This window comes from Synechococcus sp. UW140, from assembly GCF_900474295.1.
Taxonomy (GTDB): domain Bacteria; phylum Cyanobacteriota; class Cyanobacteriia; order PCC-6307; family Cyanobiaceae; genus Synechococcus_C.
The window spans coordinates 1-55,571 of sequence record NZ_UCOB01000019.1; the positions used below are offsets into that span (position 1 = coordinate 1).

At 59.9% G+C, this 55,571-nt stretch carries 54 protein-coding genes (1 of these 54 running past the window's edge); 21 read left to right on the forward strand and 33 right to left on the reverse strand.

Features of this window, described 5'->3' with window-relative positions; all coding sequences use genetic code 11:
* Positions 1–217: sigma factor-like helix-turn-helix DNA-binding protein (locus DXY10_RS07095; RefSeq protein WP_305791064.1), on the forward strand; the 217-nt coding region annotated here is incomplete at its 5' end.
* A 183-nt stretch (positions 218–400) separates the two neighbouring features.
* On the opposite strand, the gene DXY10_RS07100 is transcribed toward DXY10_RS07095, so the two are convergent.
* Entirely contained in the window at positions 401–880 is a 480-nt protein-coding gene (locus tag DXY10_RS07100) for a hypothetical protein (protein WP_115017815.1), read from the reverse strand.
* A gap of 49 nt (positions 881–929) precedes the next feature.
* Positions 930–2,612 carry an AarF/ABC1/UbiB kinase family protein gene (locus tag DXY10_RS07105; protein WP_170955734.1) on the reverse strand — a complete coding sequence of 561 codons (1,683 nt, stop codon included), beginning with the start codon at positions 2,610–2,612 and terminating at the stop codon, positions 930–932.
* Between the two features lie 63 nt (positions 2,613–2,675).
* Between DXY10_RS07105 and DXY10_RS07110 the strand changes: the two genes are divergently transcribed.
* Together DXY10_RS07110 and DXY10_RS07115 are read left to right on the forward strand one after the other, a co-directional pair.
* Positions 2,676–4,106, forward strand: coding sequence for a lysine decarboxylase (locus tag DXY10_RS07110; protein WP_371411131.1), 1,431 nt, complete (start codon positions 2,676–2,678; stop codon positions 4,104–4,106).
* Between the two features lie 10 nt (positions 4,107–4,116).
* Positions 4,117–4,983 (forward strand): phosphatidate cytidylyltransferase, encoded by an 867-nt coding sequence (locus tag DXY10_RS07115; protein WP_115017940.1) that lies wholly within the window; start codon positions 4,117–4,119, stop codon positions 4,981–4,983.
* 8 nt (positions 4,984–4,991) lie between these two features.
* Here the strand turns inward: DXY10_RS07115 and DXY10_RS07120 are convergent, their stop codons facing one another.
* The 5 genes from DXY10_RS07120 to DXY10_RS07140 all read right to left on the reverse strand — a co-directional run bounded on the left by DXY10_RS07120 (position 4,992) and on the right by DXY10_RS07140 (position 10,895).
* Complete coding sequence (locus DXY10_RS07120; RefSeq protein ID WP_115017817.1) at positions 4,992–5,627, reverse strand: DUF2993 domain-containing protein; 636 nt, start codon at positions 5,625–5,627, stop codon at positions 4,992–4,994.
* On the reverse strand, positions 5,624–6,493 hold the full coding sequence (locus DXY10_RS07125; protein WP_115017820.1) for an alpha/beta fold hydrolase: 870 nt from the start codon (positions 6,491–6,493) through the stop codon (positions 5,624–5,626). Before DXY10_RS07125 ends, DXY10_RS07120 begins: the two co-directional genes overlap by 4 nt.
* Complete coding sequence (locus tag DXY10_RS07130; protein ID WP_115017945.1) at positions 6,490–7,629, reverse strand: iron-containing alcohol dehydrogenase; 1,140 nt, start codon at positions 7,627–7,629, stop codon at positions 6,490–6,492. Before DXY10_RS07130 ends, DXY10_RS07125 begins: the two co-directional genes overlap by 4 nt.
* 7 nt (positions 7,630–7,636) lie before the next feature.
* Complete coding sequence (locus tag DXY10_RS07135) at positions 7,637–10,246, reverse strand: ATP-dependent Clp protease ATP-binding subunit (RefSeq protein WP_115017823.1); 2,610 nt, start codon at positions 10,244–10,246, stop codon at positions 7,637–7,639.
* 202 nt (positions 10,247–10,448) lie between these two features.
* Complete coding sequence (locus DXY10_RS07140) at positions 10,449–10,895, reverse strand: GNAT family N-acetyltransferase (RefSeq protein ID WP_115017826.1); 447 nt, start codon at positions 10,893–10,895, stop codon at positions 10,449–10,451.
* A gap of 85 nt (positions 10,896–10,980) precedes the next feature.
* Here DXY10_RS07140 and lysA point away from each other — a divergent pair, with 85 nt between their 5' ends.
* The 4 genes from lysA to bioB are packed head-to-tail and all read left to right on the forward strand — an operon-like array spanning position 10,981 to position 15,046.
* Positions 10,981–12,351: a diaminopimelate decarboxylase gene (gene lysA / locus DXY10_RS07145; RefSeq protein WP_115017828.1), complete on the forward strand. Its 1,371-nt coding sequence runs from the start codon at positions 10,981–10,983 to the stop codon at positions 12,349–12,351.
* 21 nt (positions 12,352–12,372) lie between these two features.
* Positions 12,373–13,242: a diadenylate cyclase CdaA gene (gene cdaA / locus DXY10_RS07150; RefSeq protein WP_115017831.1), complete on the forward strand. Its 870-nt coding sequence runs from the start codon at positions 12,373–12,375 to the stop codon at positions 13,240–13,242.
* Positions 13,239–14,036 carry an isoprenyl transferase gene (locus tag DXY10_RS07155; RefSeq protein WP_115017834.1) on the forward strand — a complete coding sequence of 266 codons (798 nt, stop codon included), beginning with the start codon at positions 13,239–13,241 and terminating at the stop codon, positions 14,034–14,036. The genes cdaA and DXY10_RS07155 overlap by 4 nt, the downstream gene beginning before the upstream one ends.
* 20 nt (positions 14,037–14,056) lie before the next feature.
* A complete protein-coding gene (gene bioB / locus DXY10_RS07160; RefSeq protein ID WP_115017836.1) occupies positions 14,057–15,046 on the forward strand; it encodes a biotin synthase BioB in 990 nt (329 codons plus the stop codon).
* Between the two features lie 156 nt (positions 15,047–15,202).
* Here the strand turns inward: bioB and DXY10_RS14265 are convergent, their stop codons facing one another.
* Positions 15,203–15,388 carry a hypothetical protein gene (locus DXY10_RS14265; RefSeq protein WP_136989108.1) on the reverse strand — a complete coding sequence of 62 codons (186 nt, stop codon included), beginning with the start codon at positions 15,386–15,388 and terminating at the stop codon, positions 15,203–15,205.
* 32 nt (positions 15,389–15,420) lie between these two features.
* Between DXY10_RS14265 and DXY10_RS07165 the strand changes: the two genes are divergently transcribed.
* Positions 15,421–15,651, forward strand: a complete 231-nt coding sequence (locus DXY10_RS07165) for a DUF1651 domain-containing protein (protein WP_115017839.1) — start codon at positions 15,421–15,423, stop codon at positions 15,649–15,651.
* Positions 15,652–15,836: 185 nt separating this feature from the next.
* On the opposite strand, the gene DXY10_RS14560 is transcribed toward DXY10_RS07165, so the two are convergent.
* Positions 15,837–15,986 (reverse strand): hypothetical protein, encoded by a 150-nt coding sequence (locus tag DXY10_RS14560; protein WP_170955735.1) that lies wholly within the window; start codon positions 15,984–15,986, stop codon positions 15,837–15,839.
* A gap of 95 nt (positions 15,987–16,081) precedes the next feature.
* Between DXY10_RS14560 and DXY10_RS07170 the strand changes: the two genes are divergently transcribed.
* The 3 genes from DXY10_RS07170 to DXY10_RS07180 are packed head-to-tail and all read left to right on the forward strand — an operon-like array spanning position 16,082 to position 18,615.
* Positions 16,082–17,110 (forward strand): rhodanese-related sulfurtransferase, encoded by a 1,029-nt coding sequence (locus DXY10_RS07170; protein ID WP_115017842.1) that lies wholly within the window; start codon positions 16,082–16,084, stop codon positions 17,108–17,110.
* Positions 17,107–18,099, forward strand: coding sequence for a DUF952 domain-containing protein (locus DXY10_RS07175; protein WP_115017845.1), 993 nt, complete (start codon positions 17,107–17,109; stop codon positions 18,097–18,099). Before DXY10_RS07170 ends, DXY10_RS07175 begins: the two co-directional genes overlap by 4 nt.
* A gap of 3 nt (positions 18,100–18,102) precedes the next feature.
* Positions 18,103–18,615 (forward strand): hypothetical protein, encoded by a 513-nt coding sequence (locus tag DXY10_RS07180; protein WP_115017948.1) that lies wholly within the window; start codon positions 18,103–18,105, stop codon positions 18,613–18,615.
* Between the two features lie 53 nt (positions 18,616–18,668).
* On the opposite strand, the gene lipA is transcribed toward DXY10_RS07180, so the two are convergent.
* Entirely contained in the window at positions 18,669–19,604 is a 936-nt protein-coding gene (lipA, locus tag DXY10_RS07185; RefSeq protein ID WP_115017847.1) for a lipoyl synthase, read from the reverse strand.
* A 19-nt stretch (positions 19,605–19,623) separates the two neighbouring features.
* Positions 19,624–20,193 carry a recombination mediator RecR gene (recR, locus tag DXY10_RS07190; RefSeq protein ID WP_244282013.1) on the reverse strand — a complete coding sequence of 190 codons (570 nt, stop codon included), beginning with the start codon at positions 20,191–20,193 and terminating at the stop codon, positions 19,624–19,626.
* 102 nt (positions 20,194–20,295) lie between these two features.
* Here recR and psbP point away from each other — a divergent pair, with 102 nt between their 5' ends.
* From psbP to DXY10_RS14565, 3 genes are read left to right on the forward strand one after another with little or no spacing between them, the layout of a single operon-like run.
* A complete protein-coding gene (gene psbP / locus DXY10_RS07195; RefSeq protein ID WP_115017853.1) occupies positions 20,296–20,850 on the forward strand; it encodes a photosystem II reaction center PsbP in 555 nt (184 codons plus the stop codon).
* A 46-nt stretch (positions 20,851–20,896) separates the two neighbouring features.
* Complete coding sequence (locus tag DXY10_RS07200) at positions 20,897–22,210, forward strand: NHLP bacteriocin system secretion protein (RefSeq protein ID WP_115017855.1); 1,314 nt, start codon at positions 20,897–20,899, stop codon at positions 22,208–22,210.
* Positions 22,210–22,380 carry a hypothetical protein gene (locus DXY10_RS14565; RefSeq protein WP_170955736.1) on the forward strand — a complete coding sequence of 57 codons (171 nt, stop codon included), beginning with the start codon at positions 22,210–22,212 and terminating at the stop codon, positions 22,378–22,380. The genes DXY10_RS07200 and DXY10_RS14565 overlap by 1 nt, the downstream gene beginning before the upstream one ends.
* Before the next feature lie 9 nt (positions 22,381–22,389).
* Here the strand turns inward: DXY10_RS14565 and DXY10_RS07205 are convergent, their stop codons facing one another.
* The 5 genes from DXY10_RS07205 to DXY10_RS07225 form a co-directional block, all read right to left on the reverse strand.
* Positions 22,390–23,577 (reverse strand): FUSC family protein, encoded by a 1,188-nt coding sequence (locus DXY10_RS07205; RefSeq protein WP_115017857.1) that lies wholly within the window; start codon positions 23,575–23,577, stop codon positions 22,390–22,392.
* A complete protein-coding gene (locus DXY10_RS07210) occupies positions 23,574–24,527 on the reverse strand; it encodes an aromatic acid exporter family protein (RefSeq protein ID WP_115017861.1) in 954 nt (317 codons plus the stop codon). Before DXY10_RS07210 ends, DXY10_RS07205 begins: the two co-directional genes overlap by 4 nt.
* Before the next feature lie 54 nt (positions 24,528–24,581).
* Positions 24,582–25,523, reverse strand: a complete 942-nt coding sequence (locus DXY10_RS07215) for an LCP family protein (RefSeq protein ID WP_115017863.1) — start codon at positions 25,521–25,523, stop codon at positions 24,582–24,584.
* 69 nt (positions 25,524–25,592) lie between these two features.
* The gene (locus DXY10_RS07220) at positions 25,593–27,695 is read right to left on the reverse strand and encodes a cation:proton antiporter (protein WP_115017866.1); all 2,103 of its coding nucleotides are present in this window, start codon (positions 27,693–27,695) and stop codon (positions 25,593–25,595) included.
* 32 nt (positions 27,696–27,727) lie between these two features.
* The gene (locus DXY10_RS07225; protein WP_115017869.1) at positions 27,728–29,569 is read right to left on the reverse strand and encodes an ABC transporter ATP-binding protein; all 1,842 of its coding nucleotides are present in this window, start codon (positions 29,567–29,569) and stop codon (positions 27,728–27,730) included.
* A gap of 35 nt (positions 29,570–29,604) precedes the next feature.
* Between DXY10_RS07225 and DXY10_RS07230 the strand changes: the two genes are divergently transcribed.
* On the forward strand, positions 29,605–29,802 hold the full coding sequence (locus tag DXY10_RS07230; RefSeq protein WP_115017872.1) for a hypothetical protein: 198 nt from the start codon (positions 29,605–29,607) through the stop codon (positions 29,800–29,802).
* A gap of 83 nt (positions 29,803–29,885) precedes the next feature.
* Here the strand turns inward: DXY10_RS07230 and DXY10_RS07235 are convergent, their stop codons facing one another.
* The 11 genes from DXY10_RS07235 to DXY10_RS07285 form a co-directional block, all read right to left on the reverse strand.
* The gene (locus DXY10_RS07235) at positions 29,886–30,233 is read right to left on the reverse strand and encodes an RNA-binding protein (protein WP_115017875.1); all 348 of its coding nucleotides are present in this window, start codon (positions 30,231–30,233) and stop codon (positions 29,886–29,888) included.
* A 417-nt stretch (positions 30,234–30,650) separates the two neighbouring features.
* A complete protein-coding gene (locus DXY10_RS07240) occupies positions 30,651–30,929 on the reverse strand; it encodes a hypothetical protein (protein WP_244282014.1) in 279 nt (92 codons plus the stop codon).
* Positions 30,930–30,945: 16 nt separating this feature from the next.
* Entirely contained in the window at positions 30,946–32,775 is a 1,830-nt protein-coding gene (locus DXY10_RS07245) for a DEAD/DEAH box helicase (RefSeq protein ID WP_115017877.1), read from the reverse strand.
* Between the two features lie 104 nt (positions 32,776–32,879).
* Positions 32,880–33,257, reverse strand: coding sequence for a phosphomannose isomerase type II C-terminal cupin domain (locus DXY10_RS07250; protein ID WP_115017879.1), 378 nt, complete (start codon positions 33,255–33,257; stop codon positions 32,880–32,882).
* Entirely contained in the window at positions 33,254–34,918 is a 1,665-nt protein-coding gene (locus tag DXY10_RS07255; RefSeq protein WP_115017882.1) for an ATP-dependent RecD-like DNA helicase, read from the reverse strand. Before DXY10_RS07255 ends, DXY10_RS07250 begins: the two co-directional genes overlap by 4 nt.
* Positions 34,915–38,574, reverse strand: coding sequence for a UvrD-helicase domain-containing protein (locus DXY10_RS07260; RefSeq protein WP_115017885.1), 3,660 nt, complete (start codon positions 38,572–38,574; stop codon positions 34,915–34,917). The genes DXY10_RS07255 and DXY10_RS07260 overlap by 4 nt, the downstream gene beginning before the upstream one ends.
* A complete protein-coding gene (locus DXY10_RS07265) occupies positions 38,571–41,813 on the reverse strand; it encodes an exodeoxyribonuclease V subunit gamma (protein ID WP_115017889.1) in 3,243 nt (1,080 codons plus the stop codon). The genes DXY10_RS07260 and DXY10_RS07265 overlap by 4 nt, the downstream gene beginning before the upstream one ends.
* A complete protein-coding gene (locus DXY10_RS07270; RefSeq protein ID WP_170955738.1) occupies positions 41,807–42,496 on the reverse strand; it encodes a metallophosphoesterase in 690 nt (229 codons plus the stop codon). Before DXY10_RS07270 ends, DXY10_RS07265 begins: the two co-directional genes overlap by 7 nt.
* Positions 42,497–42,540: 44 nt before the next feature.
* On the reverse strand, positions 42,541–42,858 hold the full coding sequence (locus DXY10_RS07275) for a hypothetical protein (protein ID WP_115017958.1): 318 nt from the start codon (positions 42,856–42,858) through the stop codon (positions 42,541–42,543).
* A 104-nt stretch (positions 42,859–42,962) separates the two neighbouring features.
* Complete coding sequence (locus DXY10_RS07280; protein ID WP_115017891.1) at positions 42,963–43,280, reverse strand: MgPME-cyclase complex family protein; 318 nt, start codon at positions 43,278–43,280, stop codon at positions 42,963–42,965.
* Positions 43,280–44,026 (reverse strand): pyridoxine 5'-phosphate synthase, encoded by a 747-nt coding sequence (locus tag DXY10_RS07285; protein WP_115017894.1) that lies wholly within the window; start codon positions 44,024–44,026, stop codon positions 43,280–43,282. Before DXY10_RS07285 ends, DXY10_RS07280 begins: the two co-directional genes overlap by 1 nt.
* 136 nt (positions 44,027–44,162) lie before the next feature.
* Between DXY10_RS07285 and DXY10_RS07290 the strand changes: the two genes are divergently transcribed.
* The 4 genes from DXY10_RS07290 to grxD all read left to right on the forward strand — a co-directional run bounded on the left by DXY10_RS07290 (position 44,163) and on the right by grxD (position 46,146).
* A complete protein-coding gene (locus DXY10_RS07290; protein ID WP_170955739.1) occupies positions 44,163–44,861 on the forward strand; it encodes a 1-acyl-sn-glycerol-3-phosphate acyltransferase in 699 nt (232 codons plus the stop codon).
* Between the two features lie 26 nt (positions 44,862–44,887).
* Entirely contained in the window at positions 44,888–45,430 is a 543-nt protein-coding gene (locus DXY10_RS07295) for a hypothetical protein (protein WP_115017897.1), read from the forward strand.
* A 57-nt stretch (positions 45,431–45,487) separates the two neighbouring features.
* Positions 45,488–45,721, forward strand: a complete 234-nt coding sequence (locus tag DXY10_RS07300; protein WP_115017900.1) for a BolA family protein — start codon at positions 45,488–45,490, stop codon at positions 45,719–45,721.
* Positions 45,722–45,822: 101 nt separating this feature from the next.
* A complete protein-coding gene (grxD, locus tag DXY10_RS07305) occupies positions 45,823–46,146 on the forward strand; it encodes a Grx4 family monothiol glutaredoxin (RefSeq protein WP_115017901.1) in 324 nt (107 codons plus the stop codon).
* 13 nt (positions 46,147–46,159) lie between these two features.
* Here the strand turns inward: grxD and DXY10_RS07310 are convergent, their stop codons facing one another.
* Positions 46,160–47,032 (reverse strand): alpha/beta fold hydrolase, encoded by an 873-nt coding sequence (locus DXY10_RS07310; protein ID WP_170955740.1) that lies wholly within the window; start codon positions 47,030–47,032, stop codon positions 46,160–46,162.
* 73 nt (positions 47,033–47,105) lie between these two features.
* Positions 47,106–47,375 (reverse strand): DUF6761 family protein, encoded by a 270-nt coding sequence (locus tag DXY10_RS07315; protein ID WP_115017906.1) that lies wholly within the window; start codon positions 47,373–47,375, stop codon positions 47,106–47,108.
* A gap of 100 nt (positions 47,376–47,475) precedes the next feature.
* Between DXY10_RS07315 and DXY10_RS07320 the strand changes: the two genes are divergently transcribed.
* On the forward strand, positions 47,476–48,219 hold the full coding sequence (locus DXY10_RS07320; protein WP_371411132.1) for a response regulator transcription factor: 744 nt from the start codon (positions 47,476–47,478) through the stop codon (positions 48,217–48,219).
* Here DXY10_RS07320 and DXY10_RS07325 read toward each other — a convergent pair.
* From DXY10_RS07325 to DXY10_RS07335, 3 genes are all read right to left on the reverse strand, one after another.
* Positions 48,194–48,760 (reverse strand): hypothetical protein, encoded by a 567-nt coding sequence (locus tag DXY10_RS07325; RefSeq protein WP_115017912.1) that lies wholly within the window; start codon positions 48,758–48,760, stop codon positions 48,194–48,196. The genes DXY10_RS07320 and DXY10_RS07325 overlap by 26 nt on opposite strands.
* A 161-nt stretch (positions 48,761–48,921) precedes the next feature.
* Positions 48,922–50,463 carry a carotenoid isomerase gene (gene crtH, locus DXY10_RS07330; RefSeq protein ID WP_115017915.1) on the reverse strand — a complete coding sequence of 514 codons (1,542 nt, stop codon included), beginning with the start codon at positions 50,461–50,463 and terminating at the stop codon, positions 48,922–48,924.
* A gap of 97 nt (positions 50,464–50,560) precedes the next feature.
* Positions 50,561–51,520, reverse strand: a complete 960-nt coding sequence (locus tag DXY10_RS07335) for a cation transporter (protein WP_115017918.1) — start codon at positions 51,518–51,520, stop codon at positions 50,561–50,563.
* Positions 51,521–52,589: 1,069 nt separating this feature from the next.
* Between DXY10_RS07335 and DXY10_RS07350 the strand changes: the two genes are divergently transcribed.
* A complete protein-coding gene (locus tag DXY10_RS07350; RefSeq protein ID WP_115017926.1) occupies positions 52,590–54,371 on the forward strand; it encodes a TolC family protein in 1,782 nt (593 codons plus the stop codon).
* A gap of 25 nt (positions 54,372–54,396) precedes the next feature.
* Here DXY10_RS07350 and trmFO read toward each other — a convergent pair whose 3' ends face one another.
* Positions 54,397–55,571, reverse strand: the 3' portion of a protein-coding gene (trmFO, locus tag DXY10_RS07355) for an FADH(2)-oxidizing methylenetetrahydrofolate--tRNA-(uracil(54)-C(5))-methyltransferase TrmFO (protein ID WP_115017929.1). 208 nt of this gene lie beyond the right edge of the window; the window shows 1,175 of its 1,383 coding nt (coding positions 209–1,383); its start codon lies beyond the right edge, outside the window; the stop codon is at positions 54,397–54,399.

Below are 55,571 nucleotides of genomic sequence, written 5' to 3' on the forward strand. Positions count from 1 at the left end.
GAAGGGAGATCTGCGCGATCTGTTGGAGCAACTGCCGGAACTGCAGCGGAAGGTGTTGCGGATGCGCTATGGGATGACGGGTGAGGATCCGATGAGCCTCACCGGCATCGCTAAGTCCCTGAAGATGAGTCGAGATCGCACCCGGCGTCTCGAGCGCGAGGGTCTTGAAATGTTGCGTCGTAGGGATGCACAGCTTGAGGCTTATGTGGCCATCTGAGCCATTCGCCCAAGCTGCATTCACGTGAGATGTTAGGCCTGATTTTGCAGGCCATTGCTTGAAGCCTTTGTTGGATCTTTGCTGAAACGATGGTTCAGATTGCGGCAATCGAAGCAACTGCTGCTGTGGACGATCAGCGGCTCACGGCTTCTGAATCACCCGGCGCAACACCTCGGGCTGGTTTCAGAAGAACTCGTCAAAGTTGTCGAAGTCAACAGCCTTGAAGGTTCCAGCCTCCACCTGTTTCATCAGGCCTTCAAGCTGAGTCCAAAGGGCTCCTCCTGTCAGCAGAGATAGCAATAACGCAACCAGGAATGCGGCTCCGGAAGCAAATCCAAACACCTGCAGAGAACCACCGATGAACAGCGTCACTCCGATCACGATGCCCGCATAGCTGCTGGTGGTTTCGAGGCGGCCAAGGGGGAGCAACGGCAGTCGGTCGTTTTTCCAACCATTGAGCCGATCTTTGATTAGTTGCGCGAAGGTGAGACCACACACCACCCCGATCGCAAGCCCCAGGCCTGCTAGCAAATACGGGGGCTGACTGATCCTGGCGTATTCGAGAAGGATCTCGTCAGCATTGAGATCTCCGAACAAGCCGGAGTAGGTATCAAGATCAGCTTGCTGCAGGTCAACGGGCGCGAAATCTGGCGCGAGTGCCATGGCTAGGAGGCTCCGTTGAACGGCAGAACAACGATCGACCTTAAAGGACTCATGCTGCCGCCAGAGGGTTCAGACGCTGCAGCATGGTCTCGGCCATCTTCACTGGTGCGAAGGTTCGGCCAAGCATCGATCCCAGGGCGCGAAGATCACTGGTACTCAAGCGATCGTCCTTAATCAGGGTGAGCAGGAGGCGCCGGCGCAGATCGCTGCCATCTTTGCCAAGCAGCAGTTTTAGTCCCGCCCCAGCCACTGGGATCAGCTCTAGCCCAGGTGAGGTTCCACTGTCTCCAACCACCTGAAGCAGGCTCTCCAAGCGTTCAATCCGCAGTTGGCCCTCTTGATCGAAGATCACCTCCAGGAGCTTCTCTCGCATTTCTCGGGTGTCTCCCGCTAAGAGCCGCTTGGCCACATAGGGGTAGGCCACTGCAATGATCCTGAAGTCAGGGTCCAGCCGCAGGGCAAGACCCTCCTGGCTCACGACGGCACGGATGATCAGGGCGAAGCGAGCTGGCACCCGGAAGGGGTAGTCGTACATCAGCTCTGAGAAGCGGTCGGTGATCGCCTTGAAGTTGAACGAACCGACCGAATCACCAAGGCTGCCTCCTAAAACCTCCTCAAGCGCCGGCACAATCGGTGCAAGGTCTGCATGGGGAAGAAGGAAGCCCAGTTGTTGGAAGTCTCGGGCAAGGGCTTCAAATTCTCTGTTGATCAGATGCACGACAGCCCCGGTGAGCGTGAGCCTGTCGGTATCGCTGATTGAGTCCATCATTCCGAAATCCACATAGGCCACGTGGCCGAGTTCGCCGGTACGGCCGCTGAGTGCGAATAGATTGCCGGGGTGGGGATCGGCATGGAAATAGCCGAACTCAAGCAACTGCTGCAGGCCACTAATCACGCCAGTGCGGATCAGGGCACTTGGGTCAAGGCGTTGAGCACGTAGTTCCTGGCGATCGCGCAGTTTGGTGCCGTGAATCCAGCTTGTGGTTAGCACCCGTCGTGAGGTGAGCATCCTCTCCACCCGCGGTATCGTCACTGCAGGGTTGTCGGCAAACAGGCCAGCGAATCGCTCGGCATTGGCTGCTTCACGTTCGTAGTCGATCTCCTCGAAAAGACTGCGACCAAATTCATCGATGATCTCCCCGAGCCCGAAGCCGAGGTTGAGCGGCAGGAAGGGGGCGGTGAGGACGGCGAGACTGCGGATCAGCACCATGTCGCGCCGAAGGATGAAGGCGAGATTGGGGCGTTGGACCTTCACGGCTACCCAGTGCTGGCCGTGGAGTCGAGCCCGGTACACCTGGCCGAGACTGGCTGCGGCCATGGGCTGATCAGGGAACTGTTCGAACAGTTGCTCCACAGGAGCTCCGAGCTCCTCCTGAATGGTGGCAAGGGCCACGGCATGGTCGAAGGCGGGCAGATCGTCCTGCAGGCGCGTGAGTTCCTCCAGCCAGTCCCTCCGGATCAGATCCGGTCGAGTCGAGAGAGCCTGCCCGACCTTGATGAAGCATGGCCCCAGGTTGGTCAGCGTGCGCAGCAGCGTTCGCGCCAGTTTTCGCTGCACTTCCGGATCTTTGCTGTTCCCTCGGATCAGCAGGCTCAGCATCAGCCCAAGCAATGCCCAGATGAGGTGCAGAATCCTGGGGAGTGCAATCCAGGGCCTGAACAGCAGCCACCGACTGTCGCGTCCGGGTTGGTAGCGCAGTGAAGCGCTCTGCTGGTCGGCGCTGCCTGCCATGCCGTTGGGGAGTGAAGGCCACGAATCTAGGCAGCAGTTGAGAAGCACTGGTCGTGCTGATCAATGATGGAACGAACCGGCGAACCGGCTTTGGACACGCCTTTGATGCCGCTGTTGCGTCCAGGTCGGGGACGGTGGCTGCATTTGCCCGCCCACGGAGGAGGGCCTGGATTGCCTGCCGCGATGCGGCGTTTGCTCTCTGGTCGCCCTGGCGTTTGGGATTTGCCCGAACTGCCCGCAATCGGTGGTCCTTTATTAGAAAATGGCGCCGTAGCCGCCAGCCAGCATGCGGCGGCGGCGGCTTTCGGCGTTGACCGGTGTTGGTATGGAGTGAACGGCGCCACTGGCATGCTCCAGGCCGCTCTCTTGGCGATGGCCAAGCCTGGGCAGGCGCTCTTGATGCCACGCAACAGTCATCGCAGCCTGATTCAGGCGTGCGCTCTGGGGGGCATCACCCCGGTGTTGTTTGACCTGCCATTCATTGTCGATCGCGGTCATGTGGCCGCTGTCGACGCGGTTTGGCTGGAAGGTGTGCTCGCTGTCGTCGAGGCCGAAGGGCACGCGCTTTCCGGTGCCGTTCTGGTGCAACCCACCTACAACGGCTATGCGGTTGATCCCGCTCCCCTGATCAAACGTCTGCATCAGCAAGGCCTGCCGGTGCTGGTGGATGAGGCCCATGGCAGCCATTTCCTGCCAGGAGTAGACCCCAGCCTTCCGGCGTCTGCGCTTCGGGGCGGCGCTGACCTTGTGGTGCATTCCCTGCACAAGTCGTCCACAGGGCTGGGACAAACGGCCGTGTTGTGGCACCAGGGTCAGCGGGTGGATCCTGACGCCGTATCACGAAGTCTGGGTTGGTTGCAGACCACCAGTCCCAGTGCCCTGCTGCTGGCGTCCTGTGAGGCATCTCTCGCGGATTGGACCACCCGCTCCGGTTTATGCCGTTTGCGCCGGCGCCTTGATCAGGCTCGTGCGTTGGCTGAACAGTTGCGCGACCAAGAGCTCCCCTTGCTGGAGACCGCCGATCCTCTGCGGCTGATTTGGCACACCGCTGCAGCAGGGATCAGTGGATTGGACGCCGATGAATGGCTGATGGCCAGGGGGCTCGTGGGTGAACTTCCGGAACCGGGCTGTCTCACCTTCTGTCTAGGCATGGCCACCAGGTCTGGCTTGCGGCGCACGATGGTTCGCCACTGGAGCGGTCTGCTGCAACACCTCGGACAGGCCAGGCCCTTGCCTCCCTTCACTCCGACTCCCATTCCTTTGCTCACCTCCCCGGCTATGGATTGTGGAGAGGCTTGGCGCGCACCCAGCCGTGAAGTGACGTGGGCGGATTCCGTGGGCGGGATTGCGGCTCAGTTGGTGTGCCCGTACCCGCCAGGTATTCCTCTGCTTGTTCCGGGCGAGCGTCTTGATGTGTCCCGCGTGAACTGGATCGAGCAGCAGCGTCGCTTTTGGCCGGATCAGATCAGCAGTAGGGTAAGGATTGTGGCCTGAAGGTCAGGCGATGCAGAGCGTTTCCCGGCAGCGCCTGGTCAGCGGTCTTGCAGCCGGCCTGTTCGGATTGGTGGTTGTAGGCCTTGGCGGCTGGTGGTTCACCGTGGCCCTTGGCGTGATCGTGCATCTTGGCTTGCTGGAATTCTTCCGCATGGCTCAGTGCACGGGCATTCGGCCTGCCACCAAAACCACCTTGGTGGCCTGTCAGCTGCTGCTGATCAGCACCCAGTGGGATCTCACCGGCGGCCTGCCATCCCATCTGGCGTCAGCCGTGTTGCCGCTATCAGGCGCTGCGATCTGCGGTTGGTTGTTGTTGCAGCCGGTCACCGGTTCGATTGCCGACATCGCGGCATCGATCTTCGGCCTGTTCTATCTGGGATATCTGCCCAGTCACTGGCTTCGTCTGCGTCAGCTCGGTAGCCCTGAGCTCCTTCCTCATGGCCCTGCCTGGTTGACAGCTGGTCTCGTCATAACCCTGATGGCCTGCTTGATGATCGTTGCTAGCGACATCGGGTCCTATTTGATCGGTCGTCGCTTTGGTCGGCTGCCCCTGTCTCCGATTTCGCCTGGCAAAACAGTGGAAGGAGCCCTTGGCGGGATGCTGGCAGCAGTGGCTGTGGGCATCACCTTTGCCCTCTGGTTGCACTGGCCTTTGGCCGTCTTCACCGGTGGCTTGCTCGGGGCGCTTGTGGCGTTGTTCGCCCTAGTGGGTGATCTCACCGAGTCGATGATGAAACGAGATGCTGGGTTGAAGGATTCAGGCGATGCTCTGCCTGGTCATGGCGGCATCCTTGATCGGATCGATAGCTATCTGTTCACACCGGCCGTGGTGTACTACGCGGTCACGTTGTTGTTACCGCAGTTGCCTTACGGATAAGGCCAAGTTCAGGGTGTGACGGTGGCCCCGCCATTGAGGTGAAGCTGGCCTGCTTTGAGATCTGCCGCTTCGATAGTGATCTTTTGATCCATCGGCAGTAGCACCTCTCCTTCCGCCTCAATCCTGCAGATGCGCAGCGTGCCGTTGGCGGCATCGAGCCGAAAGCGCTTGCTCACCACTTCCCCCGCATTGCTCACCGGAGCGGTGAGCACCAGGATGTCATTGTCGATCTCCAGGCCGCCCAGGGTGGAGAGCCCCATTAACTGCTCCGCGAGCCAGTCCCCAAGCCAGCGCCAGCGTTCGGTGAGCAAGGCACGGTTGAGATCAACGCCGCGCATGGTCACGGCACCCGTCAGCTGAAAATCGTGTTTCAGTTGGAGGATCTGACCGGGCTGGGCGGGGTTGAGGTTGAGGCTCAGTGGTCCGCTACGCAGTTCAGCGTGATGGATTGGAAGCCCCTGAAAAGTCACCAGACGTCCTTCCAGTTCTACGCCGTTCAACTTGCCCTTCAGCAGCTGGAGAGCGGACCCGTTGAGCAGCAGATTGAGGTCGCCGACCTCGTCACACTGGCTGCGGATCCATAGGTTCAGGCCATTGGCCAGAAACTGCAGGATGGGCCCTGAGCTGGAAGCCTGTTCGCTCATGCTGACTGTTCCATCACGTTCCAGCGCTGGGCCACCAATTCAGCTTGATCGAGATGGGGCAGATGTCCACAGGCGTCGACCTCTTCCAGCCGTGTCCCCAGTAGCTCTTGCGCCGCTTGCTTTTGTGGTGCTCTCAAGATGCGATCCTGCTTGCCCCAGAGCACATGCAGCGGCTGGGAGGGCAGCGGCTCACCACAACCGGCGAAGCCACCACTGCGGGCGAATGCCGCTAGGGAACGCCCCCAGCCGGGCACCTGGAGGTGAAGGGAGGCGATCTGCAATTCCGGAGCGCCAACACTGCTGGCGGGGTCGGCGAAGGCCTGACGGCATAGCCCCTTGCGTACTCCCTGACGGCCAAGGAACCACACTCCGAGCTGATCGAGCCCGGGTGGCAATGGTCTTGGTGTTCCGTCAAGGCCTGCAGGTGAGAGCAGGAGCAAGCGGCCAATGCGCTCAGGATGGCGTCGCGCCAGTTCCATCGCCACCGCTCCTCCCATCGAGGCACCGATGATGCCGATCGGTTCAGGGCTGGGAAGCTTCTCGAGCAGATGGCTCAGATGGTCGAGCACCGCTTCTGGTCCAACGGCTGCGTTGTCGTGCCTCGGGCAGAAGCCAAATCCATAGAGATCGGGAATGACCAGGCTGTAGCGATCGCGCAGCAGGGGCACCAGACGACGAAATTCCAGATGGCTGCTGTCAAATCCATGCAGGAGCAGAACCGGCATGCCGCTGCCGTGTCGCACGACTGGGTACTGATCGGGGATCGGACCTGGCAGCTTCCACCACTCCAAGCCTTCCAGCAGTGCTCGAGCCTGGGGATCTAGCAATGTGGTGGCGGCGTCTTTGAGAAGCTGCCGGTTGCTCAAGCCTGACTCTCCATTGGCTGACGATGGGTGTCGTGAGCTTCAGTTTCCATGCTCACCAATGCCTCGAGCAAGTCGGTGTCGCTGACATTAAAGGGCAGGTGGTGGAGGTCCGATCCGGGTCGGCAGGCAAAGCGACAGGCCATCTGCAGTTCGTCCAGACCAGCCCTCCCGAGCCCGAGATCCTTCAGAGAGACCGGCAGCTTTAGCGCTTGGAGGAGCGGAAGCAACTGTCTTCGAGCCTGGGCTGCGAGTTGATTGCCGCCCAATCGTTCCTCCAGTCGAAGTTGCACCAGGATTCCGAAGCCCACCTTTTCGCCGTGGAGCACGCCATGACAGGCCATCAGCTGGGTGAGACCGTTGTGGACAGCGTGGGCAGCCACCGTGCGGCATTGGGCTCCACCTAGACCGCCGATCAGACCAGCGGTGAGGGCGCAGGCTTCGGCGACACGCACCCATGCCTCACTTGCAGGGGTGTTGAGGGCTTCCTCGGCATCCAATAGCAGCTGATCGCGCAGCACTCTCGCCATCTGTACGGCCTGTTGGATCATGCCGTCACTGCTGGACCCACTGCTGACAGACGCCTCATACCACTTGGCCAGGGCATCGGCGACCCCGCTGGCAAGGGTTCGGCTAGGGGCCTGTCGCACCAGGTTGTGGTCAAAGATGAGTAGATCCGGGCAGCGCTTAAGGCTGACATCGCCGCGGAAGGCTCCCTTTCTGGAATAGAGATTGGCAAGGGCCGTCCAACCGGCACAGGTGGCAGCGCTCAGCGGCACGGTGATACAGGCGATGCCGAGGCGATCGGCCAGCAGCTTGCCGGCGTCGAGAACTTTTCCTCCTCCTGCTGCGATCACGGCGTCGCAGTCATTGAGCGTGAGCTGCTCCTGAAGCTGCTTCAGATCCTCTTCGCAGCAGTCGTGGTCGAGGGTTAACTCGACCGGGTCAAGCCCCTGCGAGCGCAGATCACGATTGAGTTCGCGGCGCAGATGTTGTGTGGCTTCACTGCGACCGAGCAGAGCCGGGTGTTTGCAGAGATCAGAAATCAGCTGCAAACCTTCCTGCCAGGCGGACTGTCCGCGGATCACCTGGGCAGGAGCGATGGCCTGCGTGGAGCAGGCTGATGATTGGAGCTGCATCGTTGGCTCAGAGGCCGGCGCTGGCCAGTTCAGGGGTGACTGGTGTTGCTGCATTGCGGTGACGCACGATCACTTTCTTGTCGTCATCGACATCGACTTCAACGCAGTCTCCATCCTTGATGCGTCCTGAAAGAACCTCTTCAGCAAGGCTGTCTTCCAGAAGGCGCATCACAGCACGGCGTAGGGGACGAGCTCCATAGGCGGGGTTGAAGCCCTCCTCAACGAGACGTTCCTTGAAGGCATCGGACACCGTGAGCGTGATGCCTTTTTCGCCAATGCGTGAGAACACCTCCCGCAGCATGATTTCGGCAATCTGCTTTACCTCTTCACGGTTGAGCTGACGGAAGACGATGATCTCGTCGAGACGGTTGAGGAATTCGGGACGGAAGTACTGCTTGAGTTCTTCGTTCACCAGTGAGCGGATGCGGTTGTACTGGTTCTCTTCGGCGTTTTCACCTGAGAACTCGAAGCCAAGGCCGCCGCCGCCTTTCTCAATCACTTTCGAACCGATGTTCGACGTCATGATGACAAGCGTGTTCTTGAAGTCGACTGTGCGGCCCTTGGAATCGGTCAGGCGGCCATCTTCGAGAAGCTGCAGCAGCAGGTTGAACACATCAGGATGGGCCTTCTCGATTTCATCGAAGAGAACAACGGTGTAGGGGCGGCGACGCACGGCCTCAGTCAGTTGTCCACCCTCGTTGAATCCGACGTAGCCAGGAGGGGAGCCAATCAGCTTGCTGACGGTGTGGCGCTCCATAAATTCAGACATGTCGAGGCGGATCATCGCCTCCTCGCTGCCAAAGAAGTAGGTCGCCAGAGCCTTGGTGAGCTCAGTTTTTCCGACCCCCGTGGGTCCGGAGAAAATAAAACTTGCAATGGGGCGGTTGGGATTCTTGAGGCCGACCCGGGCCCGACGGATCGCTTTCGACACCGCTTTGACGGCTTCGTCCTGGCCGATTAGACGCTTGTGGAGTGTGTCCTCCATATTGAGCAGCTTCACCGATTCGCTTTCGGTGAGCTTCTGCACAGGCACACCGGTCCAGGACGCCACGATTTGGGCAATATCCTCCTCATCGACTACGGGGGTGGTGAGTTCAGCTGTCTGAGGCGCAGGGCTTTCGATCGGGGCGAGTGGCTCTGCTGTCACAACTCCAGTCGTGCTCGCTGACGCATCCACGTCTGTGCCAGAGGGTTCAGCTTCGCTGCTGACGTTTTCAGCTGCATCGCGGTTGGTTTGCAGCAGGCTGCGGATCTGTTCGCGCAGTTCAACTTCCTTATCTCTCAGTTCACCGGCACGGGTGAAATCCTGTTCACGCACGGCTTGTTCTTTGTCCTTTTGCACAGCACGTAGTTCCTTATCCACCTCTTTGGCTGCAGGGGGGAGCTTCGAATTGAGCAGGCGTACGCGGCTTCCAGCTTCATCGACCAAGTCGATGGCCTTGTCGGGAAGGAATCGGTCGGAGATGTACCGGTCACCCAAAGTGGCGGCTGCCTCAAGGGCTTCATCCGTAATCTTGAGACGGTGATGCTGTTCATATCGCTCCCGCAGGCCGCGCAAGATCTCGATCGTGTCTTCGATCGAGGGCTCTCCCACATTCACAGGCTGGAAACGTCGTTCCAGGGCTGCATCTCGCTCAATGTGCTTGCGGTATTCATCCAGCGTGGTGGCACCGATGCATTGCAGTTCACCTCGGGCCAGTGCCGGTTTGAGGATGTTGGCGGCATCGATCGCTCCCTCGGCGGCACCGGCGCCAATCAGGGTGTGAACCTCATCGATCACCAGGATCACGTTTCCTGCGGACTTGATCTCCTCCATGATCTTTTTGAGCCGCTCTTCGAACTCGCCGCGATATTTGGTGCCGGCCACCAGCAAGCCAATATCGAGAGTGAGAACACGCTTCTCTTCAAGAATGTCAGGAATGTCGCCCTGTTGAATCCGTTGGGCTAATCCTTCTGCGATGGCTGTCTTGCCCACGCCGGGCTCGCCAATCAGCACAGGATTGTTTTTGGTGCGACGACCCAGGATTTGAATCACCCGGTCGATTTCATTCTGACGACCGACGACAGGGTCGAGCTTGCCCTCTCCAGCTAATTGGGTGAGGTTGCTGCCAAATTCATCGAGAGTTGGAGTTTTTGTGGATCCTTTACTGCCACTGCTGCCCGTACCAGCACCCACTTCGGCGGTTTCGCCGAGCATGCGGATGACCTGTGTGCGCACCTTGGCAAGGTCGACGCCAAGATTCTCGAGCACCCTTGCGGCGACACCCTCGCCTTCTCGAATCAGGCCAAGCAGCAGATGCTCGGTACCGATGTAGTTGTGGCCCAGCTGACGTGCTTCTTCGAGTGACAGTTCGAGGACCCGCTTGGCTCTTGGGGTGAAGGGGATCTCAACGGCCACAAAGCCGGAACCGCGACCGATGATTTTCTCGACTTCGACCCGAGCGTCCTTGAGATTGACGCCCATTGACTTGAGAACCTTGGCGGCAACACCAGTGCCTTCACCAATTAGACCGAGCAGAATTTGCTCTGTTCCAACAAAATTGTGCCCCAGGCGGCGGGCCTCCTCTTGGGCCAGCATGATCACCTTGATGGCCTTCTCGGTAAACCGCTCGAACATCGTCCAGGCCGGAAGTAGATAGAACTAACTTATCAGGACCGGAGCAGGATTGTGGCAAATGGCTTCGGCTGACCACATCCCTTGCCAGTAGCGGGCTTGGCTCAGGCAAAAGTATTAATCAAGCCATTCAAATTGACGGCGATTTCTATCGCTCAGGCCGGTTATCCGCACCCAAAAACAGCGGTCACTTGCCGCATGCCTATCAGGTCAGACTTCTCCACTGAATCAGGGCATCTCGTCCGTCGCTGTAGTAGCCGCGACGGCTTCCGCAGCTCAAGAAGCCGCAGCGTTGATAAAGAGCAAGAGCTGCTGCGTTACAGCTGGCGACCTCCAGCGTTGCGCTGACTGCACCGGCCCTGCGTGCCTGCGCAAGCAAAGCACTGAGAACAGTTCTCCCCAATCCACGTTTGCGTTGGCTGGGTGTCACGGCCAAGGCGGTGATCTGTAGTTCATCCACCACCAGCCAACCGCAGGCGAGTGCCGCTAGCCGTCCCCCTGCCCGGATGCCGATACAGAGGCGATCACTCGCTTCCAGTTCGCGCTGCCACTGGTTTGCTGTCCACAGTCCATCCATAGCCTCGGTATCGAGCAGCAGGCAAGCCTCCAGATCGTCAGGTCCCAACGCAAAGGGTGCAGCGTTCAACTCCATAGACAGGGCGCGGCGTCCAGCTCGTTTTGGGATTGATCGCGTCGCTTCCTACATTGACCTTGATGCCTGCCCATGTCTGAGCTCCATGCCCCAATCTTTCGAGTCCGGCTGTGATCCGCTCAGTCCGAATCGCAACCTGGCCCCAGTGACCGCCAGGCTTGATGACCAGGGCTGCATGACTGTGGGTGGGTGTCGCCTTAGCGAGCTGGCTCAGCGTTACGGAACGCCTCTGTATGTGCTTGACGAAGTGGGGATTCGGGCCGCTTGTGGCGCGTATCGCACCGCCCTTGAGCGTCATTACCCTGGCCCGTCCTTGGCTGTGTATGCATCCAAAGCCAATAGCTCCTTGGCGATGACAGCAATCGCTGCTTCGGAGGGCCTCGGACTGGATGCTGTCTCTGCAGGCGAGCTACTCACAGCCCTCAAGGGGGGCATGCCCGCTGAGCGGATCGTGCTGCATGGCAACAACAAATCCGATGAGGAACTCCTGCTGGCCTATCGCAGCGGAGTCACGATCGTGGCTGACAACCAGCACGACCTTGACCGATTGGAGGTGCTTGTTCCGGATGGTGCCCACCCCGCGCAGCTGATGCTGCGTTTTACCCCAGGGATCGAATGCCATACCCACGAGTACATCCGAACCGGGCATCTCGATAGCAAGTTCGGCTTTGACCCGGATCAGCTTGAGCCAGTGCTGCGTCGGCTCAAGACCTGTGCCTGGGCGTGCGTCACCGGTTTACATGCTCACATCGGCTCTCAGATCTTTGAGTTAAACCCTCATCGTGATCTTGCGGCAGTGATGGCGGATGCCCTTCAGCTTGCCCTTGAGCTGGGTCATCCCATTCGAGACCTCAATGTTGGCGGTGGACTTGGCATCCGTTATGTGCAGTCAGACGATCCCCCGACGATCGATGCCTGGATTCAGGTTGTGGCTGATGCTGTGGTGAAGGCCTGCCGTGAGCGCGACCTTGCCCTGCCGCGTCTCCTCTGTGAGCCAGGTCGATCGTTGGTGGCGAGCTCAGGTGTCACCCTCTACAGGCTCGGTTCTCGTAAGGAGGTGCCGGGAGTGCGCACCTACCTCTCCGTGGATGGCGGCATGAGCGACAACCCGAGGCCGATCACTTATCAGTCTCTCTACACAGCCTTCTTGGCGGACCGCCCCCAGGCGGAGGCCACGGAATCAATCACCCTGGCTGGTAAGCACTGTGAATCCGGCGACGTGTTGCTCAAAGATTTGGCCCTCCCCCCTAGCGTCAGTGGCGACGTGCTTGTAGTGCTGGCCACCGGCGCCTACAACGCCTCGATGAGTTCCAACTACAACCGTATTCCCCGTCCTGCTGCAGTGCTCGTCCATGACGGCATTGCCGATGTGATTCAGAGAAGGGAATCGTCGGAGGATCTTTTGCGCTACGACAATCTGCCCACTCGCCTCAACCCGAGGGTATCGGTAGGCTAAGAGCAACATCGGGGTGAAGGAGTGAGCTGGCCGGGTTGGTTTGACGCGCGCCTGCTTGATGTTCTTCTTGCTTCTGCCCTTGGGTTTCTGCTCTTCTCTCGCATCAGTGAGCAGCGTTCGCTTTGGTTATTGCGCGGCTACCTCCTTCTGGTGGCCTTGGCTTGGGTCTTCAAGGGGGTTCTTCTCGCATCCGATACCCCTCTCCTTCCCCTCACCGCAGCCCTGATCGAGGCCTTGGTCCTGGCTTGTTCATTGTCCCTGGCGATTCTCTGGCAGGGGGAACTACGCCGGCTGATGGAGCTGTTAGGGACTTGGCGTCTAGATGTCCTTCTCGCCAATCCCGCCAGCAAATTGCGGGTGAAGGCTGGCACTGTCGCTCAGCTCACCGACGCGGCGGGTCGTCTTTCCCAGAGCCGTCGCGGAGCCTTAATCGTTGTCGATCTTGGCAGTGATTTGCGTCCGGAAGATTTCCTCAATCCAGGCGTGACGATCGATGCGCAGCTCAGCAGTGAACTGATCCTCAATCTGTTCGCATCCGATACCCCTCTCCACGATGGTGCTGTGGTGGTGAAGGGCAACCGGATCGTGGCCGCTGGTGTGATCCTTCCTCTCTCTCGGCAGGGTCATAGTCGCTATGGCACGCGTCATTTGGCCGCACTCGGGATCACCGAGCGGTTCGATCGATGTATCTGTGTTGTGGTGTCTGAGGAGACCGGAACCCTGTCTTTGGCCAATTATGGTCGGCTCGAACGACCGATCACAAGCAGCCGTCTCCAGGGGCTTCTCACCGAGTTAATGGGCGTCACACCAGCGGTGGCAGCTCCCACCGCTACTACATCTGGGGCTTCTGGGCGTAGCGTGTCCGTTGCCAATCAGGACATCGTTTCGTGAGCCGTCGTCTGGCTGCTGCTTCCAACGATTCGATCGGCAAGGTGTGTCCGGCTGAGCTCGACCCCATTTGTCTGCCGGCCCATGTCGCGGTGATCATGGATGGCAATGGGCGCTGGGCCCAAGCCCGTGGGCTTCCCAGGGTGATGGGACACCGTGCCGGAGTTGAGGCTCTGAAGTCGACGTTGCGCCTTTGCAGCGACTGGGGTGTCAAGGCCCTGACCGCTTATGCCTTTTCCACTGAGAACTGGTCTCGCCCTGGAGATGAGGTCAATTTCCTCATGACTCTGTTTGAGAGGGTGCTCCAGCGCGAACTGCAGGGCCTGGAAGCAGAACAGGTGCGGATTCGCTTTCTCGGTGACCTTCAGGCGCTTCCCGAGAAGCTGCAGAACCTGATTGCTGACGCCACCGCACGCACTGCTGCTAACACCGGCATTCACTTCAATGTCTGCACCAATTACGGTGGCCGGCGCGAACTGGTTCTGGCCGCTCAGGCCTTAGCGGGCCGGGCTGCACGCGGGGAGTTGGATCCAGCCACGATCGACGAAAACACTATGGCTGCTGAGTTGTACACCGCAGGAGAGCAGGACCCAGACCTGTTAATCCGAACCAGTGGTGAACGACGCATCAGCAATTTCTTGCTCTGGCAGCTGGCCTATGCCGAAATTCACGTCACTGATGTTTTCTGGCCTGATTTCAACCGGGATGCTCTGATGGCGGCTCTAGTGGATTATCAGGGTCGCAAGCGTCGTTTCGGAGGCCTTGAAGCACTTCGGACCGACGCTCTGGGATCCTGAACAACAGCAGATCGGCGTTGATGACGGACTCGTTTACCTTGCGCCACGACTGGAGCATTGCAGAAATCCAGGCCATTCTTGATGCGCCGCTGATGGATCTGCTCTGGCGGGCGCAGCAGGTGCACCGGCAGGCCAATCCCGGCTATCGCGTGCAGTTGGCGTCCTTGCTCAGCGTCAAGACCGGGGGCTGTGAGGAGGACTGTGCCTATTGCCCCCAGTCCATGCACAACAGCAGTGATGTGTCGGGCCAGCCTGAACTGGAGGTGGAGCCAGTTCTGGCAAGGGCCCGTGTCGCCAAGCAGGCGGGGGCTGACCGTTTCTGCATGGGCTGGGCCTGGCGCGAAATTCGTGATGGCGCCCCCTTTGAGGCGATGCTGTCGATGGTGCGTGGTGTGCGCGAAATGGGGCTTGAAGCCTGCGTCACTGCCGGCATGCTTACTGATGCCCAGGCCATGCGTCTGGCGGAAGCCGGCCTAACGGCTTACAACCACAATCTTGACACCAGCCCTGAGCACTACGACCGGATCATTACGACCCGCACCTATCAGGAACGCTTGGAAACACTGCAGCGGGTGCGCAGGGCTGGGGTGACCCTTTGCTGCGGAGGGATCATCGGTATGGGTGAGAGCGACCGTGATCGTGCCTCAATGCTGCAGGTGTTGGCCACGATTGATCCCCATCCCGAGAGCGTGCCCATCAATGCATTGGTGGCTGTGGAGGGAACCCCGTTGGAGGAGCAGACACCTGTGGAGCCTCTTGAGCTCGTGCGGATGGTGGCCACGGCCAGAATCCTGATGCCCCACAGCCGCGTGCGCCTCAGTGCTGGCCGCGAGCAGCTCAGTCAGGAAGCCCAGATTCTCTGCCTTCAGGCAGGCGCTGATTCGATTTTCTATGGAGAGACCTTGCTCACCACCGGCAACCCTGCTGTGGAAGCGGATAAGGCGCTGCTGGCGGCTGCCGGCGTGCAGGCCAGTTGGCAAGCGCAACCGGAAACGCACGCATGCAATTAAGGGCTGAGCAAGCTTGCCCTAGGCATGTTCTCGATGCTGTCCTCGTGCCATCAGGGGGTGTCGCTTTGAGCGGGCAGCTCAACGAGTAAGGATCAGCCAGACTTCATTTTCGCGCCTGAGTGTTTCGGCTTTGGTTATGCGAGCCATGCCTTGCGTTCATTGGCGATAAAAAAACACCGCCTCCTGGCGGGACTTTTCGCATGAATCCAATGGTGTTGGAGGAAGTGGGTCACTGCCAGTGCCACTGCCACTGCCGATGAAAGATTCGCCGTTGATGTGTTTGTTCACGTCTATCTGCACAAAACCAGAACCACACCGCGCCCGCCGATCCGTCGTTGCCATCGCTGGAGACGTACCACTCACCTGCAAGGTTGATGGAAGGTTGGCTCAGGCACCCACAGTTGAAAGACAATGCGCTTCGCTTCCATCGAGATCAGAAGAGCTGGAACGAAGACGCGATGGTTCTCGTCGATCACGGTAGGCAGATGCCTCATGGTGATCCGGCTGTGCTGAAGACACGCCAAAGTTTGAGACCTTCTGATGCGTTGATTCTCTACAAGCACCTGATGACGATGGGTTGGTCTGAGTCGGAGCCTGTCTGGTAGTGCGATTGACCTGCCTGACTTTGGCGCCATCAGAGAACCCTTGATGTGGCCTTGGACTCCATGGCTTGGGCGATCTCAACGCTGCTGGATGGAGGGATCACCGATTGGAAGGAGACGACGACTGGTCAAAATCGCTTGGATGCAGGCGGCGTTGAACGCCATGCCGGTGCAGTCAGACCCAACGTTCAAACGACGTCAGGTGTCTTGCTGAGGGCGTTGGTTCCGTCGTTCTCCTTCTGCGTCCGTCGGTACAGGGCATCACCGCGGAGTCGCAGACTGGGGTGATGGATGGTCAGTTCCGGCAACGCCTGCAACCCAGCCGAAAGGGCTCGCATGTGATTACTGCTGGCTCGAATGGTTTGCCGCCACTGCACTTCAGGCGTTCCCTACCTGAGGCCTTTGGCATTGCTCCGGTCTCAGTTCAGGCGGCATGACCACTTCAGACCCCCAAGCCAACAGCAGTTTCCAAGGTCGTCGTGACTCAGGCATCTCAGGAGAGCTTCTCGTCGCCGCCTTCTATGCCTTCACCCCTCTCACGGAAGCAACGCGATCGCAGCTGCTTGCTGGTCTTCCCCACCTTGCGTCCAGCGGCGGAGTTCGAGGGTCTGTCCTGGTGGCGCTGGAAGGTGTGAATGGAACCATCAGTGGCCCTGAACAGGGTGTCGAGGCCGTGTTGGAGCATCTGCACCAGCAGCTTTGCCTGGGTGACGATCATTACGCCCGTCTTGAGGTCAAGCGCAGTTGGTGTTCTCAGCAAGCATTCCGTCGCTTCAAGGCGCGAGGCAAGCGTGAGATCGTCACGATGGGTCGCCCGGACGTCAGTCCGGCTACCAGCGTGGGGACCTACGTGGAGCCCGAGCAGTGGAATGCCCTGATTGATGATCCCGAAACGTTGGTGATCGACACGCGCAATCGCTACGAAGTGTCGATCGGTACGTTCACCGGTGCAGTCGATCCAGGTACCGACACGTTCCGGGAGTTCCCGGACTGGGCGGAGCGTGAGTTACGCCCCTTGATCGAGCACCAGGGGCCGAAGCGCATCGCCATGTTCTGCACCGGAGGCATCCGCTGTGAGAAGGCAAGCAGCTATCTGCAACAGCAGGGCTTTGGCGAAATACACCATCTGCGCGGTGGCATCTTGAAGTACCTCGAAGAGATTCCTGAAGGGAGTAGTCGTTGGCAAGGCGAGTGCTTTGTCTTTGACCAGCGGGTTGCCCTCAACCATCGCCTCCAGCCAGGGGTGCATCGCCTCTGTTATGCCTGCGGACTTCCGCTCACGCCGGAGGAAAGGAGCCTGAAGAGTTACATCCCAGGGGTGCAGTGCCTCCATTGCATTGACCGCTTCACGGATGCGGATCGTCAGCGCTTTTCTGAACGGCAACGTCAGCTTGATCAGGCCAATGCCAACACCAACGCCAATGCCATCAGCAACGCAGACCAGCAGCGCCTCGCGCAATGAATTGGCCCGTTCTCTACAGCTTTAGGCGCTGCCCCTATGCGATGCGTGCCCGCTGGGCACTGCTCCATGCCGGGTTGCTGGTTGCGTGGCGTGAAGTCTCCCTGCAAAGCAAACCGGCGTGTCTGCTTGATGCATCGCCTAAAGGCACCGTGCCGGTGCTGATCACGCCGCAGGGTGGGGTGATTGATGAAAGCTTGGCGGTGATGCGCTGGGCGTTGCAGCAGGCCGATCCCTTCGATTGGCTTGGCGCTGGTCTTTCGGCTCCGGAACGGGAGGCGATCGATGGGTTGATCGCGACGAACGACGGGCCGTTCAAACACCATCTCGATCGCTTCAAATACACCGATCGCTATCTCGGTGCCAGCCGCGAGCAGCACCAGCACCAAGGCCTTGCGATTCTTTTGGATTGGTCCGAGCGCATCGCTGAGGCCGGTTGGCTGGTGGGTGATCGCTGCAGCCTGGCCGATGCGGCTCTGTGGCCCTTTGTGCGCCAGTGGCGAATCGCCGATCCGAAGGGCTTTGATCAACACCCTCAGCTTGATTCTTTGCGCTGCTGGCTTCAGGCATTTTTGGATTCCCCCGCGTTCCCTCGACTGATGGAACGGAGCGATCCATGGCAGTCGAGTGATCGCCTCACCCTGTTCCCTGCAGATGCCGCGGCGGTGCCAGTCGATCAGCCTCTGTTTCATCTTGCCCTTGCCCCCGATTGGCGGCAGGCCGAGAGGCTTGGCGTCTATCGCGTGTCGACGCGAGGACTGATGCTTGAGCAGGTGGGCTTTGTTCATGCTTCCACGGCTGATCAACTCGCCGCTACCTATCGGCGCTTTTATGCCGATGCTGGGGACGTGCTGCAGCTCACGATTGATCCGACCCGCATCCCCTATCCCCTGCGGGCCGACCCAGTCCCCAGTGGTGAGCAGTTTCCCCATCTCTACGGACCTCTACCGGTGGCGGCGGTGACGGCGGTTGCTCCCTATCCATCCTGCTGAGTGATGGCTTTCCCCTCCCTGGAGCAACTTGAACAGCAGGCCCAGGCGCGGGCGTTGCTGCTGCGCCTCCAGGTGGGTCGGCCGGTAGGGCTTTGGTCGTTACGACTGGTTGTCGCCCAGTCCAGCGGCAATGGTCGTGCTCAGCTGCTGGGAGAGATGAAGGCCTGGGCCCACGGCGGTGCCAGGGGGCTCCAACTCGACACCATGCGGGTGCAGCCACAGGCTCCAGCTGGAGTGGGGGCCTTGGTTTGGGCTGCAACCTTCGCGTGGGCGTTGGAGTGCACACCCTGCCGAAAAGCTCGCTTGCTGGCGATTGAAGACGATGCCCGCCAGCACCGCCGTTTGGTCCGCTATTTCCAGGCTCTGGGTTTCACACCAACCCGCAGGTTGGCAGGCTCTCCGTCAGATCTCCCCTTGCGGTTGATCTGGGGAGGGGCTGGCCAAATGATGGTCGGAGACTGTGACGAGGTCCTGACCAGGGCACTGAGGCGCTGGGCTGCCTCCGCGTGCGGTTGAAAACCTCAGGTCTGATCAACTCTCTTCTTGGGGCAGGCGGCTTGTGGAGTGGTTCAGACAGGTGTTGCTGGTCGGTTGGAGGGTTCAGCGGCGTGGTAGCTGCTGCGTACCAGCGGTCCGCTACGCACATGACTGAAGCCGAGGGCTTGTGCCGTTTCTCCCAGGGCGGTGAATTCATCGGGGTGCCAATAGCGCTGCACCGGTAGATGGGCCAGGGATGGTCTTAGATACTGGCCAATGGTGATCCGCTCGCAGCCGGCATCCCGCAGAGCTTTCATCGCCTCTACCACTTCCGCTTCGGTTTCACCAAGGCCAAGCATGAGCCCGCTTTTGGTGGGAATGGTCGGTGCCAGTTCCCGAGCGGTGGCAAGGAGGCCGAGGGAGCGGCTGTAGGTGGCGCCGCGCCGCACTTCCCCCTGCAACCGTTCAACCGTTTCCAAGTTGTGGTTGAAGCACACCGGTGCGGCTTCCAGCACGGTGCTCAGCCGTTTGCGTTGAGCTTGCAATCCGGTAGTTAGATCGGAATGGCCACCCCAGAAATCGGGGGTGAGCACTTCGATTTGCACGAGCGGGTTGCGCTGGCGGATTGCTGCCATGGTGGTCGTGAATAACGTCGCCCCGTGGTCGGTGAGGTCGTCGCGGGCAACAGCGGTGAGCACGACGTAGCGAAGGCCCATGTCTTGCACCGCATCGGCGATCCTCTCCGCTTCGAGGGGGTCGAGGGGCATTGGGGCGCGACCCTTCTCCACTTGGCAGAAGGCACAGCTGCGGGTGCAGATGGAGCCGCCTAGCAGGAACGTGGCGGTGCCGGCTGCATAGCACTCAGCCCGATTCGGGCATCGTCCTTCTTCGCAGATCGTGTGCAATCCGCCTGCTTTCACTAGACCCTGCACGGTCTCCAATTGGGAGACCGTGCCGATGGGTCGCCTGAGCCATTCAGGCAGACGTTCCTGAGGACGGATCTGGCTATAGCGGCTGGGCTTGTTCATCGGTGAACTCATCCTCGACTCATTCAACGGCGCGTCGCCCTTCCAAGGCTCGAGACAGGGTGACATCGTCGGCATATTCCAGTTCGCTACCCACCGGTAAGCCGTAGGCGATCCGGCTCACCTCGGTGAAGGGTTTGAGCAACCTTGCCAAATAAAGGCTAGTGGTATCTCCCTCCACGCTTGGAGTAAGCGCCAGGATCACTTCTTTGATGCTGTCTTGCCCGACCCTTTGCACCAGGCTGGTGATCTGGAGCATCTCTGGACCGATTCCGTCCATCGGCGAGATCAGACCTCCGAGTACGTGGTATCTGCCGCTGTATTCACGGGTGCGTTCCAGAGCGAGAAGATCGCGGGAATCCGCGACCACGCAGATCATTCCGTTGTTGCGTTCTGGGTTGCGGCAGATTTCACAGGTCGGTTCGGCGCTGAGGTGGAAGCAGGTCTGACACTGGCCCACCTGGCTGCGCGCGGCTAGCAGCGCCTCGGCAAAGCTCTGGATCTGTTCCTCGGGTTGGCGGAGCAGATGCAGGGCCAGCCGCTGCGCGGTTCGGGGGCCGATCCCCGGCAGCCGTTCAAATTGATCGATCAACCGGGCCAGCGGTCGGGTGAAGCCGCTCAGAGGTTTGCTGCAATTGCCGGAAATCTAGGCAGGCCATCCAAGGCAGAATGTCTTCAGGTCCTGATTCTGTAGATGCCTTCGTTGCTGCACTCTTCGCTGCGTCTGCTGATGTCGCTGCTCTGCGTTGTGATGCTCACAGCCTGCAGCGGTACTGCAGCCGGGCTCAATTCCTTCCAAAGTCCAGATGGCCGCTACGCCTTTCTTTATCCAAGCGGCTGGACCCGGGTGGCAGTCAGTGGCGGGCCCCAGGTGGTATTCCATGACCTGATCAACAGTGATGAAACCGTGAGCCTTGTGGTCTCAGAGGTGGATGCCGATGATGAGCTCGAACAATTGGGCAGTGTCGTGGCTGTTGGTGAGCGGCTTCGCCGGGATGTGATCGCTCCGGCTGGCAGCGGCCGCGATGCAGAACTGGTCGAGGCTCGAGAGCGTGAAGCGTCGGGCCACACGTTCTACGACCTTGAATACGCCGTCCATCTCCAGGACCGTGACCGCCATGAATTGGCCACGGTGGTGGTTGATCGTGGTCGCCTCTACACCTTGGCGGCAAGTACGAATGAGCTTCGTTGGCCCAAGGTGAAGGGTCTGTTTGAACGGGTGGTCAATTCCTTCACCCTTTTGATCTGATCCTCCGCACAAGACAGGTCGATGGGAACACGTCAAGCTTGCGGCTATGAGGTCTCTCCCATCCATCCGTAGCCTGAGGCAGCGCTGGCATGATCTGAGTGATCACCAGCAGGTCGGTGTTTCGTTGGTGGGGGTCGCCGGCCTGTTCTGCGGCTGGTTGCTGTTTTGGCCTGTGCCGACCCAGGTGCAGGGCAAGGGGGTACTGATTTATCCAGACAACGCCGGCATCCTCAACGCCCGTGCCGGTGGTCAGGTGTTAAACGTGGCCGTGAAGATTGGCGATCGGGTTCGCAAGGGTGAGGAGCTGATGCGCCTTTACCTGCCGGTACTGGAACGAGAGCTCGAACAGCAGAAGGGCAATCTTGCCCAGCTCCGTCGACAAAACAATGACCTGAATCAGCGTGATGCACTGCGTCTGTCGACGGCTCGTGCAGCTCTAGAGACCACCCTTGCCAAGCTCATCGATGATGAGAAGCGGTTGAGCCAGCTGCTGTCCACCTACAACGCCAAGGTCACCAATCTCAACTGGCTGGCTCGACGTTCTGTGGTGGCACCACTCTCGGAAGCCGTGGTTTCTGCCGAGCAGGGGCTGACTGGCACAAGCGTTCAGCTGGATGACGTCAAGATTCAGCGCAAGCAGGCGATGACAGCCTTTCAGCAGATTGAGCTCGGAATTGAAACCGAGCAGTTGAACCGCAACTTCGCTATCGCGGATCTGGAGCGGCAGATTGCGGTCACCGAAGCCAAGATCGCTTACGACGGCACAGTCAGTGCTGGGCGTGACGGTGACGTTCTTGACCTCCAGGTGATTGCCGGCCAGACGATCAAGATTGGTGATCGCCTCGGCACCATTGGCCGTGGTGCGAACTCGGAACAACGGGAACCCAGTGACCTGATGGCCGTGGCCTACTTTGCACCTGCTGATGCACGACGTCTGCCGAGGGGCCTGCCTGTGGAGGTCGTACCGCTCTGGAATCAGCGAGGTCGTTTTGGTGGCATCGAAGGATCGGTCCGCTCTGTGCTCAGTCTGCCGGCAACGGCAGACGATATCTCCACGACGATCGGCAATCCGCAGTTGGCTGAGGAGCTCGTCAAGGATGGTCCCGTGATGCGGGCAGAGATCGACCTAGCCCGCGACCCTCGCTCCGATGATGGCTACCGCTGGACCCTGTCCCAGGGGAGTGGGGTCTTCCCCATTCGAGATGGTCTCACCATCGATACCTTCGCCTACGTCGAATGGCGATCGGCAATTACCTATATCTTGCCCGGAATGCGATCGCTCACGGGTGGCTATCGCACCCTACGCATTGACCGACTCTGGGATCTTCCCTTCCTACGTCAGCCCGGTACCTCTCCCTGATGACTCTGAGACCACTGTTGCGCCAGGAGCTCCCTTGGCTGATCTCCGAAGCTGTTTTGCTGGTGGTACTGATGAATGCCAACCCTCCGGAGCTGTGGTTCTGGCTTGTGGTGTTTCTGGTGATCTTCGCCTATCGGATCGAACGCTGGTGGTCCTCGCGGCAGCGCTGATCACAGAGCTCAGTCGTCTTTCTGCCCATCCATGTTTTGTGTAGGCGTTATCGGCTGAGGCTTTCTCCCTCGCTCACTCGATGATGCATTGCTCATCGTTGCGATCCCATCGCTGATGACGACCAGTTGTTCGATCAAGGTGGTGCGAACGATCAGCTGGCGCAGTCTGGGGCGGGGCAGGTCTCCTTCCACTGCCTTGCAGGTGCTGGTGAGTTGCTGGTTCAGTCGCTCCCCTTCTTGGTGCAGTGCCGTCACCGTCTTGTGTAGACAAGCGGCCGTGAATGCGCTGTTGCCGGTTTGCGTCAAGGTGCTGAGATCACGAACCAGCATCGTGAGTAGGTGTTCCATCAACTGCAGGACCTCAGCTTCTTGGTGATGGAGTTGTGTTAGAGGCCCAGGACCGTGGATTGGTGGAGGCAGGCACGCCATCCCGGAAACCACGCTCACGGTTTGGGAGCACATCCAGTCGATCTGGCTCCAGAGCAGATAGAGAGGTTGCTGTTCTGGGTTGAGCCCTAGCTCCAGCTGGGCGTCTTGCCTCTTCAGACGGATGGCGGCCAGCTGATGCAAGAGGTGATTGCGTTCTGTCTCGCGGCGTTGTGAGCGGTTGCTGCCTGTTCCCTCCTGCTTCAGACGTGAGGCTTCCCAGCTCAATTCCTCTGCGATCACCTGCATCAGTCGCCCCTGCTGGCGGTGTAGATCGGGAATCGCTTGGCTTGGCCAGATCCAGCGGCTGGCCCAGAGAGAGAGCGCGATGCCGAGGGCTGTCCACACCAGTCGCAACGGGCCCCAGGTTGTTTCCGTGGCGTTATGGACCAGCCAACCCATCACGATGATGTTGCCGGCCACTTTGTAGCCAACCTCGAGGCCGAGCATCCCCCCCAGCAGCCGTGTGCTGGCAAGGGCCATGCCGATCGCCAGGGCTAGGGGAAGGGCCAGGCTCTTGGAAAAGATGATCAGAAGTAGGACGCCCATGAGCGATCCAAGCAGGCGTTGCACTCCCAGCTTCAGGGCGTTGCCGTAGCTGCTTGATAACACCGTCGCCGTGGTCATCGGTAGGTAGTAGCCGTAAGGAATCGGACTGAGTAGACCGAAGCCCGCTGCTAGGCCCGTCACGATGGCCAGCCGCAGGTCACTGCGTAGTAACCAAGGGTTCTGATTGAGGCGACGCTTGGTTTGCGTTGTTGCGTTCCTCACGTCACCGCAGCCTCAATGCGTTCCTGGCTGCGCAGCAGCCAGCGCAGCCGTGTGACTTCCTCCTCTAATGCGATTCGCAGCGGTGTCTGAGGATGGTCTGTCTCTCGAAGGTTTAGTCGGCTCCAGCCTTGGGCGTGGTGGTGATCAAGTTGTTGACTCAGTTCAGGAATGGCATGGTCAGGGTGGCGGTAGAGACGTTCCAGTAGACGCTCCACAAGCAACCAGCGCGGCTGAAGTGTGTTCCAGAGCAACACGCGTTGCCGCCAGCGTTGACGTTCAAGTTTGGAATGGCGATAGGGGTCGAGGCTTGTCTCTACAGCGACGAGGCGCTCCATCTCCAACAGGTTGCGCGTCACGGGTTCGGCATTCACCGCTGGTACTGATCCGCCGTTCGCGAGGGCTTGTTGGTGGAGCGCAAGGCGCTGGTGCAGCATCTGCTTCTGCAGTGCATTTAGTTCTTCCAGGCGCGCCAGTCTGTTTTTCGGCCAGAGCATGCGTCCCATGACCAGCGCAACCACGATTCCGATCAGGGTGTCGACGCTGCGGTTGAACACATACCCCCAATTGAGCAGCGAATATCCCGGAATTCCAAGGAACATGATTGTGATAATGGCTGCGGTCGAAAGACCGCTGCTCCAGCCAAGGCGCCGCAGCAGAGGGATGCTGATCAGCAGACTGACGAGGATGCCGATCCAGCCAGACAGGATTGTGTGCACGATGAAGGTGACCAATCCACCTGTGATCGTGCCGAGTATGCGCCCGCGGGCAGCGCGGAACGTGTTCTCATCCTGGTCGTCGACCACAAAGATCACCGCCATCAGGGGATACCACAGGTAGGTGATGCGCTGGAAGTGCTGGGCGATCGCACAGGTGATCAGAACGCTCAGCCCAAGGCGCAGGCTTTGTCGCACCAGGTTGCTCTTCACCGATGCCATTGCAGCCGTAGTCATTGTGCTTCCAATGACTCACTTCAGCTTGGCCTCTGTTGCGCAGCTCCCCTCCCCTTAAAACTGTGGTCGGTAACGCCAGTTGCTGTTGTTGCCTGAGTGCTCCTCCTCTGCATTGAATCGTCTCGGGGAATGGCTGGGCCATTGTGTATCGAGGTAGCTGATCCCATCACGCTCGAAGGGGGTCGCGTCCAACCGCTCAGCCTTCAGTTCAGTGGTGCCCATCGCGGTGATCAGGCCACCAAGCTCCATGGGGCCGAGATCGGTCTTGAGGTTGCGACCGGCGGCGGAGATTAAGGCCGGCAGACGCATGATGTTGTCTGGTTTGGTCAGTGATCCAAACAGGCTTTTGATCACGAGTTGCTGACGTTTCAGCCTGCCGAAATCTCCTTCTCCATCATTACGCCAGCGGAGAAATCCCTCCAGATCCCGACCTTTTAAAACTTGGCGTCCGGGCTGCAGGTCGATGTAGAGCCCCTGTGAATTGTCAACGTAGTAGAGCCGTTTGGGTACATCGATCGTGACGCCACCCATCAGATCGCTAATACTGCGGATCCCTTCCAGATTGACCAGGATGTAATGCTGAATCGGTCGACCCATCAGGCGGCTGAGTTCTTGCTGAACGGCATCGGTGCCGCCGTAGGCGTACAACGCATTCGCCTTCATCGGTCCGAACCGGGCCGAATTGACGTAGCTGTCTCTTGGGATCTGTGTGATTTTTGTCTGACTGTTCTCCACCCGGATCGTGAACATCGTGTCGGTGTTTCCCCCACCGGCATCCATGCCGAGTATCACCACTTCACGATCGCCAATTCCGCTCCAGGCGGTGAAGGGATTGGTGAGGGGAAGTCCCAGCAGCGCTGACTGCCGATTGCTCTCCGGCATCAGCATTGTGGTCAGTGGTAGAGCCAGCAGCAGCCCTGATCCCAACCCGAGCGCGATGGCGATCCCCAGGGATCGAGCACGCGGTCCAACCCGCTCGGGCTCAGGTGTTGTCATGAAGCAAGCTTAGGTCGGCCTTAGTCTCTTCTTTATTCAATCTTTGGTTTTTGCAGAGGCGCATCGCGCCTAGAGCAGCGGTTCGCTGATCACCATGGATGGACATGGCAACTGGTTGATCAGGCTGCTGGTGCGATCGCTAGCTGGGATCCGCAGGCCTGCGACACGGCGTCGCTGCGAGCGCAGGATCACGAGATCGTGTTCCCAGCTCAGTCGCTGGATCGTCTGGTCAATACCGGGCCCACGCACCAGTTCGATCCGGATGCTCTGCCCCATCGTGCTTTGTGGAATCCAGCGATTCAGTTCTTGCTCCATCCAGGCGCGATCTTGGCGGCCGAAGCGAGGGTCGTGAATGTGCAGCAGGGTGATGTGAGCGGTTTGCCGTTCTGGGCAGGACGCCATGAGCCGCAGTGCCAGCTCAAACTGTTCTCGGGCACTGGCCGATAGATCTTTGATCGGCACAAGGACTCTGCCGAGCTGTTCCGGTGCCTGGTCCCCCAGGTTCACAACAACCACGGGGCAATGGGCGGTGCGGCAGACGCCGTCGACGAGATCGCCGAACAGCCAGTTGCGCAGTTTGTCGGGGCGACCGGTGCCGATCACGAGCAGGTCAGCACCTTGCTCAAGGGCGCTGCGGCTCATGCCACCGGCGATGTCTTCATCAAGACGGAGCACCCCGTGGGTGGTGACCTCGAGATCCTGACCGATCTGGGCTGCTTGACTGAGGCGGGCACGGGCTGCGGCGATGGCCCGGTTTAGCCCACCCCTGGCTTCTTCCACGCTTGGGCACACCAGTGCCAGGGGAATCAAGGTGCCGGAGGATCCCGTGGCATTGCTGCCGGTGAGCAGCTTCGAGGCGATACTGAGCAGCCCTTGTTCGGTGGCGGGGTTCGCCACGGGCACCACAATGCTCAGCGGGCGCTGAACCACATCCGAGGACCCGCCAGCGTCTGCGTTGGTTGGGAGCGGCGCTGTTGGGTTGCGATTCGGATCGCTGGGGGACACCAAGCGGGTGACTGAACGTGTGGTCAGCACAGGGCCCAGCGTGGCGGTGACCACCATGACTGCCAGCACGCTGTTCAGCACCACCGCATCGAGCAGACCGGCCTGGTATCCCACGAATGCGGTGGCCAGGGTCGCTGCCACTTTGGGCATGGCCAGTGACCACATCATCAGAATCTGGTTGCCGTTGTATCCGAACAGCCGACCGGCGATCAGGGATGCCGCACCTTTGCAGCCAAGCGCTCCCACCAGCATCAGTGCGGTGAATTCAAAGTTGCTGATGCTGGCCCCCAGGCTGTTCACATCGAGCAGCAGCCCGAGATGGATAAAGAAGATCGGGATAAAGAGGGCGCCACCCACGAAGATCACCAGTTCCTTGGCCTTGCCCTCCGGCAGCACAGAGTTCACGGCAAGGCCGGCGAGGAAAGCACCAACGATCTTCTCGACCCCCGCCAGCTCAGCGCCGAGTGAGGCGACGAACAGCACCAAAAGCACCGCCAAGAACACCCTGTTCTCATCAGTGATTGTTCGGATCCACAGTCGCTTGCCCACCGCTCTGATCCCAAAAATCACCACGGCAGCAAACGCAAGAATGCTGGTCAGCAAGCTGACCAATCCCATGGGGGTGAGGCTGCCCTTGCCAAGGCCGAGGGCAACGGCCAGTAGGACTAAGGCGGAAATGTCGGTGAGGATCGTGCTGCCAACGCTGACGATCACTGATTCGTCACGCTGGGCGCCATAGCTGCGAACAATCGGATACCCCAAAGGCGTATGAGTTGCCATCAGAGCCCCGAGCAAGAGACTTGGCACTAAGCCGAAGCCGAACAGCTGGCCGATGCCAACGCCGGTGCCGACGCCGAGCAGAAACACCAGGATGCCGAAGCTGGCGGACCGGCGCTTGACCCTGTTGAACTCTTCAAGGTCGATTTCCAATCCGACGATGAACAGCAGATAGATGGCACCGATATCGGAGAGCAGCCGAATCGTTTCGCCGTCGGCTTCTAGCCAGTGAAGACCGTGGGGGCCTGCGGCTAGGCCGGCAATCAGCAGGCCCACAAGATCAGGCAGGCCGAGACGCCGTATCAAGGGCGGCACCACGACGATGATGGCGACCAGCAGGGCGAAGATGCCGAGCGGGTGGTGCATCAGATGGGAGAGCGTGGCACCCATGGGGAGAAAAGTTTGGGGAGGACGAGGGCGCTCTAGAGCGCCAGTGTTTCACCAGGCAGAAGGCCCGCTTGCACACGCCAGAGGTCCGCATAGGCACCGCCCTGCATGAGCAGGGTGTGGTGCTGACCTTGTTGCACGATGCGACCTTGATCCATCACCACAATCTGATCAGCGTGGCGCACGGTGCTGAGACGGTGTGCAATCACCAGTGTGGTGCGGTTGGCCGTGATCTGCATCAAGGAACGTTGGATCGCTGCTTCGGTTTCGTTGTCCACTGCAGCCGTGGCCTCATCCAGAACCAGGATGGGAGCATCCTTGAGAATCGCCCGTGCCAACGCGATTCTTTGCCTCTGGCCTCCGGATAGCCGTTGCCCCCGTTCCCCCACCACCGTGTCGTAACCCTCGGGTAGGGCTGAGATGAAACCGTCGGCTTCCGCTAGCTCAGCTGCCTGGATGACGGCAGTTCTGGAGGCTTCGGGGTCGGCGTAGGAGATGTTCTCTGCCACCGTTCCATGGAAGAGGTAAACGTCCTGACTGACCAGAGCGATGCAGCGGCGAAGGTCTGCCAAATCGATCGCTTCGATCGATTCGCCATCGAGAGAGATACTGCCGTTGCTCAAGGGGTAGAGACGCAGAAGCAGCTTCACAAGCGTGCTTTTGCCCGACCCTGTTGCGCCGACGATCCCGATCGTCGCCCCGGCCTCCACATGCAGGCAAAAGTCCTGCAGCAGTAAGGGGCGATCGCGGTAGTGAAAGCTGACGTTCTGGTAGTCGATCACTCCGCCTACGGTGTTTGGGCTGAGACGTTTGCACCCGCCCTTGATCAAGATCGGTGTGTCGATCAGGTCAAGCACCCTTCGGGTGGAGGCCATCGAGCGTTGATAGTCATCCAGGGTGCGACCCAAGGTGGTGAGGGGCCAGAGCAGTCGCTGGGTAATGAACACCAGAAAGCTGTAGGTGCCGATCGAAAGCTCGCCTTGCCAGGTCTGCAGACCGCCGATGATCAGAATGGCAATGAAGGCGAACAGAATTGCGAAGCGGATCAGAGGGATGAACGCGGCAGAGAGTCGGATCGCCCGTCGGTTGCTCTGTCGGTAGGCGTCACTGTCTTGACGCAGTTGCTCCAGCTCCCAGGTTTCGGCCGTGAAGCTCTTAATCGTGAGCATGCCGCTGATGTTGTTGGCCAGGCGTGAGCCCAGATTTCCGGCTCGCTCACGCACCTCGCGATAGCGCGGCGCCAGGCGCCGCTGAAAGAGCAGTGAACCCCAGAGAATCACAGGGATGGGCAAATAGGCGAAAAGGGCGACACCGGGAGCCATCACCGCCATCGCTCCTCCCACCAGAACCACCGTGGTGATCAGTTGCAGAATCTCATTGGCGCCTCGATCGAGGAAGCGTTCCAGTTGATTGATGTCTTCGTTCAGTACGGTCAACAGCCGACCGCTGCTGTCGTGTTCGAAGAAGTCCATCTCCAGGTTCTGAAGATGGCTGTAGGCCTCTAGACGCACGCTGTGCTGAGTGGTCTGGGCCAGGTTTCGCCAGAGCACTCCATAGAGGTACTCAAACAAGGATTCGGCGCTCCAGACGATGAATGAGGCCACCGCAAGGACCAGGAGCTGGCTCGGCACATCATGTGCTCCGAGCTGTGATAACCAGTCCATCTGTTGCTGATCGATGCGGCTGGAGGCCAGCACCTCGACAGCCAGGGCGATCAAGACTGGCGGAGCAAGATCGAAGAATTTATTGATCACTGAGCACAATGCTGCCCACGTCACCAGCCGCCTGTGGGGGCGGAGATGGAGTAGCAGCCGCTGCAGAGTTGAGCCCTTGGCAATCAAGCGTTCTGTTGCGGAGGAACGGTTTTTTCTTGCCATCAGTTCTAGACCTCTCTTAGAGCGATGAGGTGTTCATGACCCGTTCCCGTTCGATTAATCGATTTCACCGCTTTGTGGCACGCAAGCGTCGTCGCGGCCTGCGCTCAGTCCTCCCCCATCTGCGCCGGGATGGAAGCGAAGCTGTGGATCAGCGCGATCTCTCCAACCGGTTGATCGCTCGATCCGAGCAAATGGATCTACGCCAGGAGCTGGACGAGCTCGGCACGAACTGAGCTCTTGCTCCTCGTTGCTAACAGCAAAAAGGCCACCGCTTGCGCAGGTGGCCTGAATCAACAATGAGTCGGGGCTGGTCAGTTCACCAACGGTTTCCGCCGCCACCGCCACCGCCGTAGCCGCCGCCACCGCCGCCGCCGCCGCCGCCGCCGTAGCCGCCGCGGCCACCGCCACCGCCACCGGTACGCTCGCGGGGGGTTGCTTTATTGACGCGGATCATCCGACCCATCCATTCAACGTTCTGGAGGTCATCGATGGCCTTCTGCTCGTCGGCATCGGTATTCATCTCAACGAAGCCGAAGCCGCGTTTGCGACCGGTTTCACGGTCGAGGGGGAGGCTGGCGCTCTTGACTTCGCCGTACTGGCTGAACAGGTCAAGCAGGTCTTCCTGCTCAGCCTGGAAGGAGAGGTTGCCGATGTAAATGGTCATTCCTGTGGGGACCGTTGGACGTGTGTGATCAGTGAAGTCGTGGTCCGAAAAGGATGTCCTTGATGCTGGAGCTGTTGAGCTGAAGCTGGGGGAGCGAGCCGATCAGAGCCGAACGCTGAAGCTGATGCCGCTCCACGCTACAGGGCCAGGTGGGTCGATCTCGGCCCAACGGCCTGTCACAAGAGCCTTCAAGGGGGTTCTTTTGAATCGCTTGAAGGCGGCAAGGGTGTGGATCGCAGTACTCCTCCTTCTTGCTCCTGAAAGGATCTCCGATGGAGTGTTCTGTTGCTCGGAGTTCGCCACCGCGTGGTTCATTCTGATCAGAACAGGTGGAAGCCCCTCACCCTCAATGCTGAAAGCTTGTTCTTACTGGCTTCAGGGGGGCCCAGTGTGCAGATCAAGGAGTTTTGCGATGTTTCAGAGCTTGTAAATCGAGGCTGCTTTGGACTTGCAGGTGGTTTGGGCCGCTTCGATCGAGGCCCCAGATTTCACTTCATCGAGGAAGCAATGACAGGTGTAGCTCCCCATCCCTTCAGGTGGGGATTCACCGGCGTGGGCCATGGCTGCATTGAAGCTGGCCAGACAAAATTGTGTGATCAGTCCGTCATCTCCATCTGCCCAGGCGCTACCTGGCAGTGCTGCCAGCGTTGCTGACAGGCCGATTGGCACCAGGGTTGCCTTAAGAAGAGCAGGCATGCGAAATGACATGGAGTTAAGACGCGGGCTGGATCTGTAGTTCTTTGTTCATTACCTTGAGCCGCTTCAAAGATGCAAAAACATCTTGTGGCATGCCTTTGGGAAGATCCACAAAACTGTGGGATTCAAAAATCTGAATGCGACCAATCATGCGACCTTGCAGACCGGATTCATTTGCGATCGCACCGACGAGGTTGCCGGGTTTGACGCGATCACGATGCCCCACCTCGACGCGAAATCGTTCCATATTGTCCTCGGGGGGACGCGACGCGCGCTCGGGTCTGCGGCGATCACCTCTCTCCCTGAAACGGTCGTCGCGACGTTCGAACCGCTGGCGGCCGGTGTTTTGCAGCCAACTCTCATCACCCTGTACCAACAGAGGACCCGTGCCGACGGCAAGGGTCAGGGCGGCGAGCGCAAGACGTGAAGGCTCGATGTCGTGCTCTTTGCTGACGCGCTGGAGCAATTCCTGCAATAGGGCGGATTCATCGGGCTGATGGGGTTCGCCGGTGGCCGCATCGGTGAGCCGTTGCCGAAGCTTGTCGAGACGCGCTTGGTTGATCTCAGCATTGCTGGGGATCGCCATGGGTTCAATCGCCTGGTTGACGGCACGCTCCAGGTTGTTGACGAAGCGTCGTTCGCGAGGCGTTACGAACAAAATGGCTTCGCCTGTGCGGCCTGCGCGACCGGTCCGACCGATGCGATGCACGTAGGCCTCGCTGTCGAAGGGCATGTCGTAATTGATCACAAGACCAATGCGCTCTACATCCAGGCCCCTTGCAGCCACATCTGTAGCGACAAGGATGTTGACCGTTCCCTTGCGCAGCCGTTCCACAGTGCGCTCTCGCTGGTTCTGGGGAACATCCCCATTGAGCACAGCCACATCATGGCCAGCAGCCTCAAGGGATTCAGACACATTCAGGGTGATCGCCTTTGTGCGGGCGAAGATGATCACCCCTTCGCCGGTGACCGCCTCCAGCACCCGGTTGAGGGCTTCAAGTTTGTGGCTGTTCTGGAGGGTGATGCAGCGATGGCGGATGCGACGAGCTTCCTTCTCCTTCGTTTTAATCGTGATCTCAGCCGGTTCGCTGAGGTAGCGCTTGGACAGCCTGCGGATCTCGGAGGGCATCGTGGCTGAGAACAGCACGACCTGCCGCTGTTTAGGCAGCTGATCGAGAATCCATTCGACGTCGTCGATGAAGCCCATGCGCAGCATTTCATCGGCTTCATCGAGAACCAGGCTGCGCAGACCGCTGGTGTCGAGCGTGCCCTGACGCATGTGGTCCATCACACGCCCTGGGGTGCCCACCACCACATCAACGCCGCGTTTAAGAGCGTGGATCTGGGACCGGAAATCAGAGCCTCCGTAGATGGCCAAGACATTGAGATGGGGATGGCCGGCTGAGTAGGCACGGAAGGAGTCGGCCACCTGCATCGCCAGTTCCCTTGTGGGGGCAAGCACCAGGGCCTGGGGGCGTGGGCCATCCGCCTGCAAGCGTTCCAGGATGGGCAGGGCGAAGGCCGCGGTTTTGCCAGTGCCGGTTTGGGCCTGGCCAACGAGATCACGGCCGAGCATGAGCTCGGGGAATGCGGCCGCCTGAATCGGGGAGGGCTCTTTATACCCCTTCTCGTTGAGGGTGTTCAACAGCGCATCGCTGAAGCCGAACTGGGCAAATCCAGACGCCTCCTCTGGGGTGTCTTCGGTTGTTTCAATCACCGTGGTGAACACCGCGTTGGCATCGCTGCTTTCCTCAGTCGCAGGAGTCGTTTCGCTGTCTGCTGCCAGCTCAGTGGCACTGAGATCCACTGAGCACGCGAAATCTCCGTGCGCTGCACTTTGAGTCATTTTGAAAAGGCAGTGGCCTGATTGATCCCTTCAAGTCAGGCCGGCAAAGTCCAACACGGCCGAGGCCGTTCTGATTGCTTGCCCTTTCTTTCAAGGTTGATTGCTCAACTTAACACTCGACCGAAATCATCTTCCAATCGTTCGATGTCGCTTTCCTCCAGCAATGCACCGTGCTGCACCTCAATCAGCAGCAGTCCCTCTTGCCCGCCCTGCGCTCGGTGAATGGCGCCACAGGGGATGTGCAGTGTCATGCCAGGGGTCGCTGAGGTCCAGCGGCCATCGCACAACAGATCGCCGCTCCCTTCCGCCACTGTCCAGTTCTCGCTGCGATGGTGATGACGTTGCAGGCTCAGCCTCTGGCCTGCATTGAGCCAGAGTCGTTTGAGCTTGTAGCCGGAACCTTCCCGCAGTTCTTCGTACCACCCCCAGGGGCGGATCACCCGTTCATCTGCGCTGCTCACCGTCTCCCTGCGGGGTTTCAAGCATGGCGAGGTTGCTCTGATCCGGCCAGGTTTGTGCTGATTAACGGTGTGATCAGCAGCACCTGGGAACGGGCACGGGTCAGGCCGGTGTAGGCCAGACGGGGGTCTGGATACCGGGTTGGGGGGAGCAGCAGGGCCACCCGGCCGTACTGGCTGCCTTGGGATTTGTGCACGGTGAGGGCGAAGGCGGGTTCCGCTCCAGACAGCTGGGCCGGGTGAAGCAGGCGTCCTCCGGGCAGCAGCACAAGCGAGTGGTGATCCCTTTGCACCATCACACCGATATCACCATTGGCCAGTCCTTGCTCCGGTCTGTTGTGGCGATTGAGCACCGGCGTTCCTGCAGGCCAGTGTTGAACAGGCCTGCGGCTGTGCTCCCCCAGCAAGGCCCGGTGGATGGCCTCAACGCCCCAAGGGCCTTGTCTCACCGGACTGAGGGCGACCTCAGCCTCTAGCTGTCCAAGCAGGGCGGCTACATCGTCCGGATGGGGATCGTCCTTTTGCCAGCGCAGAGTCCTGGCCAGTGCTTTGAGGCACTCCTGTTGCTTCAGCAGCAGTTCCACCAGCATGGATGGCAGGGCCTGACTGGGGGCCTCCAGCCAGGTCACATTGTCGTTTGGCTTGAGACGGCTGAGGCATTTTCGGTCCAGGCCCGTCATCCCTTCACGTAGCTGTGAAGCGAGAACCGCGATCGCACCGTCATTGCGATAGGTGGTGCGCAGTTCCACCGCAGCCGGACCGAGTCGCTGAAGACGTTGAGGCTGGATCAGCTCCTGCAGCACAGCTCCGGGGCCAACAGGGGGGAGCTGATTGGCATCACCGACCAACAGCAACTGGCCGTGCGCAGGCATGGCATCCAGGAGTGCTCCCATCAGGGGCAGATCCACCATCGACAATTCATCCACCACCAGTAAGTCGAGGTCGAGAGGAGTCTGTTGATTGCGGCGGAACCGTCCCTCGCCCTGCGCTTCGAGCAGACGGTGCAAGGTGAAGCTGGTGAGCTGGGTCAAGGGCTTGGCCTGCTCAGGCTCCAGTCCCTCGCTACCCAAAGTCACGGCCTCGAGTAGGCGGGATGCTGCCTTGCCGGTCGGAGCCGACAGCTGAATGCGAAGGTCAGGGTTGCGTCGTAGGGCAGCCGCCAGCATCTGCACCACGGTGGAGGTCTTGCCGGTACCAGGGCCACCAGTGACCAGCACCAGCCGCCTTTGCAGCAACGTGATCACCGCGTCGCATTGGCAGCCGTCTAACCCTGCCTCTTCAGCCTGGATGCGGCACGTCTCCAGCAGCTCAGGTGGGGGTGGCTCGACCATTGGACACTCACCCAGCTCCAGCAGGCGTTGCAGGCAGCTGTCCAGGTCTTGATGCCAACGTCGCCAGCGCAGCCAATCGCCGTCGTGAACGATCGGCGCCTCAGGCTTGTCGTTGAGGGTCTGGCTCGAGACCAGCCAGCCACTGGCCTCTAATGCCTGAAGCATTCGGTTTGGCCATTGGTCAGCAGTGAGGCCATCGGGTGTTTCGCCCTTGAGATGGATCCCAAGCTCGCCTTGCTCCAAGGCATCGGTCAGCGCAAGGACCACGGCTTCCAGGACACTGACATCGGCTTCCATCGGTGGCAGGAGCCGCAGCAGAGCTTCGACCAAGCTGTTGCCGAGGCCGCTGGTCATGGTTGGCCCTCTTGCAACAGTGCATCCAAGGCCATCACCCTTTCGAGACTGGGTTGATCGACCAACACACCTGGGGTAGGTGCCTTGGCTGAGTGCCCGGGGTGGTTGATGGCGCCGGGTACACCCCTCAAGAACACATAGGCATAGCCACCCAGATGTTGCTCCGGTCTGTAGTCGTGCAGTCGCCATTTCAGGTAGCGATGCAGAGCGACCACATAGAGGTGAGCTTGCAATGGGTAGTGATTGTTAGCCATCAGGCGCACCATCGCCTCCTGTGAGTAGCTACTTGGCCCGCATTGACGCACCGTGCCCTGCTGATCACGTTGCCCGAGCCAGTTGCTCTTCCAATCGGCGACCCACCAACGCTCTTTGCATTGGAAGACCAAATCGATTGAGCCGGTGAGAAAGCCTCTGCTTGCGATCTCCAGCTGACTGAGTCTGTTGGCATAAGCGGTGTTGAACACGCCGCCGGGATGGTTTTGAAAAACCGTGGCCAGGCCACTGCTGCGCACCTGCCGCTTTGCCATAGTGTGGGCCAAGGGCAGATCGAAGTTCATCTCGTTGAGCCAGCTGCCCGCGGTTAGATCACCAAGGCGGCAGGACCCAAGCGGGCCTCCGAGAGGGCTTTGCACCAATTGGATGAGCCCTTTGATCAGTGGGTCTGCGAGCGCATCACTCAGTCCTGCGCGGGGCAGCTCCTGCTCCACCACGGTCCGGCATGGCCCCAGATCACCGCCTGCCAGTTGGCTGTAGTTGATCCGCTCCAAAATCCGATGCAGGGCCTCACCGGGGCCGGCGCCTCGAGGGAAGTCCGCCAGAGGCCCGAGCTCCTCCCAGGTGATTCCGTTTTCTGTTTTTTGATTGGAAAAATCGCCAGACGAATCGCCCGTTTCGGTTTGATCCAGGCCCAGAGCATCGGTGTCTCGGCCTTCCTCCTGCATGGCTGGCGGGATTGCCTTCTGAGAATGGGCCCAGGCGGAGTAGCTGGCTCGGCCCCAGCGGCTGTCAAGGCTGCGTGCTGGCACAGGGCTGATCGCCAGCTCTCCTTCCGGAGGGGGGGGCTGCCAGGGGTCTCCCTTTTCTGAGATCTCAAGGCTGAGACGAAGCAGAGGAAGCTCCCGTTCCCTGCTCCCGTCCACAAGCCAATTGCTGAGTGGGTTTCCTGCTTCCGCCAGGTCGGCGCCTGGCCAGCCCAGCACCAGAAGATGGCGTGCGCGGGTGCAGGCCACGTAGGCCAGGCGTTCAGCTTCAGCCGCTTGGGCCTGTTGATCCTGCTGGGAGGCAAGGCGGCCGCGGCCCCAGTGAGGGTTGAGGTGAAGGTCCATGTGGGGCTGCCCCCCTGGCTCCGGTGTCCATCGACGACCGATCATCCGGGTATCGGCCCTGATCGATTTGCTGCCCTTCCAGAGGTACGGACAAATCACGACGGGATACTCGAGACCTTTGCTGCGGTGCACCGTGACCACGGCGATCGCGGACTCTGCTGCATCGCTGCGACACAGATGTGCATCAGGGATTTCGCGATGCTCCTGCAGGCGCTGGCGTCGGAGCCAGTCGGCGGCCTGCTGAGCACCTAGGCCTTGACGGTGCATCTGTTCCTGCACCAGCTCGGCGGCCTGCTGAAGATCGGCGAGAACCCGGCCGCGTATGGAGAGCTGCGCCAGTCCTTCGCTGCCTTGCAGCTGAGCCAGAACCGCCGTTAGTCCCTGGCGTGGTAGACGTTCCGCTAGAAAGTTCAACTGGGCGGCGAGCTGATCCCAGCATCGTGTGTCAGCTGTTTGAATCTCCGCAGCTGACCAGCCCAACAGAGGAGAGGTCGCTAGCAGACGCTGACGGCCGTTATGCCCTGGTTGGGCGAGGGCATCAAGGAATCGCTGCAGGGCGTTGGCGCCGATGCTCTCGAACACGTCTCCTTTGCTGACTAAACGGCTCGGGATCTGACGGCGTTCCAGCGCTGCACGTAGGGCTTCGGCTTGGCTGTGCTGGCTTACCAGTAGGCAGAGATCCCCAGGCACCAGTGACCGAGAGCTTGCTCCGTCCGTCAGCTTGAGTTGCTGTTGCAGCAGCTGCTGGCAGAACGTCGCCACCATCTCTTCGAGCTGGGTTGGATCCAGATCAAGAAGTTGGAGAGGAGTCTCACCTTCCGGCAGCATGAGGCGTCCTGTGTCGGCCTTCGCTTGCACGGCAGGAACCGCAAGGCCTGTGCGTGGGAGCCCCGGCTCCATCAGGCCATTCAGGGCCTGCACAAGCCCTTCACTGGAACGGCGGTTTTCGTACAGCCCAAAGCAGTTTGCGGCCCGGTCAGCGGCCTGCCGATAGGTCGCCAGTTCCCCACCACGAAAGCGGTAGATCGCCTGCTTCGGATCGCCAACCATGACCAAAAGGTGTTGGGCAGGGTCGGCGGTGAAGGCCCGAGCCAGAATGCGCCACTGAATCGGATCGGTGTCTTGAAATTCATCGATCAGTGCAGCTCTATAGCGCTTTGCCACCGTTTGCAGCAGGGGGCCAGGTAAGCCATCTCCTGGGCCAGGATCAAGCTGTTCCAGCAGTTGCCCAAAGCTCATCTGGCCACTGCGTTCCCTGCGGCGCTTGAGCTCGCTGCGGCCCCAATGGCCAAAGTGGAGGAGGAGTGCTTCTGCCGGGCCATCCACCACGTCGGCGCAGGCCAAGAGCAGTGCCTTTTCCGGTAATGACACCCGGTCACCGTGAACCGGTGCTGCCATTTTCGTGAATGGCCCTGGATGGAAATACTTCTGCAGATCGCTCTGGGCAAGCAGATCGTCGTAGCCCGGTATCGTCTCCCCCAACGAGTTGATCCAGTCCTGGACTTTGTTCAGACGGTCAGATTTTGGCTTGAGGCGATAGGGGCTGTAGGGCGCACCAAGGCTCTTGAATTCAACCGCCGCCGTTGCGAATTCCTGCTCTAAAGATTCGGCTCTCTCCTGCCAGAGGGAGAGGAAGTTCATCCAGCGCTCGTTCCAAAGCTGGCTGAGCTGAGCGGGAAGGGGTTGCTCCGCTGACACCCCTTCCGGTAGGGGGTCGAGTTGCAAGCAAGGATCACTATCCAGGTTGCTGAGGATCCGGATCAGACCGTCTGGATCGACCCCCCGTTGCTGCAGACCTGCTAGCAACGTTTGAGGCAAGGGCAGAACTTGCTGGTGCCAGTAGTCGTGCACGAGTTGTTCACGCCGCTCCTGGCTTTGGCTCTCGAGGGCCACCGATGGGCCAAGGCCCGCTTCGAGGGCTTGACGCTGCAGTGTGCGCCTGCAGAAGCCATGGATGGTGGTGATGTCAGCACGATCGAGCCGCTCGAGGGCCAGCAGCAGATGGCCTTCAAGACTGCGCTGATCACTGCTCTTGCGAGTGTTCAGCCAGTCCTGCAGTGGACTGTCCGCGTCGCTGGAGTCGGCCCCCTGGAGAAGACGCAGGGCATCCTGAAGCCGACGGGTGATGCGGTCACGCAATTCCGCTGCTGCGGCTTCGGTGAAGGTGACGACCAGCAACTGCTCCACCTGCAGAGGTGTTTCCCCTTCGCTGAGCAGGCGCAGAACCAGGTGGGCCAGGGCGAAGGTTTTCCCTGTGCCTGCGCTGGCCTCAAGCAGTCGTAATCCGGGCTCCAGCGGAAATTGGTTGGCATCAAAGCGGGGGTGATTCAAGCTTTCACCTCCTGATGTCTCTCCAAGAGCGGCTGATGCAACGCCAAGGCCAAGGCCTGACGCTCATCGTTGAGAAGTTCGCTCAGGGGCAGATCAGACCCAAAGCACAGTTGTTGCACTGCCTCGAGGCGTTCTCCCTGAACTCTTGCGTTGCCTTCCCAGATGTCCCTGGCTTTGGTCCAGCCTTTGCCTTGCCCTTTGGCCTCGCCTGAGGCGAAGGCCCATCCCGTTTCCGGTGGGAGGGGCCAGCAATGCTCTCGGTGCTGCTTTCGCCAGCACTGCAATTGATCGATCAGCTTGTTGGCTTGATCGCGATCGGGGGGCGTGATTCGCTCGAGGATCCGGAAGCGATGTCCGTCACGCGCCACCAGTAGACCGGCGCGAAAGGGGCGGCCTGCTGCAGCGGCCAGAACTGCCCAGAGCCAAAGTTGCAGTCGTTGAGGGGTTCGGGGTCGGGCGGTGTGGACCAGCACGATTTGATCGCCGCGGAATGGCAGGGCGGCCTCCAGGGCGCCCACCTGCACCAAATCGGATCGCTCCTCACCCAGCGTTGTCAGGCATGACGCCAGGCTTTTCCAGCGTTGTGCCAACCGCGATGCTTCCAGGGTTCCGGCGGAGAAGGCTGGCAAGACTCCACGACCATGCTCGAGAGCCAGCCAGTCGGGGCTGTCGTTCTCGAGGGGGGTGTTTTCAGTGCTCAGCTCACGCCTTAGCAAGCTGGACCGTTGTGCTTCGTCCAGGGTGTGCGCCTCGAGATCGACCACGGGGTGATCGTGTTCCCTTGGTCGCAGGTCAATCTGCTCAAGCCACTGCTTCTGGGGGGCCTTGAGCCATGCCAGGAGATCCTCCCAGGGGGTGAGGGGGCTCGGTGTATCGCTGGGTTTCGGCGGAGCACTGCTTGCCAGGCCCGCGTGCAGATCAACGCCACCGCCTTCTAGATGCTGGCGCACCTGCAGCAGCCGCTGATCGCAGCTGGATGGGGGCCAAGCAGGAGAGTGCAGAAAATTGCTGCGTTCGAGAGCGTTGGCGGCGTGCTCCCGCACGGGCAAGTGCTCGAGCAGGTCCATCAATTGGCGCACTGGGGTGGAGGCCTCAAGGCGTTCACCCGTGCGCTCATCGCGACAGCTCCAGCTGATGAGCAGGTGTTGTCGGGCTGACAGAACTGCTTCCAGCAGCACATAGCGGTCCTGGTCGCTACTGCTGGGATCTCCGAGTAGGCGTTGCTGCTCCATCAGGTGAAAGCCTGGGCGCTGGCGCTGGCGAGGGAAGGCTCCTGCATCGAGCCCCATGAGCACTACCACCTTGTGGGGAATGGCCCGCATCGGCTCCAGAGCACTGATGGTGAGGGCGCCGGATCGATGGCCGAACCGACCACTGCCCTCGCTGAGGCGCTCACCGAGAATGTCGCCCACAACCGGAGCGGCCAGTTTCAGGCTGCTTTCTCCAGCGATCCCATGCCAATCCGTTAGGGCCGCATGGATGGTCTGTAGCTCCCAAGCCCAGTCGCCGCCATCGCCAAAGAGGAGGCTTAGATGCTCTTGAAGGCCTTTCACCCAGGTTTTAACTGATCGGCTGTTGCCCAACCATCGGAGGCTGCGCAGCAGTTGTCGCAGCAGGCTCAGCCAGCGACCTTGCTGCTCAAGGCTGCCTGGCAGCGCCATCGGGGCAGTGGAGGCAATGGCGAGCCCTGGACGATCGGGTAGCACCAATCCGAGCATCATCCGGTCGATGGCCCAGCTGAGGCTGTGGCTGGGATCGCCGCCACGATCATCCGCATCGATTCCCCATCGGAATCCTGCTCGCTGCAGGGCCTGGGTGATGGCTTCCGCATCTTCAGGTTCCAGCTGGTGCGCGGCGAGCAGTGGTGGGTTGGCTAGAAGTTCTTCCAGCTTGGATGCGGTGAGGCGTTCGCCCCCTAGTGCCAGCAGTTGCAGCAATCCCTGGGCGATGCCGGCGTCACTTTGCTGGCTGCGGTCGGTCAGTCTCCAGGGGAGATGCACACCCGTGGCCTCGCTGTCTCCGAAGACGGCACCGACCAACGGGGCGAGAGCCTCCACCTGCGGTGTCATCACCAGGATGTCTCTTGGCTCCAGGCTTTCGTCATGCGCCAGCAATTGCAGGATCTGATCACGGATCACTTGCAGCTGCCGTAGCCGACCTGGACAAGCATGGAACTGGAGCGATCGATCCTCCGCTTCCAGGCTCAATCCATTGGCTTCCGCGCCATCGATCAGTTGCTCCTGAAGCTGCTCCAGCAGGCTGGGTCGACGGTCGTTGTTCTCAGCAGCGCTGGCCGGACAAAAGAACAAGTCTTTCTCTCCCCATTCGCCTAGCTGGGTTTCGCCACTGCCCTCCAGCAATTGTTGAAACTCTGCCCCTAGCCGTCCGAAGCGAGCCTCCAGGCTGGGAACACTGAGTAGCCAATCCTCCGCTAGCGGTGCTTCGGCGAAGGCCACCTGCTGGCGTTGCCAGAGGTCCTTGCAGGGGGTGAGCAGATAGAGCTCAATCCTGCGCAAGGCCGAGATGGCTTGCAGCAGTTCCACCTGGACAGGCGCCAGGCTGCTGAGCCCAAAGAGACGCAGAGGAGGCTGTGGGGGAGCTTTAGGTCTCCACCCTTGCTGAAGGCGGCGGATCAGCTGCCGTGCTTTGAGCCCAAAGGGAAGGCACTTGAGCTCGTTGTGAAGTCGCCGCACCAGTTCCGGTTGCCACAGAACGCTCTCGGCCAATGCCTCACCGCGGCTTCCACCGTTCTTCCCCGCCAACCAGGCCTCGAGCATGGCCGGCCGGTAGAGGGTGTAGTCATCGATCGCATCGGCCATGGCTCGGGTCAGTTGCCATAGGGGTTGATCGAGGTTGTCGAGTCCTGCCGCATGCCGCTCCTGCAACCAGCGCTGCAAGGGTGCGCTGCTGGGATGCTGGAGCAGATCCGGTAGCAACTCGAGCAGTGGCCAGACCAGGTTTTGTGCTCTCCAGGGATCGGGGCCGGTGGCGGCCTGGTCGGGCTCGAGTAACTGGTCCACGAGTTGCCGTAACAAGCCAGTTGGGAATGGAAAGCGCAAGTTGGCGCAGATGCCCGCTGGGTTGGCCAGGGCAAGCTGTTCGCCCAGCCATCGGCTGGTAGGCCAGGTGTTAACCCCCACTTGGGCCTGCTCAAGAATGGCCGGCGGATCCAAGCTGAAGTTGGCCGCCAGCACTGAGGCCAGCAGTTCCGATCGGTTGCTACGGAAGACAGTCAGCAAGGGCCGCTGCTGACGAGAACGGGCTTGATCTGCTCTGCTTCCGTTTGGGTCGCGTCTGCTGCGGTCGATCCCGTCAGGTTGCTGAGACCGTTCACCTGAACGACAGCCTCTGTTTCAGGGCAGAAGGCGGTCAGCTGTCCGCCGTAGACCGCACCGGTGTCGATGATCACGATCTGCCCTTGATAGCGCACATCATCACCAGGGGTATGGGCCACCACTACCCGGCCGAAACGTCCGTCATAGGTTCGCCAAAACGGTTCACGGATTTCCAGATCAGGTTGACCATCTTGATCGAAGCCGGCGTGGGTGGCGACCCAGCCATCGCCTTGGAACACCACTGGCAGGGTGCGTAGCCGTGCGATCCACTGTTTGGTGTTGCACGGATTGGTCTTGCACGGAGTGTCGTCCTCCTCTCCCTCCAAACGAGCGGCTTGCGCGTTGATCAGTCGTTGTTCATGGTTTCCACGCAGCCAAGTGGCCCTACCGCTGCTGACCAGCCCCCAAACCCTCTCAGCTGTGGTCTGAATCTCGGGCCCTCGCCCAACGACATCACCGCAGAAAATCAGATGATCACAAGGCGGTAGGAGCTCCAGCAAAGCGTCTAGGGCCAAGAGGCAGCCGTGAACGTCCCCGATCACCCAATGGCGTGTGCTGGTTTCAGACACCTGGACGGTGGAGTGCATGGATTCATTCTGATGGCCTTGGCGGCCACTAGGACTGACGAGAGTTAGAAAATCCCGAGAAATTTCTTGCGTTGCGAGGGCTCAGGTCGATCGATGTTCTGTTGATAACGAGGCTTACGGTCGCCCACCGTGAGCAGAGGGTCGTTGTTGCGAAACCAGATCCAGTCACGGATCGGTGGGGTTTCAAGTAGGTCACGCCGGGTCAACCTGAGGCCAAGTTTGGCTGCGGCTCCAAGCAGAACGTCCACCATCTCATCACCGTTGCGGCAACGGGCAAGCGCTTCGTTGGTGCGCTTGGCTCCATCCAGCGCTTTCACCAGCAGGGCGATTTGCTGAGGCACAGGGAGTTGGTTGGCTGGCATCACTCCACTCCCTTTGCAGATGGCAACCGTGCTAATCGATCGCTTGCGGTCTGATCGATCAGCATGGGTCCTTTTTATCGAACGTTGATGAGCAGGGCCGTTGCTCAAGCTTCGGCGAGTGCATCGGGGATTGTGGTGGAGGGTGCCTCGAAGCGCCCCTCGGCAACGAACTCCAAACGCAGCTTCATGAAGGTGATAAAGCGGGGATCGGTCGACACCACAGCGGCTGAGGGTGTTGGAACCTTGGCGGCAATGCTTGAGAGCTCAGCAGCCTGAAGGAATGCCGGGTGCCGCACCAGCCAGAAATCAATGTCTTTGCCCTGCTCGGCATAGTTCCGTCTGCGCTCCTTCAGCACTTCTTCTAGGGGCTCTTCTTGCGTGAGGAAGCGTTCGCTGGCGGCAACGAAGTGATAGGTGGTCATCAGTTCAGACGTCCGAACAGGGGGTCACGGCGTGGATTCTCTATCAGACGCCGCATCTCGCTCACCGCGTTCTGCAGACCGACTGCCAGAGCCCTGGTCACGATCGTATGGCCAATGTTGAGCTCCTCCATCCCCTCGATGGCGGCAATCGGCTCCACGTTTTGATAGGTGAGTCCATGGCCTGCATTCACCCGGAGGCCAAGGGCCCTGGCGTGGGCAGTGGCTTGCGTCAGTCGTGTCAGCTCCACGGCTTGCTGATCCCAGCGCGCCTCTGCATAGGCTCCCGTGTGCAGTTCGACCCAGCGCGCCCCGGTGGCCTGGCTTGCTTTGAGTTGCTCCGGATCTGGATCCACGAACAGGCTCACGGGAATGGAGGCTGCCTGCAGCGTCCCGACCATGGAGCTCAGGGCTTCCAGTTGGGCTGAGACATTGAGGCCTCCTTCGGTAGTCACCTCCTCACGGCGCTCTGGCACCAGAGTGACCATGTCGGGCTTGATGCGAAGGGCAATCGCCTCCATTTCTGGTGTGGACGCCATCTCCAGATTGAGGCGGCTGCGCACCGTCTGGCGCAGCAACTCAACATCTCGGTCCTGAATATGACGCCGGTCTTCTCGCAGGTGCACGGTGATGCCATCGGCCCCGCCAAGTTCGGCCAAGAGGGCCATCGGCACGGGGTCGGGCTCCACCGTTCGCCTCGCTTGGCGAACATTGGCAATGTGATCAATGTTGACGCCGAGGCTGGCCACAGTGCTCTCTCTGACCGCCCGACTCTATGCAGCTCCTGATGGGGCGCGGGCCGAAGGATCAACTGCCCCTGTGACGGCAAGAAAACGGCACGACACGACCTAGCTTTTTGCCGTGATGAACGGATGAGCCTTCGCGGTGAACTCGAGCCTGGCGACTCGCGAACAAGCTCTGAGCTCGGGGATTGACCCTTTTTGGGCACCGATGGCGATGGTGCTCACTCAGGACTTTGCTCTGAAGAGTTACTTCCGTGAGCGGGTTGTGCTTGGTGCTGATCGTCTTCCCGTGGATGGCCCGGTGCTGTTGGCTCCGACCCATCGGGCCCGATGGGATGCTCTGATGCTGCCCATGGCGGCGGGTCGGAGGGTGACCGGTAGGGACTGTCGCTTCATGGTGACCGGTACTGAGATGGTCGGTTTGCAGGGGTGGTTTTTGCATCGCCTTGGCTGCTTTGCCGTTGATCAGGGCCGTCCGTCGATGACCACCCTCCGCTATGCCATTGACCTCCTCTCTGCTGGTGAGCAGCTGGTTGTGTTTCCAGAGGGAAGGATCAACCGCACTGATGAGCCCATACGGCTGCAGCAGGGGCTGGCCCGCCTTTCTCAACTCGCGACCCGTCAAGGTGTGCCTGTTCAGGTGGTGCCTGTTGGCTTGGCCTACAGCGAGGCCCGTCCCCGCCCTTGTGGTCGTGCGGCGGTCTGCTTCGGTGAATCCCTCACCACGGAGACCAGCGGTCGAGAGGCGACACGGATTTTCAATCAGCTGCTAACCGAGCGGATGCAATCAGCTGAACAAGCGGCCCGTGCTGCCGTAGGCCGTCCTCTGATATCCCCTTAGAGTCCGCCCACTGTTGTGGTCTGTTCATGCGTTTCCGCCGTTCGCTGACTGCCCTTGCTGTGGCTGCTGGTCTGGTGGTTGCTCCCACCGTCGCCTTCGCCCAGGCCGATCAGCAGGCCTCGGATGGGGTCTCCAAAGTGCTTGCCTCAGAAGGTGCTGGTTTTAATACCGCTGCGGTTCAGTCGTTGCTTAACCGTGGTGATGCTGCCGTCGCGGCAGGCAATCTCGCCGAAGCTCGCAAGGACTACGACAATGCCCGTGCAGCAGCCAAGCAGCTGCTTGCGTTCTATCGCGATCTGAGCGGAGCCTTCCGTGGCCTCGATGCCCGCATCCCGCGTGAGATGGACTCCAAGGGACGTGCAGCGCTCGGGCTTCTTGCCCAGGCCAATCTGCGTCTTGCCGCTTTGTTCCGCCGCCAGAATCAGCCAGAGGTTGCCGTGCCTGTTCTGGTTGAAGTTGTGCGTCTGATGACCCCTTCCCAGCCAGAAGGCCAGAAGGCTTATCAGAGCCTTCTGGAGCTCGGATTCGTTGAGACTCCCTTCGCTGCCGCCAAGGCTGGTGGCAACTGAGGCGATCATCGACTTGAGCGATCTGCCAACATCACTGTCCAGACAGTCCCGTTGACCATGGTTCAACCTGATGCAGTGGCCGCGGCGATTCGCCAGGCTCTGCCTGACGCCAATGTGGAGATTGAAGACCTCACTGGTGGTGGAGATCACCTTCAGGTGAGTGTCGTCTCCTCAGGATTCAATGGACTGTCTCGGATCAAGCAACACCAGTTGGTGTATGGCGCCTTGCGAGACCATCTCGCCAGTGAGGCGATCCATGCTCTTGCCCTCAACACCTCCACTCCTGACTGACACTGAGGCTTTGAAGTCGTGCTCACGCGCGCATGACGAGCTCCTTGTCACCGTCGCCCTCGAAACGAGCCAAAACACCCGTCTCCCCGCCTGCGCCCACCATGGATAGCCAGACCAAATCACGCATCGAAGAGCTGATTCAATCCACGCCGATCTTTGTGTTTATGAAGGGCAATAAGTTGATGCCTCAGTGCGGCTTCTCCAACAATGTTGTGCAGATCCTCAATTCCTTGGGGATGAGTTTCGAAACCTTCGATGTCCTCTCGGATATGGAAATCCGCCAGGGCATCAAGGAATTCTCTGAATGGCCCACCATCCCTCAGGTGTATGTGAATGGTGAATTCATCGGTGGGTCCGACATCCTGATCGAGATGTACAACTCCGGAGAGCTCAAGGAGAAGCTGGAGATTGCCCTCGCAAGCTGAGGGTTGTCTTGATTCATTGTGACCCCTTCGCCTTTGTGGAGGGGTCACTGGGCTGGACGTTTGCCGTGTCATTCCGGACTAGAAAGCTCTCAACGGTCTGGACATAGGCGATGTGCTGGTCGATGTAGGTCTTATGGCCTGCATCTGGCAAGACGACCGTTTTGGCGAGTGGCCCGATCCTTCGTTTTGCCTGCTCCATGGTCTGAGGAGTGGCGGTGTCGTGTTCGCCGCAGATCAATAGCGTCAACGCCTTGATTTCCCTGAGTCGAGGGAAAAAATCAAGGTTGCCCAGCATGCCGGCATGAGCGAATTCACTGGGCCCCCACATCTGTTCGTAGAGCTTTTTGTTGCTGCGTTCTTGTTCCCTTGCAAGCGCACGAGGCGCTGGGTTGCGGCGGCAGAAGTGGCGCCGATTGAACGCTTCCTCAAGGGCAGCGCCCTTGAGGCCCTGGTTGCTTAGATCCTTGAGCAGGGTGTTGCAGTCCTCAATCCAGCGCAGAGTGGACAGGAGTGGTGAGGACAGCACCAGTGCTTTCACCCGTTCTGGATGGTTGAGACAGAACTGGGTGATCACGCTGCCTCCCCAGGAATGGCCGAGCAGCTGAGCGGTTTCGATTGCTAGCGCATCCATCAGTCGCAGAGGCTCCTCCGCAAATCGTTCCAGCGTCATCTGTTCGCGGCTGAGTTCTGCCGGAGACCCATGCGACCCCAGCTGGTCATAAAAGATCACCGGTCGCTGGTCTGCGAGCCCGTTGAGCGCGTCGTAGAGCCCGATGCTGCTTCCACCAGGACCACCATGGGTGACGATCAGAGGTGTGCGTTGTGCGGCCTGCTCAGCGTGAGGTTGATAGAGGCGATATTGAATGCGTCCTCCGGGCACATCCACCAGCGAGACCGACTCGAGCGAGTGACGGTTGAATCGGATGCTGTCCGTGATTCGGATGCTGTTCGTGATGACGTCAGCCCAGTTCTGGTTGACGGAAGAGGGTGCCTACATCGCCATTGGGCCCAATAAAACTGGAAGGATCGAGGATCCAGCGATCGATCAGAGTTTCAAGCTTGGCCAATTCGCGAGGGTCGAGCTCTTCGCAGCGCCGAAGAGCATGCAGGTAACCGTCTGCGTAAAGGCGGAGTTCAGATGGGCTGTGGTAGCGATGGGTCAGTTCCTGACAAGCATCACAGAGCGACTGAAAGTGTCGGATCGCCTGTGGATGTTGCAGGGATGTCATGACCTTTGTGAGGACGGCAGCCTCTGTTACCAGCGTGCCATTGAATTGGGATTAGCGTAATGGCGCTCCGTCAACTGATGTGACCTCCTCTTCTCGCGATCTGATCCCCGTTGGCGCTACTGAGTCTCCGGAGTATGCGCCGGTGTCGGCTGCAGATCTCCCCAAGGAGCCTTCTCGGGTCCTGATTGTGGAACCTCATCCCACCCTGCGCACGGTCTTGGTGCAGCGCTTACGCCAGGACGGATATCTCACGGCTGCTGTGGCGACTGCTGAGGAAGCCGTGGAGGTCTGTCAAGAACAGTCTCCTGATCTTCTAGTCAGTGCAGAGTTGCTGGAACGCAGTTCAGCACTGCGCCTTGGTCAGCATTTGCGCTGCCCCGTGATCGTTCTCACCGCTCGCAGCGGCGCCGAACCGGTCGTCGGCCTGTTGGACGAGGGCGCCGACGATGTCCTGCGTAAGCCCTTTGGTTTGGAAGAGCTGGCAGCGCGCTGTCGCACCTTGCTCAAGCGAGGTCGTTCGGGTCTGCAGGAACGCGTCACCGTGGGCCCCCTGGAAGTTCACCTCTTGTTGCGTCAAGTCACCTTGCGTGAGAAGCCGGTAGAGCTCAGTCCCCGCGAATTCGCCTTGCTCTGCGCCTTGCTGATGCCTCCAGGTGTGGTTCGCAGCCGTCAGGACTTGCTTCGTATGGCCTGGCCTCCGTTCAGTGGTGGCCCCCGCTCGGTGGACACCCAAGTGCTCACTCTGCGTCGCAAGCTTGAGCAGGCCGGACTGGGCAATGGCGGTGGAATCACCACCGTTCGACAACAGGGTTACCGCTTCAGCCTGGACCACCTGGCTGCATGACTGCCCAACCCTGCTGAATCGCCAGGAACGTTGTCGTTTCGCTGGCGAGCATCAAGACCGCGAGGGTGGCGAGCAAGCGATAGGTCCATGGCGGAGTCAGCCCTTTGATCTCTGAGGTGCTGATTCCGCTATGCCGCTCCACCATGGCCAGGAACTCGGGAAAATCACTCAGGCGCTGGGGCAGCAACTGGTGCCTGAGGTCATTGGTCGTGAAGTAATAAACCCGCCCCCCTTGGCTGGTGGTGATGGGGACGAGTCCGCTGATCTCATCCCACGCCAGGCTCCAGCTCCGACGAAAGAGCCAACCGCACCAACTGGGATATCCCACCCGTAGGCCCGAGTCCGAGACGTCAACGTGTTCGGACAGCAGCGCCCAGATCAAGACCAGCCCTGCCAGGTCTGCCAGAACCAGCCAAGGCATGAGCGCCGATGGCGCGAATGCTGGCAGCGGCAGAACCAAGGCCAGATACACCGCAAGCAGTGTGAAGCGCACTAAGGAGGACAGCTGAAATCGCCGCAAGGAGTTCTTATCGAGCGCCAAGACGTTCTAGATACCTTCAGCCATTGTGTGAGCCCACCCTCAGCTGCTGGTCGCAGCATGCGCTCCATCGGATCAGGGGATTTCGCGTGATCCCAAGCCACCTTTCTACAAGCTTGAAAAGCCCAGGTGTATTGCTCGTCTGGGCTGAGGTGTTGATCCACTCAGGCAGGCAGAGCCCATTGATTCAGTCCGAGGTCTGCCCCGATGCGGTGGCTACAGGCGTAGCCGCTAAAGGCAACGGCATTCAGTCCCTGGCCTGGGAAACATGAATCGCCCACGCAGTACAGATCAGGGAGCCCCGTGCGGTTAAAAGGCATCGGTAGCAGCCCTGGTAGGCGGCTGGCAGGGATTGGCCCATAGCTTCCTCCCATCCGGCCAAGGAAGCGGCGGTGGGTTCGTGGTGTTCCGATCTCCTTCACGTCGATGGCCTTGCTAAGGCCGGGCAACAGGGATTCCAGCCGTTCAATCAGCCGATCGGCATCCGCCTGTTTCTTGGCGGCGTACTCGCTTGGCCCTAAGCCTTTCCAGTGGCGCATATCGCTCATCGTGAAGGTGTGCACGATGTGGCATCCCGTTGGTGCGAGGGAGGGGTCGAGCAGCGTGGGGATCGACACAAAGATCACCCCTTGTTCAGCCTCCATGGCACGCCAGTCTTCCAAGAGCAGATGATGGCAGTGGAATCCCTTGGGAATCACCTCCGCTTTCACCCCTAGGTGCAGGGATAGAAATGAGCTCGAAGGCTGGTATCGGCGTCTCCATGTGGCCTCCGCTGAAGGGGTGTGGATTTCATCCACAAGAGTTGTTGAGGGTGACCCCTCGCCCGCGAAGGTGTCCCAGCGGGTGGCGTTGCTGACGATCCGCCGGGCATAGAGCTCGTCACCGTCAGCCAAACGCACGCCTGTGGCTCTGCCGTTTTCAACGATCACCTTGGTGACGCGCGTGCTGTAGCGAATCGAGCCGCCATGGGCCTCAAGCCCAGTGACCAGTTTTTCGGCGATCACACCGACCCCACCTTTGGGATAGTTGATGCCGCCTGCGTGGCGATCTGAAAACACCATCCCTGCATTGATCATCGGGGTGCGATCCGCCGGCATCACTGACCAGCAGAAGCACTCCATATCAATCAGGCGGAGAAGATCCCGATCGCGGATATGGCGGCGTGCCACATCCCCCACATTGAAGGGCAGCCAGCGCGCAAGGCCAAGGCAGGCAAGCGGTGCTCGAAAGAACACCTTGGCTAGGTAGGCAGGGTCCTCCAGGGACAGAAGGGGCATGGCATCCAGGCAGCGGAACACCTGCCAACAGGTGTCGTAAAACGCTTGAATCCCTTTCGCTTCATGGGGAAAGCGGGCGCTCATGCGGTGGATGAAGTCGCCGTAATCGCGATCCACGGCCATGGTCAGGCCGTTGGGGAGGTGGTATTCGAGCTGTACAGCGTCTGGCACGGTCTCACAGGTTTGCCCTACATCTGCAAGGGCACGGGTTAGCAAGTTGGTGTGACCCTTCTCCCCGAACCCGAAGATCATCGAGGCGCCCACGTCGAAGGTGTATCCCTTCCTTTTGAAGCTGCCACCGGAACCGCCAGGGATCAAATACCTTTCCAGCACAAGGGTCTTGGCCCCTTTTGCGGCCAACTGGGAGGCGGTGACCAAGCCACCGATCCCGGAGCCGATCACGATCACATCCCAGGCGGGCTTGGTCACTGTTGGCCAGTTCGTCCGCCGAGAACCCTAGGCGTTGCTAGCGCTGATCAGCGCTAGCAGCTTCGTTCGCATTGTTGATGCAGCCAATCGGCCTGATTCAGCCAGCCGGGAACGGTGGTGTGGCCGTCAGGATGACCTCTGAGCGCACCGGGATTGCCATCAGCTGCCGGCAGCGCTCCTCAATGCGCAGCCGAATCAGGTCGATCGCTGCCCCATCCATCGGTTGACTTGGATTGAGATACACAACCACGAAGGCTGTGCGCCCCACCTGCATCACCGTGAGATCCAACAGCCAGCAGGAGAGGCCAGAGAGAAGATCTTCCAGGGCGGCGCGCGTGGAGCGGATCGTGTCGCTTTCAGCCGAAGCGCCGGCGGCTTGGTTCAGGGCGGTGAGGAAGGCCTGAAGCGGTTCTCGCAGCACCACCCCACTCACCACGAGCACCAAGAGTGAGTCGGTGATGGGAGTGATTACAGCTAGCGCCGTGCCCTGCAGCAGAGGTGTGCTGAGCAGGGCCATGCCCGTGAGCCCACTGATGAGGCCATCCACCTTGGCGGCACGGGCTTCTGTGATCAACAGCTGAGATTGCTCTCCGGTGCGACGCCAATCGCGGTGATGGCACCAGGCGAGCCCCCAGCAGATCACCACCATTGCGATTGAGTAAAGCGCCACCGGGCCGAGACTCACCGCTGGGATCTGCTGGCCCTTGGCGTAATCGATCACCGTGCCCAGCCCTGCGGCGGCGGCAAATGTGAGCACGCCGATCAGCACTAGGGATCGAAACAGGACGTAGAGAGCTTCTTGACCGTCGTAGCCATAGGGGTAGGCCCGATCCGGCGGGCGCACCACATTGCTGCTGATACGTGCGGCGACGAGGCCTGATCCCACCATCACCGCGGAATAGAGCCCGTCTAGCAGCAGCGCATAGGAGCCTGAGAGCACATGCACCCATAACCCTCCGACGGCCATCACTGCACTGGCCACCACGCCGATGCGCAAAGAACGCTGTTCGATCAGGCGATGGCGGCGTCTGCGTGAGGCCTCGTCATCTGCTGCCATGAATGGCCTCGTCATGTTCTCTTCTGGTAGCAGTGGGGATCAGACCGCTGCCGTTTTCGCCGTTGCCAAGGCTCGGCGATCGCTAGTGATGCGTAATCTGCTGTGCTTTATGCGGTCGATTTGTTTGAACTATTCCATGGCGGTGCTTGATGATTTCAGGGCTATTTACGTCCCTATCCTGTCTCGACGGATGCCGTAATTCGTGCATAGATCCCTGCGCCAATGACTCGATGCTCTTGTTGATGAGGGGTCGTTTTGATGTTGTCTGGTTTTTGGTAAATCCAGATTTTAGTTGCGTATTTTCTGGGCTAGAGATTGGGTGAATGTGTTGGGGGAGGGATTGTTGAAGTGTTGTGATGCCGCTGACTGCCATTTCTGTTCAGATAGCTACTTTAGTCAAGCTCGAGGCTGTCATTCGCTCTTCTTAAGGCCCCAAGACAAGGTCGAATTCGAGTATGAGATTGGCTGCGCCAGGGTTTTTAAGGTCGAGAAGACAACCAGCACTTCGAATGGATCGGTATCCAACGAGTTCATGCTCATGCCACTAACTGTGGCCATTGATGGCATAGGAAGGCAGGGCTCCTCTTTTTGATTGGACCGAAAGGACTGGCGGTCAGTTGCTCTTGGCATGTGTTTGTTTCGCTGATGCTTTGAGGTCTTCTATTTGCCTTGGCCATAGTGCTTTTGCGTGATTGCCACAGCTTGTACGGAGCTCTTCGTATCCCGACTCATCCAGGCACAACCATGGATCGCTAGGTCTGTGTCGGAAGGCCCGAATGTCGGGTGATCAGCACAGCACCGTCAAACTTGCAATTGTGTCGTGGAGGGTGCCAAGGCCTGATCCTCGTTGTTGGCAACAGGAGGTGTTTTTGGATCAAAAACCGTTTGTTCCATGTTTTGTGGTGTTGCCCTCTTAACGGCTTCATGGCCACCGTTCTTCTGGGGAGCCCTCGTTTGGCACTGTCGAGCCCCGACCGTCCTGATCGCTGAGTCGTTGGGGGGGGGGAAGGCTTCAGCATCTTTGCCCAGAACCGGCAAACTGAGTCGCAACCTTGTCAGGATTTCTGGCATGTCGACGGTGACCCGACTCACGCGCCTGGCCTTGGGCCTTGTGATCGGATCCGCATCGTTGTCCATCACGTCGGCGCAGGCGCAGATCGCTCAGGAATCGTCTGGCGTGGAGCGTTTGGAACGCAGTTGGAGCGACCTGGATCAACAACTCCGTGCTCTTGATGCGCTGATTCCTTCTGATCCCGAACGTGCGCCTGCTCGCTACACACCTGCCCCAGCGCTGCCTCAAACCCTTCTGCAACCGAATCGAGCGGCCGAGGGGCCTCTCCCCCCAAGCTCTACTGCCGCACCGGCTCCGCTCAGTTTGCCCAGCGCCCAAGAGTTGCAGGCAGGAGAGGTGCAAGGCCTCACTCTGTTGGATGCCTTGGGCCTTGGCTTTGCGAATAACCCTGCACTGCTGGCCCAACGGGAGCGCGTTGCCGCAGCCCTTGATGCATTGCAGGCAGCATTAGGGACCTACTGGCCGAGGATCAGCGCCGTCGCCTCAGGCAACACCGGTCAGATCAGTTCCAACAACGTTGCTTCGGTCGGGAATGCAGATCTCGGCAATAGTCCCTTGTTTGCTCCAAAACCAAAAGGAGCCTTCTTTGTGCCCACTGGCGGGTGGGCTTATCTGGACCAATCGACGACGCGTGGTTCAGCAGGTCTCCAGCTCGACTACCCCCTGCTCGACTTTGCTCGAACGCCCAAGGTGCAGGCGGCAAGAGCTGTGCTGGAACGCGAACGCCAGCGCTACGCCAACCAACTGAGACAGCTGCAGCTCAAGATCAGTGAGGCCTACTACCAGTTACAGCAGGCCGATCAAAACGTCCGCATCCAGGATTCTGCGGTGCGGAATGACCTGCTGATCTTGCAGGACTCGATGGATCTGAATCTGGCCGGTTTGGTTCCCCGCTTGGATGTCCTGCGCCGGAGCGCCATCGAAGCCAGTGATCAGGAAGCACTGATTCAGGCTCTCGCTGATCGGGCGATTGCCCGGCGGCGTTTGGCTGTGGTCCTCAATCTTGCGGCTGAGATCACTCCCGCTGCCAGTGATCCAATCGCTGTGATGCCGCAGTGGCCCCTTGATCTGGAAGCCAGCCTGTTGGCGGCCTATCGAGGTAACCCGGAATTGGAAGCGATCCTGGCGACCCGAATGGCGTTGGCGCGGCAAAAAGACGCCACAGCAGCCGAACTCCTGCCGCGCTTGTCTCTGTTTGCTGGCGGTGGGAGCTACGGCCAAAACGTGAATCAGTTCAACCTCGCGGTCAGCAGTAATGGCGGTTGTTGTGGCGGGACGGTCATCCCCACTCTCAACACCAGCGGTTACGACTGGTCCTTTGGGCTCAGTTTGCGTTGGTTGTTATTTGACGCTGGTACCACCAGCGGTGAGGCTCGCGCCCTGCAGCGCCAAATCAATGCTGCCAGTCAGGACTATGCAGCTCGTCGTAATGCGATCCGCCTGAGGCTTGAAGCCGCCTTTTTTACCCATGAGGCGAGCCTGGCCAAATTGGTGTCTGCACGCCGCGGACTGGCTGCAGCTTTGGAGGCATTTCGCGATTCGCGGCTTCGCTATCAAACTGGTCTCTCCAGCGAAGTCGATCTATCCATCACCCAGGAACGCTTGATCCGCAGCCTGGAACAACGCTTGAACGCAACCGTGAGTGTCAACATCTCCTATGCCCAGCTACTGCGAGAGCTGCTGCCTGTTCCACGTGACCCAGCGGCTGCGATCGCACCGAACTTGCGCTGGGACGCTCCCCAACCTGCGGCGGCTTCGCCTGCCATGGAACAGCCCTAAAGGCAGAGCTCTTAGAGGCAAAGACTCAACTAGCAGCTGCAACCGGTTGCAGCTGCTCAGTCTCTGCCATCCTCTGGGCTAGGTCGGCAAGAGCACGGTCGCGGTAGGCGCCGTAGCGTTGGCGCTTGTCTCGGATGCGTTCGGGCAGGGCTGGCAGCAGACCAAAGTTCGGAGGCATCGGTTGGAATTTGCCGGATGGGGCTTCGCTGATGAAGTGGGTGAGGGCTCCGATCATGCAGGTGGGAGGCAGGTTGATGGGCGCCTTCCCCTGGCACAGACGAGCGGCATTGGTGCCAGCCAGCCAGCCCCCGGCTACGGCCGCTGCATACCCCTCGGTGCCTGTGATCTGTCCTGCGGCGAAGAGAGAATCGCGGCGGCGGAACTGCAGGGTCGGCTCGAGTAGCTCCGGTGCCTCAAGAAAGGTGTTGCGGTGCATCACCCCAAATCGCACAAAATCAGCCTGTTCTAGGCCAGGAATCATGCGCAGAACTCGTTTCTGTTCACCCCATTTGAGGTTGGTCTGGAAGCCCACCAGGTTCCAGAGTCGGCCGTCCTTGTCTTCCTGTCGGAGTTGCACCACTGCATAGGCCCGTTTGGCACGGCGCACATCCCGATCGTTGACATCTCCCCAGCGGGGGTCCCAGAGGCCAATGGGTTTGAGCGGTCCGTAGCGCATCGTGTCTTCACCGCGGCGGGCTAGTTCCTCGATCGGGAGGCAGCCCTCAAAGAATGTGGCGCTGTCTTTTTCGAAATCTTTGAGCTCCGCCTGTTCTGCTCCCAGCAGCGCCTCGCGGAAGGCGAGGTACTGCTCTTGAGTCATTGGACAGTTGATGTAGTCGGCGTCGCCTTTGTCGTAGCGACTGGCCCGGAAGGCCTTGGCCATGTCAATGCTTTCTCCATCCACGATCGGACTGGCGGCATCGAAGAAATGACAGTCGTCCCGCCCAGTGAAGCTCCTCAGGTCTTCTGCGAGGGTTTCGCTTGTCAGAGGACCAGTGGCCAGAACGGTGATCTGACCCTGTTCCGGCAGGGCCAGTTGCTCGCGGCGTTCAATCTTCACCAGCGGGTGTTGGTCGAGCGCTGCAGTGAGGGCTGCGCTGTAGCGGCCTCTGTCGACGGCCAGAGCGCCGCCGGCGGGTACGGCGTGTTGATCTGCCGTGCGGATTACGAGGGAGCCAAGTCGTCGCAGCTCTTCTTGCA

Excerpts from the sequence above, each read along its gene's own strand:
- DXY10_RS07280 (WP_115017891.1), bottom strand. The coding sequence starts at position 43,280 with ATGACCACCTATCACTTCGTTGCCGCCAGCGAACGCTTCCTCACGCAA.
- DXY10_RS07245 (WP_115017877.1), bottom strand. The coding sequence starts at position 32,775 with ATGACTCAAAGTGCAGCGCACGGAGATTTCGCGTGCTCAGTGGATCTC.
- DXY10_RS07130 (WP_115017945.1), bottom strand. The coding sequence starts at position 7,629 with ATGCAGCTCCAATCATCAGCCTGCTCCACGCAGGCCATCGCTCCTGCC.
- DXY10_RS07115 (WP_115017940.1), top strand. The coding sequence starts at position 4,117 with ATGCAGAGCGTTTCCCGGCAGCGCCTGGTCAGCGGTCTTGCAGCCGGC.
- bioB (WP_115017836.1), top strand. The coding sequence starts at position 14,057 with ATGACGGACTCGTTTACCTTGCGCCACGACTGGAGCATTGCAGAAATC.
- DXY10_RS07225 (WP_115017869.1), bottom strand. The coding sequence starts at position 29,569 with ATGGCAAGAAAAAACCGTTCCTCCGCAACAGAACGCTTGATTGCCAAG.
- DXY10_RS07275 (WP_115017958.1), bottom strand. The coding sequence starts at position 42,858 with ATGCCAGCCAACCAACTCCCTGTGCCTCAGCAAATCGCCCTGCTGGTG.
- DXY10_RS07255 (WP_115017882.1), bottom strand. The coding sequence starts at position 34,918 with ATGACCAGCGGCCTCGGCAACAGCTTGGTCGAAGCTCTGCTGCGGCTC.
- DXY10_RS07100 (WP_115017815.1), bottom strand. The coding sequence starts at position 880 with ATGGCACTCGCGCCAGATTTCGCGCCCGTTGACCTGCAGCAAGCTGAT.
- DXY10_RS07170 (WP_115017842.1), top strand. The coding sequence starts at position 16,082 with ATGACCACTTCAGACCCCCAAGCCAACAGCAGTTTCCAAGGTCGTCGT.
- DXY10_RS07295 (WP_115017897.1), top strand. The coding sequence starts at position 44,888 with ATGCGTTTCCGCCGTTCGCTGACTGCCCTTGCTGTGGCTGCTGGTCTG.
- DXY10_RS14560 (WP_170955735.1), bottom strand. The coding sequence starts at position 15,986 with ATGCGAGCCCTTTCGGCTGGGTTGCAGGCGTTGCCGGAACTGACCATC.
- DXY10_RS07175 (WP_115017845.1), top strand. The coding sequence starts at position 17,107 with ATGAATTGGCCCGTTCTCTACAGCTTTAGGCGCTGCCCCTATGCGATG.
- DXY10_RS07140 (WP_115017826.1), bottom strand. The coding sequence starts at position 10,895 with ATGGAGTTGAACGCTGCACCCTTTGCGTTGGGACCTGACGATCTGGAG.
- psbP (WP_115017853.1), top strand. The coding sequence starts at position 20,296 with ATGCCTTCGTTGCTGCACTCTTCGCTGCGTCTGCTGATGTCGCTGCTC.
- DXY10_RS07315 (WP_115017906.1), bottom strand. The coding sequence starts at position 47,375 with ATGACATCCCTGCAACATCCACAGGCGATCCGACACTTTCAGTCGCTC.
- DXY10_RS07105 (WP_170955734.1), bottom strand. The coding sequence starts at position 2,612 with ATGGCAGGCAGCGCCGACCAGCAGAGCGCTTCACTGCGCTACCAACCC.
- grxD (WP_115017901.1), top strand. The coding sequence starts at position 45,823 with ATGGATAGCCAGACCAAATCACGCATCGAAGAGCTGATTCAATCCACG.
- DXY10_RS07335 (WP_115017918.1), bottom strand. The coding sequence starts at position 51,520 with ATGGCAGCAGATGACGAGGCCTCACGCAGACGCCGCCATCGCCTGATC.
- lipA (WP_115017847.1), bottom strand. The coding sequence starts at position 19,604 with ATGAACAAGCCCAGCCGCTATAGCCAGATCCGTCCTCAGGAACGTCTG.
- DXY10_RS07120 (WP_115017817.1), bottom strand. The coding sequence starts at position 5,627 with ATGAGCGAACAGGCTTCCAGCTCAGGGCCCATCCTGCAGTTTCTGGCC.
- DXY10_RS07235 (WP_115017875.1), bottom strand. The coding sequence starts at position 30,233 with ATGACCATTTACATCGGCAACCTCTCCTTCCAGGCTGAGCAGGAAGAC.
- DXY10_RS07220 (WP_115017866.1), bottom strand. The coding sequence starts at position 27,695 with ATGGGTGCCACGCTCTCCCATCTGATGCACCACCCGCTCGGCATCTTC.
- DXY10_RS07180 (WP_115017948.1), top strand. The coding sequence starts at position 18,103 with ATGGCTTTCCCCTCCCTGGAGCAACTTGAACAGCAGGCCCAGGCGCGG.
- DXY10_RS07165 (WP_115017839.1), top strand. The coding sequence starts at position 15,421 with ATGGAAGGTTGGCTCAGGCACCCACAGTTGAAAGACAATGCGCTTCGC.
- DXY10_RS14565 (WP_170955736.1), top strand. The coding sequence starts at position 22,210 with ATGACTCTGAGACCACTGTTGCGCCAGGAGCTCCCTTGGCTGATCTCC.
- DXY10_RS07135 (WP_115017823.1), bottom strand. The coding sequence starts at position 10,246 with ATGTTCGAGCGGTTTACCGAGAAGGCCATCAAGGTGATCATGCTGGCC.
- DXY10_RS07270 (WP_170955738.1), bottom strand. The coding sequence starts at position 42,496 with ATGCACTCCACCGTCCAGGTGTCTGAAACCAGCACACGCCATTGGGTG.
- DXY10_RS07350 (WP_115017926.1), top strand. The coding sequence starts at position 52,590 with ATGTCGACGGTGACCCGACTCACGCGCCTGGCCTTGGGCCTTGTGATC.
- DXY10_RS07300 (WP_115017900.1), top strand. The coding sequence starts at position 45,488 with ATGGTTCAACCTGATGCAGTGGCCGCGGCGATTCGCCAGGCTCTGCCT.
- DXY10_RS07230 (WP_115017872.1), top strand. The coding sequence starts at position 29,605 with ATGACCCGTTCCCGTTCGATTAATCGATTTCACCGCTTTGTGGCACGC.
- DXY10_RS07210 (WP_115017861.1), bottom strand. The coding sequence starts at position 24,527 with ATGACTACGGCTGCAATGGCATCGGTGAAGAGCAACCTGGTGCGACAA.
- lysA (WP_115017828.1), top strand. The coding sequence starts at position 10,981 with ATGCCCCAATCTTTCGAGTCCGGCTGTGATCCGCTCAGTCCGAATCGC.
- DXY10_RS14265 (WP_136989108.1), bottom strand. The coding sequence starts at position 15,388 with ATGGCAACGACGGATCGGCGGGCGCGGTGTGGTTCTGGTTTTGTGCAG.
- DXY10_RS07200 (WP_115017855.1), top strand. The coding sequence starts at position 20,897 with ATGAGGTCTCTCCCATCCATCCGTAGCCTGAGGCAGCGCTGGCATGAT.
- DXY10_RS07240 (WP_244282014.1), bottom strand. The coding sequence starts at position 30,929 with ATGCCTGCTCTTCTTAAGGCAACCCTGGTGCCAATCGGCCTGTCAGCA.
- DXY10_RS07215 (WP_115017863.1), bottom strand. The coding sequence starts at position 25,523 with ATGACAACACCTGAGCCCGAGCGGGTTGGACCGCGTGCTCGATCCCTG.
- DXY10_RS07110 (WP_371411131.1), top strand. The coding sequence starts at position 2,676 with ATGATGGAACGAACCGGCGAACCGGCTTTGGACACGCCTTTGATGCCG.